General features: G+C 65.0%; 68 protein-coding genes, 4 tRNA genes and 1 pseudogene (2 of these 73 running past the window's edge). 19 read left to right on the forward strand and 54 right to left on the reverse strand.

The genetic code is table 11. The features are described 5' to 3' along the window. From G467_RS0102520 to lolB, 40 genes and pseudogenes are all read right to left on the reverse strand, one after another. Positions 1 to 1,011 carry the 5' portion of a class II 3-deoxy-7-phosphoheptulonate synthase gene (locus G467_RS0102520; protein WP_026802295.1) on the reverse strand. It extends 384 nt beyond the left edge of the window, so the window shows 1,011 of its 1,395 coding nt (coding positions 1-1,011); the start codon lies at positions 1,009 to 1,011; its stop codon lies off the left edge, out of view. Between the two features lie 91 nt (positions 1,012 to 1,102). Continuing rightward, positions 1,103 to 1,624 (reverse strand): disulfide bond formation protein B, encoded by a 522-nt coding sequence (locus tag G467_RS0102525; RefSeq protein ID WP_022968159.1) that lies wholly within the window; start codon positions 1,622 to 1,624, stop codon positions 1,103 to 1,105. A 160-nt stretch (positions 1,625 to 1,784) separates the two neighbouring features. Next, the gene (gene rplQ, locus G467_RS0102530) at positions 1,785 to 2,171 is read right to left on the reverse strand and encodes a 50S ribosomal protein L17 (RefSeq protein WP_022968160.1); all 387 of its coding nucleotides are present in this window, start codon (positions 2,169 to 2,171) and stop codon (positions 1,785 to 1,787) included. A gap of 28 nt (positions 2,172 to 2,199) precedes the next feature. Then, positions 2,200 to 3,195, reverse strand: coding sequence for a DNA-directed RNA polymerase subunit alpha (locus tag G467_RS0102535; protein ID WP_022968161.1), 996 nt, complete (start codon positions 3,193 to 3,195; stop codon positions 2,200 to 2,202). A gap of 22 nt (positions 3,196 to 3,217) precedes the next feature. After that, positions 3,218 to 3,847: a 30S ribosomal protein S4 gene (gene rpsD, locus G467_RS0102540; protein ID WP_022968162.1), complete on the reverse strand. Its 630-nt coding sequence runs from the start codon at positions 3,845 to 3,847 to the stop codon at positions 3,218 to 3,220. Positions 3,848 to 3,867: 20 nt separating this feature from the next. After that, on the reverse strand, positions 3,868 to 4,257 hold the full coding sequence (gene rpsK / locus G467_RS0102545) for a 30S ribosomal protein S11 (RefSeq protein ID WP_022968163.1): 390 nt from the start codon (positions 4,255 to 4,257) through the stop codon (positions 3,868 to 3,870). 9 nt (positions 4,258 to 4,266) lie between these two features. Then, positions 4,267 to 4,623: a 30S ribosomal protein S13 gene (gene rpsM, locus G467_RS0102550; RefSeq protein WP_022968164.1), complete on the reverse strand. Its 357-nt coding sequence runs from the start codon at positions 4,621 to 4,623 to the stop codon at positions 4,267 to 4,269. 296 nt (positions 4,624 to 4,919) lie between these two features. Then, a pseudogene (gene secY, locus G467_RS0102555) lies at positions 4,920 to 6,185 on the reverse strand (preprotein translocase subunit SecY); the annotation flags it as partial. A 106-nt stretch (positions 6,186 to 6,291) separates the two neighbouring features. Continuing rightward, positions 6,292 to 6,729, reverse strand: a complete 438-nt coding sequence (gene rplO / locus G467_RS0102560) for a 50S ribosomal protein L15 (protein WP_022968166.1) — start codon at positions 6,727 to 6,729, stop codon at positions 6,292 to 6,294. 20 nt (positions 6,730 to 6,749) lie between these two features. Then, positions 6,750 to 6,932, reverse strand: a complete 183-nt coding sequence (gene rpmD, locus G467_RS0102565; protein WP_022968167.1) for a 50S ribosomal protein L30 — start codon at positions 6,930 to 6,932, stop codon at positions 6,750 to 6,752. After that, the gene (gene rpsE, locus G467_RS0102570) at positions 6,925 to 7,446 is read right to left on the reverse strand and encodes a 30S ribosomal protein S5 (protein WP_022968168.1); all 522 of its coding nucleotides are present in this window, start codon (positions 7,444 to 7,446) and stop codon (positions 6,925 to 6,927) included. Before rpsE ends, rpmD begins: the two co-directional genes overlap by 8 nt. 141 nt (positions 7,447 to 7,587) lie before the next feature. After that, positions 7,588 to 7,941, reverse strand: coding sequence for a 50S ribosomal protein L18 (rplR, locus tag G467_RS0102575; RefSeq protein ID WP_022968169.1), 354 nt, complete (start codon positions 7,939 to 7,941; stop codon positions 7,588 to 7,590). Between the two features lie 33 nt (positions 7,942 to 7,974). Further along, the gene (gene rplF / locus G467_RS0102580; RefSeq protein WP_022968170.1) at positions 7,975 to 8,502 is read right to left on the reverse strand and encodes a 50S ribosomal protein L6; all 528 of its coding nucleotides are present in this window, start codon (positions 8,500 to 8,502) and stop codon (positions 7,975 to 7,977) included. Positions 8,503 to 8,517: 15 nt separating this feature from the next. Next, positions 8,518 to 8,913 (reverse strand): 30S ribosomal protein S8, encoded by a 396-nt coding sequence (rpsH, locus tag G467_RS0102585; RefSeq protein WP_022968171.1) that lies wholly within the window; start codon positions 8,911 to 8,913, stop codon positions 8,518 to 8,520. A 65-nt stretch (positions 8,914 to 8,978) separates the two neighbouring features. Further along, complete coding sequence (rpsN, locus tag G467_RS0102590) at positions 8,979 to 9,284, reverse strand: 30S ribosomal protein S14 (RefSeq protein WP_022968172.1); 306 nt, start codon at positions 9,282 to 9,284, stop codon at positions 8,979 to 8,981. A gap of 17 nt (positions 9,285 to 9,301) precedes the next feature. Continuing rightward, positions 9,302 to 9,844 carry a 50S ribosomal protein L5 gene (gene rplE, locus G467_RS0102595; RefSeq protein WP_022968173.1) on the reverse strand — a complete coding sequence of 181 codons (543 nt, stop codon included), beginning with the start codon at positions 9,842 to 9,844 and terminating at the stop codon, positions 9,302 to 9,304. Positions 9,845 to 9,855: 11 nt separating this feature from the next. Then, positions 9,856 to 10,170 carry a 50S ribosomal protein L24 gene (gene rplX, locus G467_RS0102600; RefSeq protein WP_022968174.1) on the reverse strand — a complete coding sequence of 105 codons (315 nt, stop codon included), beginning with the start codon at positions 10,168 to 10,170 and terminating at the stop codon, positions 9,856 to 9,858. A 15-nt stretch (positions 10,171 to 10,185) separates the two neighbouring features. Continuing rightward, positions 10,186 to 10,554 (reverse strand): 50S ribosomal protein L14, encoded by a 369-nt coding sequence (rplN, locus tag G467_RS0102605; RefSeq protein ID WP_022968175.1) that lies wholly within the window; start codon positions 10,552 to 10,554, stop codon positions 10,186 to 10,188. Between the two features lie 12 nt (positions 10,555 to 10,566). Continuing rightward, on the reverse strand, positions 10,567 to 10,830 hold the full coding sequence (gene rpsQ / locus G467_RS0102610; RefSeq protein ID WP_022968176.1) for a 30S ribosomal protein S17: 264 nt from the start codon (positions 10,828 to 10,830) through the stop codon (positions 10,567 to 10,569). A gap of 9 nt (positions 10,831 to 10,839) precedes the next feature. Further along, a complete protein-coding gene (rpmC, locus tag G467_RS0102615; RefSeq protein ID WP_022968177.1) occupies positions 10,840 to 11,025 on the reverse strand; it encodes a 50S ribosomal protein L29 in 186 nt (61 codons plus the stop codon). After that, positions 11,025 to 11,438, reverse strand: a complete 414-nt coding sequence (gene rplP, locus G467_RS0102620) for a 50S ribosomal protein L16 (protein ID WP_022968178.1) — start codon at positions 11,436 to 11,438, stop codon at positions 11,025 to 11,027. The genes rpmC and rplP overlap by 1 nt, the downstream gene beginning before the upstream one ends. Positions 11,439 to 11,444: 6 nt before the next feature. Further along, a complete protein-coding gene (rpsC, locus tag G467_RS0102625) occupies positions 11,445 to 12,146 on the reverse strand; it encodes a 30S ribosomal protein S3 (protein ID WP_022968179.1) in 702 nt (233 codons plus the stop codon). A gap of 11 nt (positions 12,147 to 12,157) precedes the next feature. Further along, positions 12,158 to 12,499 (reverse strand): 50S ribosomal protein L22, encoded by a 342-nt coding sequence (gene rplV, locus G467_RS0102630; protein WP_022968180.1) that lies wholly within the window; start codon positions 12,497 to 12,499, stop codon positions 12,158 to 12,160. Between the two features lie 11 nt (positions 12,500 to 12,510). Beyond that, on the reverse strand, positions 12,511 to 12,783 hold the full coding sequence (gene rpsS, locus G467_RS0102635; RefSeq protein ID WP_022968181.1) for a 30S ribosomal protein S19: 273 nt from the start codon (positions 12,781 to 12,783) through the stop codon (positions 12,511 to 12,513). A gap of 6 nt (positions 12,784 to 12,789) precedes the next feature. Then, positions 12,790 to 13,617 (reverse strand): 50S ribosomal protein L2, encoded by an 828-nt coding sequence (rplB, locus tag G467_RS0102640; protein ID WP_022968182.1) that lies wholly within the window; start codon positions 13,615 to 13,617, stop codon positions 12,790 to 12,792. Positions 13,618 to 13,627: 10 nt separating this feature from the next. Continuing rightward, entirely contained in the window at positions 13,628 to 13,921 is a 294-nt protein-coding gene (gene rplW / locus G467_RS0102645; RefSeq protein ID WP_022968183.1) for a 50S ribosomal protein L23, read from the reverse strand. Beyond that, positions 13,918 to 14,523 carry a 50S ribosomal protein L4 gene (gene rplD, locus G467_RS0102650; protein WP_022968184.1) on the reverse strand — a complete coding sequence of 202 codons (606 nt, stop codon included), beginning with the start codon at positions 14,521 to 14,523 and terminating at the stop codon, positions 13,918 to 13,920. The genes rplW and rplD overlap by 4 nt, the downstream gene beginning before the upstream one ends. 11 nt (positions 14,524 to 14,534) lie before the next feature. Next, positions 14,535 to 15,173: a 50S ribosomal protein L3 gene (gene rplC / locus G467_RS0102655; RefSeq protein WP_022968185.1), complete on the reverse strand. Its 639-nt coding sequence runs from the start codon at positions 15,171 to 15,173 to the stop codon at positions 14,535 to 14,537. A gap of 10 nt (positions 15,174 to 15,183) precedes the next feature. Beyond that, positions 15,184 to 15,495, reverse strand: a complete 312-nt coding sequence (gene rpsJ, locus G467_RS0102660) for a 30S ribosomal protein S10 (protein ID WP_022968186.1) — start codon at positions 15,493 to 15,495, stop codon at positions 15,184 to 15,186. A gap of 244 nt (positions 15,496 to 15,739) precedes the next feature. Further along, positions 15,740 to 16,930 carry an elongation factor Tu gene (tuf, locus tag G467_RS0102665; protein WP_022968187.1) on the reverse strand — a complete coding sequence of 397 codons (1,191 nt, stop codon included), beginning with the start codon at positions 16,928 to 16,930 and terminating at the stop codon, positions 15,740 to 15,742. A gap of 64 nt (positions 16,931 to 16,994) precedes the next feature. Continuing rightward, positions 16,995 to 17,070: transfer RNA gene (locus tag G467_RS0102670), tRNA-Thr, on the reverse strand. Between the two features lie 46 nt (positions 17,071 to 17,116). Next, positions 17,117 to 17,190: transfer RNA gene (locus G467_RS0102675), tRNA-Gly, on the reverse strand. Positions 17,191 to 17,217: 27 nt separating this feature from the next. Continuing rightward, a tRNA-Tyr gene (locus G467_RS0102680) sits at positions 17,218 to 17,303 on the reverse strand. A 71-nt stretch (positions 17,304 to 17,374) separates the two neighbouring features. Beyond that, positions 17,375 to 18,466 carry a redox-regulated ATPase YchF gene (gene ychF, locus G467_RS0102685; protein WP_022968188.1) on the reverse strand — a complete coding sequence of 364 codons (1,092 nt, stop codon included), beginning with the start codon at positions 18,464 to 18,466 and terminating at the stop codon, positions 17,375 to 17,377. Positions 18,467 to 18,557: 91 nt separating this feature from the next. Beyond that, positions 18,558 to 19,142: an aminoacyl-tRNA hydrolase gene (gene pth / locus G467_RS0102690; protein ID WP_022968189.1), complete on the reverse strand. Its 585-nt coding sequence runs from the start codon at positions 19,140 to 19,142 to the stop codon at positions 18,558 to 18,560. Positions 19,143 to 19,190: 48 nt separating this feature from the next. Next, entirely contained in the window at positions 19,191 to 19,877 is a 687-nt protein-coding gene (locus tag G467_RS0102695; RefSeq protein ID WP_022968190.1) for a 50S ribosomal protein L25/general stress protein Ctc, read from the reverse strand. Between the two features lie 96 nt (positions 19,878 to 19,973). Next, positions 19,974 to 20,930 carry a ribose-phosphate diphosphokinase gene (locus G467_RS0102700; protein WP_022968191.1) on the reverse strand — a complete coding sequence of 319 codons (957 nt, stop codon included), beginning with the start codon at positions 20,928 to 20,930 and terminating at the stop codon, positions 19,974 to 19,976. 49 nt (positions 20,931 to 20,979) lie between these two features. After that, positions 20,980 to 21,056: transfer RNA gene (locus tag G467_RS0102705), tRNA-Gln, on the reverse strand. After that, on the reverse strand, positions 21,055 to 21,939 hold the full coding sequence (ispE, locus tag G467_RS0102710) for a 4-(cytidine 5'-diphospho)-2-C-methyl-D-erythritol kinase (protein ID WP_026802297.1): 885 nt from the start codon (positions 21,937 to 21,939) through the stop codon (positions 21,055 to 21,057). Before ispE ends, G467_RS0102705 begins: the two co-directional genes overlap by 2 nt. Further along, positions 21,936 to 22,589, reverse strand: a complete 654-nt coding sequence (gene lolB / locus G467_RS0102715; protein ID WP_022968192.1) for a lipoprotein insertase outer membrane protein LolB — start codon at positions 22,587 to 22,589, stop codon at positions 21,936 to 21,938. Before lolB ends, ispE begins: the two co-directional genes overlap by 4 nt. 89 nt (positions 22,590 to 22,678) lie before the next feature. Between lolB and hemA the strand changes: the two genes are divergently transcribed. From hemA to ppk2, 5 genes are all read left to right on the forward strand, one after another. Beyond that, entirely contained in the window at positions 22,679 to 23,950 is a 1,272-nt protein-coding gene (gene hemA, locus G467_RS0102720) for a glutamyl-tRNA reductase (RefSeq protein WP_022968193.1), read from the forward strand. Beyond that, on the forward strand, positions 23,928 to 25,013 hold the full coding sequence (prfA, locus tag G467_RS0102725; RefSeq protein ID WP_022968194.1) for a peptide chain release factor 1: 1,086 nt from the start codon (positions 23,928 to 23,930) through the stop codon (positions 25,011 to 25,013). Before hemA ends, prfA begins: the two co-directional genes overlap by 23 nt. After that, positions 25,010 to 25,462 (forward strand): GNAT family N-acetyltransferase, encoded by a 453-nt coding sequence (locus G467_RS0102730; protein WP_022968195.1) that lies wholly within the window; start codon positions 25,010 to 25,012, stop codon positions 25,460 to 25,462. Before prfA ends, G467_RS0102730 begins: the two co-directional genes overlap by 4 nt. Continuing rightward, the gene (gene moaB / locus G467_RS0102735) at positions 25,459 to 25,980 is read left to right on the forward strand and encodes a molybdenum cofactor biosynthesis protein B (protein WP_022968196.1); all 522 of its coding nucleotides are present in this window, start codon (positions 25,459 to 25,461) and stop codon (positions 25,978 to 25,980) included. The genes G467_RS0102730 and moaB overlap by 4 nt, the downstream gene beginning before the upstream one ends. Before the next feature lie 107 nt (positions 25,981 to 26,087). Next, positions 26,088 to 26,867, forward strand: coding sequence for a polyphosphate kinase 2 (gene ppk2 / locus G467_RS0102740; protein ID WP_022968197.1), 780 nt, complete (start codon positions 26,088 to 26,090; stop codon positions 26,865 to 26,867). A gap of 17 nt (positions 26,868 to 26,884) precedes the next feature. Here the strand turns inward: ppk2 and G467_RS0102745 are convergent, their stop codons facing one another. The 3 genes from G467_RS0102745 to G467_RS0102755 are packed head-to-tail and all read right to left on the reverse strand — an operon-like array spanning position 26,885 to position 29,036. Further along, positions 26,885 to 27,154 carry an acylphosphatase gene (locus tag G467_RS0102745; RefSeq protein ID WP_022968198.1) on the reverse strand — a complete coding sequence of 90 codons (270 nt, stop codon included), beginning with the start codon at positions 27,152 to 27,154 and terminating at the stop codon, positions 26,885 to 26,887. Further along, a complete protein-coding gene (locus tag G467_RS0102750) occupies positions 27,151 to 27,747 on the reverse strand; it encodes a TlpA family protein disulfide reductase (RefSeq protein WP_022968199.1) in 597 nt (198 codons plus the stop codon). Before G467_RS0102750 ends, G467_RS0102745 begins: the two co-directional genes overlap by 4 nt. Then, positions 27,744 to 29,036, reverse strand: coding sequence for a YihY family inner membrane protein (locus tag G467_RS0102755; protein ID WP_425386816.1), 1,293 nt, complete (start codon positions 29,034 to 29,036; stop codon positions 27,744 to 27,746). The genes G467_RS0102750 and G467_RS0102755 overlap by 4 nt, the downstream gene beginning before the upstream one ends. Positions 29,037 to 29,099: 63 nt before the next feature. Between G467_RS0102755 and wrbA the strand changes: the two genes are divergently transcribed. From wrbA to G467_RS0102770, 3 genes are read left to right on the forward strand one after another with little or no spacing between them, the layout of a single operon-like run. Then, positions 29,100 to 29,690 (forward strand): NAD(P)H:quinone oxidoreductase, encoded by a 591-nt coding sequence (gene wrbA, locus G467_RS0102760; RefSeq protein WP_022968201.1) that lies wholly within the window; start codon positions 29,100 to 29,102, stop codon positions 29,688 to 29,690. Beyond that, positions 29,687 to 30,052: a DUF2069 domain-containing protein gene (locus G467_RS0102765; protein WP_022968202.1), complete on the forward strand. Its 366-nt coding sequence runs from the start codon at positions 29,687 to 29,689 to the stop codon at positions 30,050 to 30,052. The genes wrbA and G467_RS0102765 overlap by 4 nt, the downstream gene beginning before the upstream one ends. Before the next feature lie 38 nt (positions 30,053 to 30,090). Then, positions 30,091 to 30,579: an asparaginase domain-containing protein gene (locus G467_RS0102770; protein WP_026802301.1), complete on the forward strand. Its 489-nt coding sequence runs from the start codon at positions 30,091 to 30,093 to the stop codon at positions 30,577 to 30,579. Positions 30,580 to 30,699: 120 nt separating this feature from the next. On the opposite strand, the gene G467_RS15115 is transcribed toward G467_RS0102770, so the two are convergent. From G467_RS15115 to sufT, 4 genes are all read right to left on the reverse strand, one after another. After that, positions 30,700 to 32,688 carry a M20/M25/M40 family metallo-hydrolase gene (locus tag G467_RS15115; RefSeq protein ID WP_022968204.1) on the reverse strand — a complete coding sequence of 663 codons (1,989 nt, stop codon included), beginning with the start codon at positions 32,686 to 32,688 and terminating at the stop codon, positions 30,700 to 30,702. Between the two features lie 396 nt (positions 32,689 to 33,084). Beyond that, a complete protein-coding gene (locus G467_RS0102780) occupies positions 33,085 to 35,343 on the reverse strand; it encodes a M4 family metallopeptidase (RefSeq protein ID WP_155844812.1) in 2,259 nt (752 codons plus the stop codon). A 274-nt stretch (positions 35,344 to 35,617) separates the two neighbouring features. Further along, entirely contained in the window at positions 35,618 to 36,010 is a 393-nt protein-coding gene (locus tag G467_RS0102785) for a hypothetical protein (RefSeq protein WP_022968206.1), read from the reverse strand. A 51-nt stretch (positions 36,011 to 36,061) separates the two neighbouring features. Then, a complete protein-coding gene (sufT, locus tag G467_RS0102790; RefSeq protein WP_022968207.1) occupies positions 36,062 to 36,616 on the reverse strand; it encodes a putative Fe-S cluster assembly protein SufT in 555 nt (184 codons plus the stop codon). A 63-nt stretch (positions 36,617 to 36,679) separates the two neighbouring features. On the opposite strand from sufT, the gene G467_RS0102795 reads away from it, so the two are divergent. Then, positions 36,680 to 37,108 carry a hypothetical protein gene (locus tag G467_RS0102795; protein WP_022968208.1) on the forward strand — a complete coding sequence of 143 codons (429 nt, stop codon included), beginning with the start codon at positions 36,680 to 36,682 and terminating at the stop codon, positions 37,106 to 37,108. Positions 37,109 to 37,118: 10 nt separating this feature from the next. On the opposite strand, the gene G467_RS0102800 is transcribed toward G467_RS0102795, so the two are convergent. Together G467_RS0102800 and G467_RS0102805 are read right to left on the reverse strand one after the other, a co-directional pair. Next, positions 37,119 to 38,507: an NAD(P)(+) transhydrogenase (Re/Si-specific) subunit beta gene (locus G467_RS0102800; protein WP_022968209.1), complete on the reverse strand. Its 1,389-nt coding sequence runs from the start codon at positions 38,505 to 38,507 to the stop codon at positions 37,119 to 37,121. Next, the gene (locus G467_RS0102805) at positions 38,507 to 38,803 is read right to left on the reverse strand and encodes an NAD(P) transhydrogenase subunit alpha part 2 (protein ID WP_022968210.1); all 297 of its coding nucleotides are present in this window, start codon (positions 38,801 to 38,803) and stop codon (positions 38,507 to 38,509) included. The genes G467_RS0102800 and G467_RS0102805 overlap by 1 nt, the downstream gene beginning before the upstream one ends. 127 nt (positions 38,804 to 38,930) lie before the next feature. Between G467_RS0102805 and G467_RS0102810 the strand changes: the two genes are divergently transcribed. The 4 genes from G467_RS0102810 to G467_RS15125 are packed head-to-tail and all read left to right on the forward strand — an operon-like array spanning position 38,931 to position 40,756. Continuing rightward, on the forward strand, positions 38,931 to 39,263 hold the full coding sequence (locus G467_RS0102810) for a hypothetical protein (protein ID WP_026802304.1): 333 nt from the start codon (positions 38,931 to 38,933) through the stop codon (positions 39,261 to 39,263). 1 nt (position 39,264) lies between these two features. Next, complete coding sequence (locus G467_RS0102815) at positions 39,265 to 39,846, forward strand: RNA polymerase sigma factor (RefSeq protein ID WP_022968211.1); 582 nt, start codon at positions 39,265 to 39,267, stop codon at positions 39,844 to 39,846. Further along, positions 39,843 to 40,223, forward strand: a complete 381-nt coding sequence (locus G467_RS17275) for a hypothetical protein (protein ID WP_022968212.1) — start codon at positions 39,843 to 39,845, stop codon at positions 40,221 to 40,223. Before G467_RS0102815 ends, G467_RS17275 begins: the two co-directional genes overlap by 4 nt. Next, positions 40,220 to 40,756, forward strand: a complete 537-nt coding sequence (locus G467_RS15125) for a DUF3106 domain-containing protein (protein WP_051130369.1) — start codon at positions 40,220 to 40,222, stop codon at positions 40,754 to 40,756. Before G467_RS17275 ends, G467_RS15125 begins: the two co-directional genes overlap by 4 nt. 33 nt (positions 40,757 to 40,789) lie before the next feature. Here G467_RS15125 and G467_RS0102830 read toward each other — a convergent pair whose 3' ends face one another. Both G467_RS0102830 and G467_RS0102835 read right to left on the reverse strand, forming a co-directional pair. Continuing rightward, positions 40,790 to 41,890, reverse strand: coding sequence for an NAD(P) transhydrogenase subunit alpha (locus tag G467_RS0102830; protein WP_022968213.1), 1,101 nt, complete (start codon positions 41,888 to 41,890; stop codon positions 40,790 to 40,792). A 71-nt stretch (positions 41,891 to 41,961) separates the two neighbouring features. Then, on the reverse strand, positions 41,962 to 44,208 hold the full coding sequence (locus tag G467_RS0102835; protein WP_022968214.1) for a DUF1631 family protein: 2,247 nt from the start codon (positions 44,206 to 44,208) through the stop codon (positions 41,962 to 41,964). A 128-nt stretch (positions 44,209 to 44,336) separates the two neighbouring features. On the opposite strand from G467_RS0102835, the gene G467_RS0102840 reads away from it, so the two are divergent. Genes G467_RS0102840 through G467_RS0102850 form a run of 3 tightly spaced genes read left to right on the forward strand, consistent with a single transcriptional unit; the run spans position 44,337 to position 46,339 of the window. Then, the gene (locus G467_RS0102840; protein ID WP_022968215.1) at positions 44,337 to 44,903 is read left to right on the forward strand and encodes a nitroreductase family protein; all 567 of its coding nucleotides are present in this window, start codon (positions 44,337 to 44,339) and stop codon (positions 44,901 to 44,903) included. After that, positions 44,900 to 45,790: a 5'-3' exonuclease gene (locus G467_RS15130; RefSeq protein ID WP_022968216.1), complete on the forward strand. Its 891-nt coding sequence runs from the start codon at positions 44,900 to 44,902 to the stop codon at positions 45,788 to 45,790. Before G467_RS0102840 ends, G467_RS15130 begins: the two co-directional genes overlap by 4 nt. Before the next feature lie 9 nt (positions 45,791 to 45,799). Then, the gene (locus tag G467_RS0102850) at positions 45,800 to 46,339 is read left to right on the forward strand and encodes an NUDIX hydrolase (protein ID WP_022968217.1); all 540 of its coding nucleotides are present in this window, start codon (positions 45,800 to 45,802) and stop codon (positions 46,337 to 46,339) included. 28 nt (positions 46,340 to 46,367) lie between these two features. Here G467_RS0102850 and pip read toward each other — a convergent pair whose 3' ends face one another. After that, positions 46,368 to 47,309 (reverse strand): prolyl aminopeptidase, encoded by a 942-nt coding sequence (gene pip / locus G467_RS0102855; protein ID WP_022968218.1) that lies wholly within the window; start codon positions 47,307 to 47,309, stop codon positions 46,368 to 46,370. Positions 47,310 to 47,391: 82 nt separating this feature from the next. Here pip and G467_RS0102860 point away from each other — a divergent pair, with 82 nt between their 5' ends. From G467_RS0102860 to dxs, 3 genes are all read left to right on the forward strand, one after another. Beyond that, entirely contained in the window at positions 47,392 to 48,048 is a 657-nt protein-coding gene (locus G467_RS0102860) for an HNH endonuclease (RefSeq protein ID WP_081644539.1), read from the forward strand. Between the two features lie 146 nt (positions 48,049 to 48,194). Beyond that, on the forward strand, positions 48,195 to 49,223 hold the full coding sequence (locus G467_RS0102865) for a hypothetical protein (protein ID WP_022968220.1): 1,029 nt from the start codon (positions 48,195 to 48,197) through the stop codon (positions 49,221 to 49,223). Positions 49,224 to 49,318: 95 nt separating this feature from the next. Beyond that, positions 49,319 to 51,229, forward strand: a complete 1,911-nt coding sequence (gene dxs / locus G467_RS0102870) for a 1-deoxy-D-xylulose-5-phosphate synthase (RefSeq protein ID WP_022968221.1) — start codon at positions 49,319 to 49,321, stop codon at positions 51,227 to 51,229. Positions 51,230 to 51,250: 21 nt separating this feature from the next. Here dxs and prmC read toward each other — a convergent pair whose 3' ends face one another. Then, positions 51,251 to 52,084, reverse strand: coding sequence for a peptide chain release factor N(5)-glutamine methyltransferase (prmC, locus tag G467_RS0102875; protein ID WP_022968222.1), 834 nt, complete (start codon positions 52,082 to 52,084; stop codon positions 51,251 to 51,253). Further along, positions 52,084 to 52,600 carry the 3' portion of a Pycsar system effector family protein gene (locus G467_RS0102880; RefSeq protein WP_022968223.1) on the reverse strand. Its footprint extends 44 nt past the window's final position, so the window shows 517 of its 561 coding nt (coding positions 45-561); its start codon lies beyond the right edge, outside the window — the gene reads right to left on this strand; it ends in the stop codon at positions 52,084 to 52,086. The genes prmC and G467_RS0102880 overlap by 1 nt, the downstream gene beginning before the upstream one ends.

Consider the following 52,600-nt stretch of genomic DNA (forward strand, 5'->3'; position numbering starts at 1 on the left):
CTTGCCTGCACCCATGCGCTGGATGAAAGTCAGACGACCGGGCTCGTTGTCCGGATTCAGCGTGTCGGCGAGCTTGAGCAACTGCTCAGGCGTCACCGACGGGCCGACCTTGACCGCGACGGGATTGCGCAGGCCTCGGAAATATTCCACATGCGCACCATCGAGCTCGGCGGTACGCATTCCGATCCACGGAAAATGCGTGCTCAGGTTGAACCACCCCCACTGACGCGGCACCTGGCGCGTCAGCGCTTCCTCGTACGGCAGCAAGAGAGCTTCGTGCGAGGTGTAGAAATCGGCGCGATTGAGGTTGTGCAGGAATTCGCCGGAAATGGTTTCCATGAACTTCACGGCATCGCCGACGGCGGCGACCATACGGCGATAGTCTTCGGACAGTGGCGAATGACCGACCCAATCCAGGTCCCAGTATTCGGGGTGATGCAGGTCGGCGAAACCGCCGTCGATGAGGGCGCGGACAAAATTCATCGTCATCGCCGAGCGCGCATGGCCTTTGACCATGCGACGCGGATCGGGCGTGCGCGCTTCGACGGTGAAGTCGGGCTGATTGATGAAATCGCCGCGGTAGCTGGGCAGCGTCACGTCGCCCTTGGTTTCGGTATCGGTCGAACGCGGTTTTGCGTACTGACCCGCGAAACGACCCACGCGCACGACCGGAAGACGCAATCCGTGCACGAGCACCAGGCTCATCTGCAGCAGCACCTTGAGGCGGTTCGAAATCAGGCCGGACTCGCAATCGGTGAAGCTTTCCGCGCAATCGCCACCCTGCAGAACGAAGCGCTTTCCTTCCTGGGCCTCGGCGATCTGCTTCTTCAGCGCAAGGATCTCCCACGACGTCACCAGCGGCGGCAGCTGCGAGAGTTCGTCCTGTACGCCTGCGAGGGCGACGGCATCCGGATAAGTCGGCTGCTGCAGCGCGGTGCGCGCGCGCCAAGTACCCGGCGCCCAGTCGGACGGCACGGAGACGGATTGCAGCGGACGTTCGGTGGCGCTCATGGCGATGGCTTCTGCGACTCGGTTTTTGATCATCTCACGGGAATCTATGGAGTAAATATTCAGTGGCGGCGATGCGCCGGTGCAGCGTGCTTCAGCGCTGCATGAAGCCGCGATGGCGGAAGCCGGCACGCACCGTCGCGATGGCCATGCCGACAAACCACATCAGCGTCCAGCCCGGCATGGAAATGCCGAGGAAGATCCAGTCGACCTTGGCGCATTCGCCGGAAGCGGTGAAGACGCGCTTGACCACTTCCTGCAATGGGAACGCTTCGAGCATGTAGTCCAGCCCCATGCTCCCGCACAGCGGCACCTGGTCGGCCGGCAAGGACTGCAGATGCAGATGCCAGCCGGCCACGCCGGCGCCGGCGGCAGCGAAGATCGTCACGAGGATGGCGAAAATCTTGCGTCCGGTCGGACGCGGATTGAGCAGTGCGCCGATGAGGAAAAACACGCCCATGCCGACAAACGCCATGCGCTGCAGGATGCACAAAGGGCAAGGAAACATCAGCATGCCGTACTGCACGTAGAGCGCATAACCGAGCAGGCCGAAACAAATCACGCCGCCCAGAAGGAACTGGGCGCGGAAAGACCAGGAGAAGGGATTCGGAATCATGTTCGGCTACTGGAAAAGACGCCTCTGAACATACTCCTGCGAAAGCGGTTTCGGAAGTCGAAACACCTCACGGAAACATGCTCCCCGGTATGGCGACCGGGACCGCGCACAAACAAAAACCCCGGCCTAGGCCGGGGTTTTCAGTCGAACAACCGCCAGCTTACTCAGCCGTGGCGACCGCCGAGACCTGCGGGCGATCGACGAGTTCGACGTACGCCATCGGCGCGTTGTCGCCCGGGCGGAAGCCGCACTTGAGGATGCGCAGGTAGCCGCCGGGACGGGCCTTGTAGCGCGGGCCGAGTTCGACGAACAGCTTGCCGACCGCATCCTTGTCGCGCAGACGCGACATGGCCAGACGACGGTTGGCGACGCCATCGATCTTGCCGATGGTGATCAGCGGCTCGGCGACGCGACGGAGTTCCTTCGCCTTCAGCAGCGTCGTGCGGATCAGTTCGTGCTTGATCAGCGACGCCGCCATGTTGCTGAACATGGCTTCGCGGTGGGAAGAGGTGCGGCTGAAGTTACGGCCGGAGTTACGGTGGCGCATGGTCGTGTTTCCTTAATGTCGTCCGGGCTCAGCCCATCATGCCCTGCTGCAGGCCGGCCGGCGGCCAGTTCTCCAGCTTCATGCCAAGGGACAGGCCGCGCTGGGCGAGCACTTCCTTGATTTCGGTGAGCGATTTCTTGCCCAGGTTCGGGGTCTTGAGCAGCTCGACCTCGGTGCGCTGGATCAGGTCGCCGATGTAGTAGATGTTCTCGGCCTTGAGGCAGTTGGCCGAACGCACGGTCAGCTCCAGGTCGTCGATCGGGCGCAGCAGCACCGGGTCGACGCCGGCAACCGCCGACTTGGCCGGACCGCGATCGCGCTGGGTGAAGTCGCCGAACACCGACAGCTGGTCCGTGAGGATGTCAGCGGCCGTGCGGATGGCGTCTTCGGCGTCGATCGTGCCGTTCGTCTCGATGTCCAGAACCAACTTGTCGAGATCGGTGCGCTGCTCGACGCGGGCCGCTTCCACGGCATACGCGACGCGGCGAACCGGCGAGAAGCTGGCGTCGAGCATCAGACGGCCGATGGTGCGGGTTTCTTCATCCGGACGACGACGCGCAGTGGCCGGCTGGTAGCCGAAACCGCGCTCGATCTTCAGGCGCATGTTCAGCGCCGTGTCCTTGGTCAGCGTGCAGATCACATGGTCGAGATTGAGGATCTCGACGTTGTGGTCGGTCTTGATGTCGGCAGCGGTGACGACGCCCGGGCCCTTCTTTTGCAGGGTCAGGGTGGTCTGCTCGACGTTGTGCATGCGGATGGCGACATCCTTGAGATTCAGCAGAACCTCAAGCACGTCTTCCTGCAGGCCTTCAACCGTCGTGTACTCGTGCAGCACGCCGTCGATCTCGACTTCCGTGATGGCAAAGCCGGGGATCGAGGAAAGCAGCACGCGACGCAGGGCGTTGCCCAGCGTGTGGCCATAGCCGCGCTCCAGCGGTTCAATCACGACTTTGGCGCGGTTGGCGCCGAGGCGTTCAATATTCGGGCCGCGGGGACGCAGCACCTGGTGGGCGGAAACCGTCATGGACAGTGACACTCCTGAAGAATTACTTCGAGTACAACTCGACGATCAGCGCTTCGTTGATGTCCGAAGGCAGGTCGGCGCGATCCGGAACCGACTTGAACACGCCGGAGAATTTCTTGGCGTCGACTTCGCACCAGCCGGGGACGAGGTCCATCTGCTGGGCGAGGTTCAAGGCTTCCTGCACGTTCAAATGCTTCTGCGCGCGCTCGGAAAGCTGGATGCTGTCGCCGGCCTTGACCTGGTAAGACGGCAGATTCACCGGCTTGCCATTGACCAGCACGCCCTTGTGGGACACGAGCTGGCGGGCCTGGGGACGGGTCACCGCAAAACCCATGCGGTAGACGACGTTGTCGAGGCGCTGTTCAAGCATCTGCAGCAGCGTTTCGCCGGTGTTGCCCTTCTTGCGGGCAGCCTTGGCGTAATAGCCGCGGAACTGACGCTCAAGCAGACCGTAGATGCGCTTGACCTTCTGCTTCTCGCGAAGCTGGGTGGCGTAGTCGGACAGTTTGCCCTTCTTGGCCACGGGACCGTGCTGACCCGGCTTCTGCTCGAGCTTGCACTTGGAATCAATCGCGCGCGCCGGGCTCTTGAGGCTGAGGTCAGCCCCTTCGCGACGGGCGAGCTTACAGGTAGGACCGATATAACGTGCCATGTGAGTGCTCTCCTAACCCTTTAGACGCGGCGCTTTTTCGGCGGCCGGCACCCGTTGTGCGGGATCGGGGTCACGTCGATGATGTTCATGATCTTGTAACCGACGGCGTTCAGCGAACGCACGGCGGACTCGCGGCCCGGACCCGGACCCTTGATACGCACTTCCAGGGTCTTCACGCCGTAGTCGAGAGCGGCCTTGCCGGCCTTCTCGGCCGCGACCTGCGCGGCGAACGGAGTGGACTTGCGGGAACCGCGGAAACCCGCGCCACCCGAAGTCGCCCAGGAAAGGGCATTACCCTGACGATCAGTGATCGTCACGATGGTGTTGTTGAAAGAAGCATGGACGTGGGCGATACCGTCGGTGACGATGCGCTTGATCTTCTTCTTTGCCTTGACGGCCGGCTTGTTCATAGGACGCCCTTACTTCTTGATGGCTTTGCGCGGACCCTTACGGGTGCGGGCATTGGTGCGGGTGCGCTGGCCACGCAGCGGCAGGCCGCGGCGGTGACGCAGGCCGCGATAGCAACCGAGGTCCATCAGGCGCTTGATCGAGATACCGATCTCGCGACGCAGATCGCCTTCGACCACGAACTTGGCCACTTCCGAACGCAGCTTGTCGACTTGCGCTTCGGTGAGGTCGCGAATCTTGACGGACGGGGTGACCCCGGCCGATTCGCAAAGCAGCTTCGACCGGGTACGGCCGATGCCATAAATACTCTGCAGGCCTACCCAGACATGCTTCTGGACAGGCAGGTTGACACCCGCGATGCGCGCCATGAGGCGATCTCCAACAAATTAGTGAGCGCAGTGAATCGAAAAGTATAGCAAGGCTTCGGGTTTTTTAGAAGCCCCCGGGACCTGGGTCCCGGGAGCCCGGCATGGGGAGTGTGCCCATGCTCCGGCGACAAGCCGGTGTTTGCCCGGGGGCCCCGAGAGGCCTGACCAGACGCCCCGCGCTACTCCAGCGCAGGAACGGAACACCGGCTCACCCGCGCGCGAAGCCGCCGCACGAGTCGCCCTTTGTTGTGGCCCTGGCCGCGACGGAGACCGTCACGGGGACCACGCTTTGCGGCTTAACCCCGGGCGAGACCGCCGCGGGAGCCACCTTTCAAATTCGCCTTCTTCATCAGGCTCTCGTACTGATGAGACATCAGGTGAGCCTGGACCTGGGCGGTGAAATCCATCACCACCACAACAACGATCAGCAGGGAGGTGCCGCCGAAGTAGAACGGAACCTTCAAGCCCGCGCGCAGGAACTCCGGCAGCAGGCAGACCAGCACCAGGTACAGGGCGCCGATCAGGGTCAGACGGGTCATAACCGCGTCGATGTATTCGCCGGTCGCCTTGCCCGGACGGATGCCCGGAATCAGCGCGCCCGACTTCTTCAGGTTCTCGGCCGTTTCCTGCGAGTTGAAGACCAGGGCGGTATAGAAGAACGCGAAGCCGATGATCATCACGGCGTACAGCAGCATGTGCAGCGGCTCGGCCGGGGCCAGCGCCTGCGACACGGTCTGCAGGGTGCGATACATCGTGCCCTGCCAGCCTTCGGCGGCATTGGCATTGGTGCTGAACCAGGTCGACAGCGTCGACGGGAACATGATCAGGCTCGAAGCGAAGATCGGCGGGATGACGCCGGCCATGTTCAGCTTCAGCGGAAGGTGCGAGCTCTGGTTCATGTAGCCCTGGCGACCGCCCTGGCGACGGGCGTAGTTCACCGTGATCTTGCGCAGTCCCCGCTCCATGTAAACCACGAAGTAGGTCACGCCAAGAATCAAAGCCAGGATGATGAACACGACGATCACGTCAATGTCGCCGTTGCTCACCTGAGTCAGCGTCGTATAGGCCGCCGACGGCAGGCTGGCGACGATGCCGGCGAAGATGATCAGCGAGACGCCGTTGCCGATGCCGCGCTCGGTGATCTGCTCACCCAGCCACATCAGGAACATCGTGCCGGTGGTCAGCGCGACGGTCGCGGTCAGGACGAAACCGATGCCCTGGTCGTAAGCCACGCCCTGCTTCTGCAGCGCAGTGGCGATGCCGAACGACTGGACGACGGCGAGAACCACGGCGAAATAGCGCGAGTACTGCGTGAGCTTGCGACGGCCACTCTCGCCCTCGCTGCGCAGCGCCTTCCAGGGACCGTAAATCTGGCCCATCAACTGGATGATGATGGACGCGGAAATGTAGGGCACCACGTTCAGCGCGAACAGGCTGAAGCGGTGGAGGGCGCCACCGGAGAACATGTTGAACATGTCCACGATGGTGCCTTCCTGGGCCTTCATGACTTCAAGCAAGCGTTCCGGATTGATGCCCGGCACCGGGATGTAGCTGCCGATGCGATAGACGATCAGTGCCAGCAGGACAAACGTCAGCCGTTGACGGAGCTCGGTATATTTGCCGAGCCCACCCAGGGCCTTTGCTGCGGAATTGGCTTGCGACAAGGTATTACTCCGTCAGACTGCCGCCAGCGGCTTCGATCGCGGCCTTGGCGCCGGCCGTTGCGAGCACGCCCTTGAACACGAACTTCTTGGTCAGCTCGCCCTTCTTGACGATCTTGGCCTGCTTGGCGTTCGCCGGGACCAGCTTGGCGGCGCGCAGAACGGCGAAATCGATCTCGGACACGTCGAGCTTGTCGAGCTGGTACAGCAGGACTTCGGCGGTGTCGTTCTTCAGCTTGGAGCGGAAGCCGACCTTCGGAAGACGCTTGTACATCGGCATCTGACCGCCTTCGAAGCCGGCCTTGATCTTGCCCTTGCCCGAACGCGCGAACGAACCCTTGTGACCACGGCCAGCCGTCTTGCCGAGGCCGGAACCGATACCGCGACCGACGCGAACGCGGTCCTTGCGGGCGCCGGGAGCCGGCTTGAGAGTATTGAGTTTCATCTGTTATCTCCTCGGTGCGCTCAGGACTCGACGCGGACCAGGTAGTGCAGCTGGTTGATGAGGCCGCGAACCTGCGGGGAATCCTTCAGTTCACGCACATCGTTGATTTTGTTCAGGCCCAGAGCCTTCACCGACAGGCGATGACGGGCTTGGCAGCCGCGCAGACCCTTGACGAGGCGGACTTTGACGGTCTTATCAGCCATGGAAAATCTCCTCGACCTTCTTGCCGCGCTTGGCAGCGATGCGGGCCGGCGACTGCATGGCCTCGAGGCCCTTGACGGTCGCGCGCACCAGGTTGATCGGGTTACGCGAGCCGACGGCCTTTGCCAGCACGTTCTTCACGCCGACGGCTTCGAGGACAGCGCGCATCGCGCCACCGGCGATGACGCCGGTACCTTCGGAAGCCGGCATCATGAAGACGCGGGCGGCGCCGTGGCCGGCCTTGACCGGATGCCACAGGGTGCCTTCGTTGAGGTCGACATTGACCATCGCCTTGCGGGCGTATTCCATCGACTTCTGGATGGCGACCGGGACTTCACGGGCCTTGCCATAACCGAAGCCAATCTTGCCGGCGCCGTCGCCCACCACCGTCAAAGCGGTGAAGGTGAACTGGCGGCCGCCCTTGACGGTCTTGGAGACGCGGTTGACCGCGACCAGCTTCTCGATGAAGCCGTCGTCGCTTTCGCCGCGATTGCGATCGCGTTCGTTGCTGCTCATATGACGTTCCTAAGGTTTGTTTACTTACGGCTTTCGCCGCTTATCGTTGTATGACACGGGTGGGACCGGAACGGCCCCTTTTCAATCCCGTGGCGTGCTGCGTGTAGCGTGAAGCGAGCCCCGGCAATCGCCAGGAAACTCTTAGAACTGCAGACCACCCTCGCGGGCGGCTTCGGCCAGGGCCTTGATGCGGCCGTGGTAGCGGTAACCCGAGCGATCGAAAGCGACCTTCTCGATACCGGCAGCGCGGGCGCGTTCGGCGATCAGCTGACCGACCTTTGCCGCGGCGTCCTTGTTCTTGTTGCCCTTGAGGCCGTCCGACACTTCCGACTGCAGGGTGGAGGCCGAAGCCAGCACCTTGGAGCCGTCGGCGGTGAACACCTGGGCGTAGATGTGCTGGCCGGAGCGCAGCACGGACAGACGCGCCACGCCCAGATCGCGGATATGCGAACGGGTGGTCTTGGCGCGACGGAGACGGGCGATGTTCTTTTCCATGGTTTTCTGCCTCGAGGAAGCTGAAGAGCCCAATTAGGCCTTCTTGGCTTCCTTCATGATGATCTTTTCGCCGGAGTAACGAATGCCCTTGCCCTTGTACGGCTCAGGCTTGCGATACGCGCGGATCTTGGCGGCGACTTCGCCGACGAGCTGCTTGTCCGTACCCGAGACCAGAATTTCGGTCTGGGTCGGCGTCGCCAGCGTGATGCCTTCCGGCGCCACGTACACGGTCGGGTGGGAGAAGCCCAGGCTCAGACTCAGATCCTTGCCCTGCATCGCAGCACGGTAACCGACGCCGACCAGCTCGAGCTTGCGGCTGAAGCCTTCGGACACACCGGTGATCATGTTGGCGAGGATCGCGCGGACGGTGCCGGCCATCTTCATGTCGTCGAGATTCGCGGCGCCCAGCTGGACGACGCCGTTGTCGACGCTGAGGTCGACGCCGGCCGGCTTGGCCAGGGTCAGCGTGCCCTTCGGGCCCTTGACGGTCAGGATGCCGTTGGCGTCCTTGATCTCAACGCCCTTGGCGAGGTTGATTGGTTTCTTTGCAACGCGGGACATGGATGCGTGCTCCTATCAGGCCACGAGGCAGATGACTTCGCCGCCCACGCCCGCAGCGCGGGCCTGGCGATCGGTCATCAGACCCTGGGAGGTGGAGATGATGGCCACGCCGAGTCCGGCGAGGATCTTGGGCAGGTCGTCCTTGCCGCGATAGTTGCGCAGGCCCGAACGCGAGACGCGCTCGAGGCGCTCGATCACCGGACGGCCTTCGTAATACTTCAGCGCAATTTCGAGCTTGGCCTGTGCGCCCTCGCCCGTCTTGCGGATGTCGCCCACGTAGCCTTCGCTACGCAGCAGCTCGGCGATCGCCAGCTTCAGTTTGGAAGCAGGCATGGAAACCTGCGGTTTGCCGACGGCGAGCGCATTCTTAATGCGCACCAGCATGTCGGCGATAGGATCAGTCATGCTCATGATTGCTTACCTGTAATTTAGGTTGGCAGCACCGATATCCGCGAATCCCTGAAGGGGATCGGCGGTTACCAGCTGGCCTTGCGGAGGCCGGGCACGTCGCCATTCATCGTGGCTTCGCGCAGCTTGTTACGGCCGAGGCCGAACTTGGCGTACACACCGCGCGAGCGGCCGGTGAGTGCGCAACGGTTGCGAACGCGGCTGGGCGACGAATCGCGCGGCAGCTTCTGCAGTTTTTCAGCGGCAGCGATCTTGTCCTCGTAGGACGCGGTCGTGCTGGAAATGGTCTTCTTCAGCTCGGCACGCTTGGTAGCGTGCTTGGCGACGAGCTTCTTCCGCTTGATATCGCGGTTCACCATCGAGGTCTTGGCCATGATCGTTATCCTGGATATCAGTTGCGGAACGGGAAGTTGAACGCTTCGAGCAGAGCCTTCGCTTCGGCATCGGTCTTCGCCGTCGTCGTGATGGCGATATCCATACCGCGCATCGCGTCAACCTGGTCGAAATCGATTTCCGGGAAGATGATCTGTTCCTTGACGCCCATGTTGTAGTTGCCGCGACCGTCGAACGAGCGGCCCGACACACCACGGAAGTCGCGGACGCGCGGCAGCGAGATGCTGATCAGGCGGTCCAGGAATTCGTACATCTTGGCGCGGCGCAGGGTGACCTTGCAGCCGATCGGCCAGCCGTCACGGATCTTGAAGCTCGCCACCGAAACGCGCGCCTTGGTGGTCACCGGCTTCTGGCCGGCGATCTTGGCCATATCGGCCACGGCGTTTTCGAGGATCTTCTTGTTGCCCACCGCCTCGCCCACGCCCATGTTGAGCGAGATCTTGGTGATGCGCGGAACCTGCATGATGTTGTCGTAGCCGAACTTTTCCATCAGCTTCGGGACAACGGTTTCTTTGTAGATTTTTTCGAGACGGGTGCTCATCACATCATTCCTCAGGCGTCGATCGCCTCACCGCTCGAGCGGAACACACGCACTTTGCGTCCATCCTCGAGCACCTTGAAACCAACGCGTTCACCCTTGCCGGAGCCGGTGTTGAACAGCATGACGTTGGAGATATGGATCGGCGCCTCACGCTCGACGATGCCGCCAGCCTGACCGGCCTGCGGATTCGCCTTGGTGTGACGCTTGATGATGTTGATGTTCTGCACGACGACCTTGTCGCCGGCAACACGAACAACTTCACCCTTCTTGCCTTTGTCGGCACCGGTGATCACGATCACCTGGTCGCCCTTGCGGATACGGTTCATAGTTTTTTCCTTCGCTCAGAGCACTTCGGGTGCGAGCGAGACGATCTTCATGAACTTCTCGGAGCGCAGCTCACGGGTAACGGGCCCGAAGATGCGGGTGCCGATCGGCTCCTGCTTGTTGTTGAGCAACACGGCAGCGTTGCCATCGAAACGGATCAGCGAACCATCGGCACGGCGCACGCCCGAACGGGTGCGGACAACGACGGCGTCGTAGACCTCGCCCTTCTTGACCTTGCCGCGCGGGATCGCATCCTTGACGGTCACCTTGATGATGTCGCCAATGTGCGCGTAACGACGCTTGGAGCCGCCGAGCACCTTGATGCACATCATTTCCTTGGCGCCGGAATTGTCAGCGGCGTCGAGGTAGCTCTGTACCTGGATCATGGTCGGGACTCCTTACTTACCAGCGCGGGTGATGACTTCCACCACGCGCCAGTTCTTGGTCTTGGACAACGGGCGGCATTCGGTCACGCGGACGACATCGCCTTCGTTGCAGGCATTGTCTTCGTCGTGGGCGTGCAGCTTGGTCGAGCGGCGCAGGTACTTGCCGTACAGCGCGTGCTTGACCTGGCGCTCCACGAGCACGGTCACCGTCTTGTTCATCTTGTTGCTGACAACGCGGCCTTCGACCGTGCGCAGCTGGGTTTCGTTCTGGGTCATGGCTCGCCCTTACTTCTTCGCGGTCAACAGGGTGTTGACGCGAGCGATCTCGCGGCGAACCCGGTTGATGTCATGGGTCTTGGCCAGCTGGCCCGTCGCCTTCTGCATGCGGAGCGAAAACTGCTCCTTGTGCAGATCCAACAGGTGGGCCTGGAGATCGGCCGCCGACTTCTGACGCAGTTCTTTAAGTTCCATTAGCGCACCGTCCGGACCACGAAGGTGGTCTTCACAGAGAGCTTGGCGGCGGCAAGGCGGAACGCTTCGCGCGCCGTCTCTTCCGGAATGCCCTCGATTTCATAAAGCATGCGACCCGGCTGGATCGGAGCCACCCAATATTCCACGTTGCCCTTACCGGCGCCCATTCGGACTTCGATCGGCTTCTTCGTGATCGGCTTGTCGGGGAACACGCGGATCCACAGCTTGCCGCCACGCTTCACATAGCGGCTGACGGTGCGGCGAGCCGCCTCGATCTGACGCGCGGTGAGCTGACCGTGCTGGGTAGCTTTCAGGCCGTACTGGCCGAAGCTCACTGCAGCGGCGCTCCAGCTCAGGCCATCATTGCGGCCCTTGAATACCTTGCGGTACTTGGTTCGTTTCGGTTGCAACATGTTGGCTTACCTCGGGTCGCGGGCCGGACGGGCCGGACGCTCGTTGCGCTCTTCGGGCTTTTCCTGGCCTACCTGGGAGAAGTCGAAGACTTCGCCTTTGTAGATCCAGGTCTTGACGCCGATGATGCCGTAGGTGGTCAGGGCCTCAGCGAAGCCGTAGTCGATGTCGGCGCGGAGGGTATGCAGAGGCACGCGGCCTTCGCGGTACCACTCCGAGCGGGCGATCTCGGCGCCATTGAGGCGGCCGGCGACGTTGACCTTGATGCCGAGGGCACCGAGGCGCATCGAGTTGCCGACGGCGCGCTTCATCGCGCGGCGGAACATGATGCGACGCTCGAGCTGCTGGGCGATCGACTCGGCCACCAGCTGCGCGTCGAGCTCGGGCTTGCGGACCTCCGCGACGTTGATGTGCGCCGGAACGCCCATCAGATCGGAGACTTCCTTCTTCAGCTTCTCGATGTCCTCGCCACGCTTGCCGATCACGACGCCCGGCCGGGCGGAGTGAATCGTCACGCGCGCCGTGTTGGACGGACGCTCGATCAGGATCTTGGAGATGCCCGCCTGGGCCAGCTTCTTGCGCAGCATCTCGCGGACCTTGAGGTCGGCAGCGAGGTACTGGGCGTACTGGCGCTTATTGGCGAACCACTTGGAGTTCCAGTCCTTGGCGATGCCAAGGCGGATACCGGTCGGGTGTACTTTGTGACCCATAGTCCTAGTCCTTAGCCTTTCTTGCCAGAGCCCACCACCACAGTGATGTGGCTGGTGCGCTTGAAGATTTGCGTGCCGCGGCCCTTGGCGCGGGCCATGAAGCGCTTCAGGATCGGGCCTTCGTCGACGGTGATACCGACGACCTTGAGCTCGTCCACGTCGGCGCCGTTGTTGTTCTCGGCGTTGGAGGTGGCGGAGTACACGATCTTGTAGATGATGTGCGCCGCTTTCTTGTCGCTGAACTTCAGCAGGTTGAGCGCGCGGGCGACCGGCAGGCCACGCACCTGGTCGGCGACCAGGCGGGCTTTCTGCGGCGAAGTACGCACCGAGCGGAGGATGGCTTTAGCTTCCATGGTCCGATTCCTTACTTGCCGCCGGCTTTCTTGTCGCCACCGTGACTTTTGAAAGTCCGGGTGACGGCAAATTCGCCGAGCTTGTGGCCGACCATATTCTCGTTCACGAGAACGGGGATATGGACCTTGCCGTTGTGGATGGCGATGGTGATACCCACCATTTCCGGAAGGATCATGGAGCGGCGCGACCAGGTCTTGATCGGCTTCTTGCTGCCCTGGGCGGCCTCCACCTTCTTGATGAGGTGGTGGTCGACGAACGGACCTTTCTTAAGTGAACGTGCCATGACCTATCAACCCCTGCGATCGCGCACGATGAACTTCTGCGTGCGTTTGTTGTGGCGAGTCTTGTAACCCTTGGCCGGCGTGCCCCACGGCGAAACCGGGTGCGGATTGCCCTGGCCAGCCTTGGCTTCACCACCGCCGTGCGGGTGATCCACCGGGTTCATCGCGGCGCCGCGGACGGTCGGCTTGATACCGCGCCAGCGCTTGGCGCCGGCCTTGCCGAGCTTCTCGAGGTTGTGCTCGACGTTGCCGACTTCGCCAATGCTTGCGTTGCAGTCGACCGGAACCTTGCGCATTTCGCCGGAGCGGAGACGTAGGGTCGCGTAGCCGGCATCGCGAGCGATCAGCTGGGCGCCAGCACCGGCCGCACGGGCCAGCTGCGCACCCTTGCCGGGCTTCATTTCGATGCAATGCACGGTCGAACCGATCGGCATGTTGCGCAGCGGCAGGGTGTTACCGACCTTGATCGGCGCGTCCTTGCCAGCGATCACCTGATCGCCCTGGGCCAGGCCCTTGGGAGCGATGATGTAGCGGCGCTCGCCGTCGGCATAGCACAGCAACGCGATGTGCGCGGTGCGGTTCGGGTCATATTCGATGCGCTCGACGCGCGCCGGAATGCCTTCCTTGTCACGCTTGAAGTCGATCAGGCGATAAGCCTGCTTGTGACCACCACCGATATGACGGGTGGTGATGCGACCGTGGTTGTTACGACCGCCGGTCTTGGGTTTTTTCTCGACGAGCGATTCCAGCGGGCCGCCCTTGTGCAGGCCGGCGGTGGAAACGCGCACCATGGCGCGGCGGCCAGGCGAAGTCGGTTTGAAAGTCATCAGTGCCATGGGTCGTACCTTAGGCCTTGGCCGTCACGTCGATCGTCTGGCCTTCGGCCAGCCGAACGTATGCTTTACGCCAGTCGCCACGACGGCCAGCGCGGAAACGGAAGGTCTTGCTCTTACCCTTCACGTTCAACACGTTGACCGACTCGACCTTGACGTTGAACAACGACTCAACGGCGGACTTGATGTCGCCCTTGGTCGCTTCCTTCGCCACTTCGAAGACGTACTGGTTGATTTCCTGAATCCGGGCGGTCTTTTCAGACACGCGCGGGGCGCGGATCACGTTGAGAAGTTTCACGTTGCTCATGCCAGCCACTCCTCGACTTTCTTGACCGCATCGGCGGTCATGACCACGTGTTCTGCACCGACCAGGGCTGCCGGGTCGATACCCTGCACGTCGCGAACCTGCACATACGGAATGTTGCGGGCAGCGAGATACAGAGCGTCGGAACCATTTTCGGTAACGATGAGCGGACGCATCGACAGGCCCATCTCGGTCAGCTTGCTGACGAGAACCTTGGTCTTGCCTTCGGCGACGTCGAATTCCTCGACGACCGAGAGGCGGCCCTGGCGGTTGAGCTCGGAGAGGATCGCGCAGAGGGCGCCGCGGTACATCTTGCGGTTGACCTTCTGGGCGAAGCTGCGCGGACCGGCGGCAAACGTAACGCCACCACCGATGAAGATCGGGGCGCGATAGTCACCGTGACGTGCGCCGCCACCCTTCTGCTTCTTGAATTTTTTGGTCGTGCCCGAGACTTCCGAGCGCGTCAGCTGAGCCTTGGTGCCCGAACGGCCGGCGTTGCGGAAAGCAACGACCACCTGGTGCACGAGATCCCGGCTGAATTCGCGGTCGAAGACGCTATCGGAGACCGACAGCTTCTTCCCGCTTCCAATGACGGCGAGTTCCATGTGTTAACTCCTCAACCCTTGGTGCCAGGACGAACGACGACGTTGCCGCCCGGCGCACCCGGCACAGCGCCCTTGATGGCGATCAGGCCGCGCTCGGCGTCCACTTTGACCACTTCAAGGTTCTGCGTACTCTGATTCACGGCGCCCATGTGGCCCGACATCTTCTTGCCCGGGAACACGCGGCCCGGCGTCTGGCGCTGGCCGATGGAGCCCGGCGAACGATGCGACAGCGAGTTACCGTGCGTGGCATCGCCCATCTTGAAGTTCCAGCGCTTGATCGTGCCCTGGAAGCCCTTGCCCTTCGTGACGCCCTGCACGTCGACGATCTGGCCGACAGTGAAGATGTCCGCCTTGATCTCGGCGCCGACGACGAAGTTGCCAAGATCCTTGGCATCGACGCGGAACTCCCACAGACCACGACCGGCTTCGACCTTGGCCTTGGCGTAGTGGCCGGCCAGCGGCTTGCTGACCAGCACGGCGCGCTTGGCACCGGCAGTCACCTGCACGGCGCTATAGCCGTCGGTTTCAGCAGTCTTGATTTGGGTAATGCGATTGGGGCTTGCTTCGATCAGCGTCACCGGGACGGAACGACCGTCATCGGTGAAGACTCGACTCATGCCGGCCTTGCGGCCAATGATTCCGATAGTCATGTCCGTCACCTCAGGTCAGCTTGATCTGGACATCGACGCCGGCCGCCAACTCAAGCTTCATGAGGGCGTCAACGGTCTTGTCGTTGGGATCGACGATGTCGAGTACACGCTTGTGGGTGCGGGTCTCGTACTGGTCGCGAGCGTCTTTGTCGACGTGCGGCGACACCAGGACGGTGTAGCGTTCGATCTTGGTGGGAAGCGGAATCGGGCCGCGCACCTGCGCGCCGGTCCGCTTGGCCGTTTCGACGATTTCGCTAGCCGAACGATCGATCAGACGATGATCGTAGGCCTTCAGCCGAATTCGGATTTTTTGATCCGCCATGGCGAATATCCTTTCGTTTAAAGAGCGCCGGGAACAGGAACGTAGGCCCTGTTCCCCGTTAAAAAAGCACGATGGGCCGTGTGTGGCCCACCGAGTCGGAAAGTATAGAACGTGTTAAATGGCCCTGTCAATTGACCGGGCCGTTTTTTTCGCTCCATTCCCTTCCTGGGAAACGAACACGAGGCGCATCCTGCCCCTCATTTCGTATTTGAGGCCGCCCAAGGGGGCGGCCGGTGCCGCTATCTTACTTGATGACCTTGGCCACCACGCCGGCGCCGACGGTACGGCCGCCTTCGCGGATCGCGAAGCGCAGACCTTCGTCCATCGCGATCGGCGCGATCAGGTTCACCACCATCTTCACGTTGTCGCCCGGCATCACCATCTCGACGCCTTCCGGCAGCTCGCACGCGCCGGTCACGTCCGTCGTGCGGAAGTAAAACTGCGGGCGGTAACCCTTGAAGAACGGCGTATGACGGCCACCCTCGTCCTTCGACAGGACGTAGATCTCAGCCTCAAACTCGGTGTGCGGCGTGATCGAACCCGGCTTGCAAAGAACCTGGCCGCGCTCCACGTCGTCACGCTTGGTGCCGCGCAGCAGCAGACCGGCGTTGTCGCCCGCCTGACCCTGGTCCAGCAGCTTGCGGAACATTTCCACGCCCGTGACCGTCGTCTTCACCGTCGGCTTGATGCCCACGATCTCGATTTCGTCACCGACCTTGATGATGCCGCGCTCGATACGGCCCGTGACCACCGTGCCGCGACCCGAGATCGAGAACACGTCTTCCACCGGCATCAGGAACGCCTTGTCCACGTCGCGCTGCGGCTCCGGGATCCAGGTGTCCAGCGCTTCCACCAGCTTCAGGATCGACGGCACGCCGATCGGGCTCTGGTCGCCTTCCAGCGCCGAACGCGCCGAACCGGTCACGATCGGGGTGTCGTCGCCCGGGAAATCGTACTTGCTCAGCAGCTCGCGGACTTCCATCTCCACCAGCTCCAGCAGCTCCGCGTCGTCCACCAGGTCCGCCTTGTTCAGGTAGACCACGATGAACGGCACACCGACCTGGCGCGCCAGCAGGATGTGTTCGCGCGTCTGCGGCATCGGGCCGTCCGCGGCCGAGCACACCAGGATCGCGCCGTCCATCTGCGCCGCACCCGTGATCATGTTCTTCACGTAGTCCGCGTGACCCGGGCAGTCAACGTGCGCGTAGTGGCGCGTCGGCGACTCGTATTCCACGTGGGCGGTCGAAATCGTGATACCGCGCGCCTTCTCTTCCGGCGCCGCGTCGATCTGGTCGTACGCCTTGAACTCGCCGCCAAACCGCTCCGCGCCGATCTTCGTCAGCGCCGCCGTCAGCGTCGTCTTGCCGTGGTCAACGTGGCCAATCGTGCCGACGTTCACGTGCGGCTTGGTGCGTTCGAATTTGCCCTTGGACATTGCGATTACCCGGTGAATTCAAGTTTTTTTGGGATCCGCTCCGCGACAGCGGAACGGGGAAAGGTGGTGCTCATGACTGGAATCGAACCAGCGACCTCTTCCTTACCAAGGAAGTGCTCTACCGACTGAGCTACATGAGCAACGATGTGTGGTGCGGTGCCGCGTATTGCAAGTTCAACGATTCAATGGAGCGGGAGACGGGAATCGAACCCGCATGATCAGCTTGGAAGGCTGAAGTTCTACCATTGAACTACTCCCGCGCTTACATCAATCCACTGACGCAAAACTGGTGGAGGGAGGTGGATTCGAACCACCGAAGGCGTAAGCCAGCAGATTTACAGTCTGCCCCCGTTGGCCGCTTGGGTATCCCTCCACAAGGGAGCCCGTAATTTTCGCGGCCAAGACGACAAATGTCAACGACCGGTTCACAACGATCGCCGAGACTCAGACGTTGAAGCGGAAATGCAGGACGTCGCCCTCCTGGACCACGTATTCCTTGCCTTCCAGGCGCAGACGGCCGGCCTCGCGGGCCCCCGCCTCACCCTTGAACTTGATGAAATCGTCGTAGGCGATGGTCTCGGCGCGGATGAAGCCCTTCTCGAAATCGGTATGGATCACCGCCGCCGCCTGGGGCGCGGTCGCGCCCTTGAGCACCTGCCAGGCACGGACTTCCTTCACGCCGGCGGTGAAATACGTCTGCATCCCCAGCAAGGCGTAACCGGCCCGGATGACGCGGTTCAGGCCGGGCTCGGCCAGCCCCATCTCGGCCAGGAACTCGGCCCGGTCGGCGTCCTCGAGCTGGGACAGCTCCTCTTCGATCGCCGCACTGACCGGCACCACCTGGGCGCCTTCGGCCTGGGCGCGGGCCCGGACCTTGTCCAGATGCGGGTTGTTCTCGAAGCCGTCATCGAGGACGTTGGCGACGTACATGACCGGCTTGAGCGTCAGCAGGAACAGGTCGCGGACGACCGCCTTGTCTTCGGCAGACAGGCCCAGGGCGCGCGCGCAGGTACCTTCGTTCAGTCCGGCGCGCAGGCGGGCCAGGACTTCTTTTCGCACGATGGCGTCCTTATTGCCGGCTTTTGCCTCTTTTTCGGCGCGGTTAAGCGCTTTTTCGACGGAGTCGAGATCGGCCAAAGCCAATTCGGTGTCGATGGTCTCGATGTCGGAAATAGGATCGATCTTGTTGGCAACATGAACGATATCGTCGTTCTCGAAGCAACGGACCACATGCGCGATCGCGTCGACTTCACGGATGTGGGCCAGGAACTTGTTGCCCAGACCCTCGCCCTTGGACGCGCCCGCCACCAGGCCGGCGATGTCGACGAACTCGAACGAGGTCGGGATCAGCTTCTGCGGCTTCACGATTTCGGCCAACTGGTTCAGACGCGGATCCGGCACCGGAACGACGCCGGTATTGGGCTCGATCGTGCAGAACGGGAAGTTGGCCGCGGCAATGCCCGCCTTGGTCAGCGCGTTGAAGAGAGTGGATTTGCCGACGTTCGGCAAACCGACGATGCCGCATTTGATGCCCATGTGATTCCTAGTGTGGATGGACCGCCAGCGGCGGCCAATCTGGAGCGGATAGCGCACAGGGGTCTGGACAGACCACTCTGCGTTGCCCGCTCTAGCGTTCCTTCGGGGTGTGCAGCTGCTTCATCGCGTCGTTGAAATCCCCCGCGACCGCCAGAGGCATCACCGCCATGGCCTCGTCGATGGCCCTCAGGATCGAAGCCTCGTCGTCGCGCCCCGGCCGGCCGAGCACCCACGGCGTCACCTTGTCCTTGTGACCCGGATGCCCGATACCCACGCGCAGGCGATGGAAGCGCCCGTGACCCAGATGCTGGACGGTGTCGCGCAGACCGTTCTGCCCGCCATGTCCGCCGTCGAATTTCAGTCGCGCCGTTCCTGGCGCAAGGTCGAGCTCGTCATGTGCGAGCAGGCATTCTTCCGGCTCGATCTTCCAGTACCGCAGCGCCGCCACGACCGAGCGTCCGCTGAGATTCATGAACGTCGCCGGCTTCAGCAGCCACACCGACTGCCCATCGACATGGATCTTCGCGGTCTCGCCATGCAGCTTGGATTCGAGACCGAAACGCGCGCCGTATTTTTCTGCGAGCGCGTCAATAAACCAGAACCCGGCGTTGTGCCGGGTCCGGGAGTGTTCGGCACCGGGATTGCCCAGTCCGACGATGAGGCGAAGTCCAGCCATGGAAGAACCGATCCGGCGGCGCAGCCAAGCCGCGCCGCCAGATGCGGATTACTTCTTCTTCGGCGCCGGAGCCGCCGCCGGAGCAGCCGCTGCCTTGGCCGACTTGGTCGAGGGCACCTCGGCAACCGCGGCCGGAGCGACTTCCTCGGCCTCTTCCTTGGCGTGCTTGGCGATGACGATCGCCAGGTCGTGTTCTTTGCCAAGCTTGAGGGTCGGAAGCGAGACGCCGGCCGGCAGCTTGATTTCGGACAAGTGCATGATCGCGCCGATCTCGAGAGCCGACAGGTCGACTTCGATGAACTCCGGCAGATCCTTGGGCAAGCAGACGACGGTGATTTCGTTGAGCTCGTGGGTGACCACGATGCCCGCGGTCTTGCCGGCCGGCGACTTTTCCTGGTTCAGGAAGTGCAGCGGAACGTTGAAGCGGATCGCTTCGTTCTCGTCCACGCGCTGGAAGTCCAGGTGCATGATCTGCTGCTTGAACGGATGGCGCTGCATGTCACGCAGCAGGACCTTCTGCACCTTGCCGTCGACCGTCAGGTCGAGGATCGAGGAGTAGAACCACTCGTTCTGCGTGGCCAGCCAGAGCGGGTTGTGGTCGAGCTGGATGCTTTCCGGCACGCCCTTGGCGCCGTAAACGATGGCCGGCACGTGACCGCTGGTACGCAGGCGGCGGCTCGCACCTTTGCCTTCGTCCTTGCGGCTGGTAGCCGTGATGATGTGGGTAGTAGCCATTTTCGTATTGCCTTCTTCAGTGATGAGCCGCCTCGCGGCGACGTTGCCACTCACCCGCGACCAGGTGAGCGTTTTGGAGCGGGAATCGCTCCGGGTTCAGTCCACGTAGAGCGTGCTGACCGACTCGCCCACCGCGATGCGGCGGATCGTTTCGGCCAGCAGCTCCGCCACGCTCAACTGGCGGATGCGGCCGCTGGCGCGGGCCGCGTCCGACAACGGAATCGTGTCGGTGACCACCAGCTCGTCGAGCTGGGAGCCGGTGATGTTGTTGATCGCCGCGCCCGACAGCACCGGGTGGGTGCAGTAGGCGACGACTTTCTTCGCGCCGTGCTGCTTGAGGGCAGCCGCGGCAGCGCACAGCGTTCCGGCAGTGTCGACGATGTCGTCGACGAGGACGCAGGACTTTCCTTCCACGTCACCGATGATGTTCATCACCGTGGCGACGTTCGCACGCGGACGACGCTTGTCGATGATCGCCAGCTCGGCGTCGTCGAGGCGCTTGGCGATTGCTCGCGCGCGCACCACGCCGCCGACATCGGGCGAAACCACGATCAGGTTGTCCGTGCCCTGGCTGCGCCAGATATCGGCGAGCAGCAAGGGCGACGCATACACGTTGTCCACCGGCATGTCGAAGAAACCCTGGATCTGCTCAGCATGCAGGTCCACCGTCAGCACGCGGTCGGCACCGACGACCGAAAACATCTTTGCTGCGACCTTCGCCGTGATCGGCACGCGCGCCGAGCGCGGGCGACGATCCTGACGGGCGTAGCCGAAGTACGGCACGACCGCGGTGACCGAAGCGACCGAGGCGCGCTTGAGCGCGTCGATGAGCACGAGCAGCTCCATGAAATGCTCGGCGGTCGGCGCGCTCGTGGACTGGATCACGAAGGCATCCTGGCCACGCACGTTTTCTTCGATCTCGACCTGCACTTCGCCGTCGGAGAACTTGCCGACCAGCGCCTTGCCCATCGGCACCCCGAGCTGGCGGCACACGGCCTGCGCCAACGGACGGTTGGCGTTGCCGGAGAAAACGAGCAGATTCTGCTTGCTCATGTGCAGCGTTCCCAAGTTGGCGTGACGACGGATGCATCGGTATCGCGGATGGCAGGGGCGGTAGGATTCGAACCTACGGATGCCAGGATCAAAACCTGGTGCCTTGGGCCACTTGGCGACGCCCCTACACGGTTTGCTGCTGGTTTCCGAAGGCGGCCAGACACCGGTGCAATGGTGAGACCTGCGCACCCGCCACGACCCACGACCGGAGGCCGTCGGGCAATTGCGATTGCACGGCGTCGGCCGCCGCCTGCGTGTCCAGACGCAGGAAACAACCGCCGCCGGTTCCGGTCAGGCAGGCTTGGCCGTGCTGCGAGAGCACCGTGAGCACCCGGTCAATCCGAGGCTCCAGGCGACGCAACACCGGCTCGAAGGCATTGCCGAGCGCGGCTCCAGAAACGAAGTCGACTATTGTCGCCGGGGCGGCATCCCGGGTCAATTCAGGGGCTTGGAACAAATCGCCGGTCGGCACCGACACGCCGGCATCGACCAGCAGGTACCAGGCGGCCGGAAGCACGATCGGCGTCAATACCTCGCCCACCCCTTCGGCCCAGGCGTTGTTCCCGCGCACGAACACCGGGACATCGGCTCCCAGCTGCAGCCCGAGGGCCGCCAGCGCCTCCCCGTCCAGACCGGTCCGCCACAAGTGGTTGAGCGCGACGAGCACCGTCGCGGCATCGGACGACCCACCACCGAAACCACCCCCGGTCGGAATGACCTTTTCGACGGAAATGTCTGCGCCTTGGCTACATTTTGATACAGAACGAAGCAACTTGGCGGCCCGAACGACCAGGTCATCGGCCTCAGCCACCCCGTAGTCCGAGCCCGGCGCCCGTGAGATCAGCCCATCAGGGCGAACCCGCAAACGCACGGCATCGCCCCAGTCCAGCAGCTGGAAAACGGTCTGCAGCCGGTGATACCCGTCGGGCCGTCGGCCCAGGATGCGCAGGAACAGATTGAGCTTGGCCGGTGCGGGCCAGCGGCTCCAGCCTTCGGGGTCGACCGTCATGGCACGGACCAGGCCTCGATCACCAGCCGGACGCTGGCATCGCCCTGTTTGGCAAAGACTTTCAGCGGCCGCGGCGGTGCCGCACGGTCCCAGGCGCGATATTCGACGGCCCAGTCCTGCTGCACCAGGGTCGCCGGCAGGCCCTGTGCGTCATACGTCATCGCGGCGTCTCCGGACGCCCGCGCGCCGCGCACCCAGTCCTGCATCGCGACCACGGGAATGCGCCAGCCGGTCGCCTCGAGCAACAAGGCTTCGGCATCCGTGCCTTCTCGAACCCCACCCTCCAGCCCCTCGAGGCGGACACGCCCCGCCTCGCCCAACAGGCGCCAGCTTTGTCCGGTGATCGGGGCGGAAAGACGGATTTCGAAATTCTCGCCGCGCTGCTGCCACGCGATGCGACCGCTGCCGCCGTCCTTGCCGCGGCTCAGCGCCACGCGGCCGCTGAAGCTCCAGTCGGGCTGCGTGGACAAGCCGGCTTCGCGTACCGATTGCGCCGCCTCGTCGTTCGCCCCGGGCGCGCGGACCGCGACCGGCGCACAAGCGACCAGCACCAGCAAGAGCGAGGCGGAGACCAGCCCGCGACACGCCGTCGAAAACGTCGAGCGCGCGCGACAGCGCCGGGCGAAGAAGGGGAATTTGCGTTCGATCATGGGCTAGGCGGCGAGAACGGCTAAAATGGTGGCCGGATCCACAGCAGAGCCCAGCGCCGCGAGAGCTTACCGCATCGCCGCAAGCCCCCATGCCCCTGATCGCCCTCGGCCTCAATCATCAGACCGCCCCGCTCGCCTTCCGCGAACGGGTCGCGATCGATGGCGGGCAAATGCCGGACGCGCTGGCCGCGTTGCGCGGGGTGGACGGCGTCGAGGAAGCGGCCTTGCTGTCGACCTGCAATCGCACCGAAATCTACGCGCAAGTCGCCGAAGGCAAGGAAGCCGGCGTTGCCGTGTGGCTGGCCGAACACCACCAGCTGACCCCGGAAGCGCTGTCGGGCTATCTGTATCAGCACAGCGACGACGCGGCGGTGCGCCACCTGTTCCGCGTCGCGACCGGCCTCGATTCGCTGATCCTCGGCGAGCCGCAGATCCTGGGCCAGGTGAAGGACGCGTGGCAGGCCGCGCGCGATGCGAAGGCCTTGCGCAGCCCGCTCGACCGCCTGTTCCAGCAGACCTTCGCCGTCGCCAAGCGCGTGCGCACGGACACGCGCATCGGCGCGCATCCGGTGTCGGTCGCGTTCGCGGCGGTACGGCTGGCGCGCCAAACCTTCACCGATCTCGAACGCGCCACGGTCATGCTGATCGGTGCCGGCGACACCATCGAACTCGCGGCACGCCATCTCGTCGACGCGAAGGTACAGCGCCTGCTCGTCGCCAACCGCACCCCCGAACACGCGCAGGCGCTCGCGACACGACACGGCGGGTACGCCCTGCCTCTGTCCGAACTGTCGCGACATCTTCCCGAAGCCGACATCGTGATCTCGGCCACTGCCAGCCGCGAACCGATCCTGCGCCGCGACGCCGTGCAAGCGGCACTGCGCACCCGCAAGCACAAGCCGATGTTGCTGCTCGATCTCGCCGTCCCGCGCGACATCGCACCGGATGTCGCCACTTTGGCGGACGTCTACCTGTACACCGTCGACGACCTCGAGCAGGTCATCGAGGAAAATCGCGCCTCCCGTCGCGAAGCCGCGCAGCAGGCTGAAGCCATCATCGAGCTGCAGGTCGAGCACTACATGGCCTGGTGGCGCGCGCAGGGCCGGCAGGACACGCTGCGCCAGCTGCGCACGCGCGGCGAAAACGAACGCGACCGCGCGCTCGCCGATGCCCGCGAGCAACTCCAGCGCGGGCAGGATCCGTCGGACGTGCTCGAGCGTCTCGCCCACCAACTCACCAACCGCCTGCTGCATGCGCCGTCCACCGCGCTGCGCCAGGCCGCGCTCACCGGCGACGCCGAGCTGCTGCGCGCCGCCGAACGCCTCTACGACAGCGACGATGACTCCAAGCCTGCGGCGTAAGCTCGAAGCCCTGGCCGAGCGCCACGAAGAAGTCGGCCGCCTGCTCGCCGAACCTTCGGTGTTGGCCGACAACAAGCGTTTCCGTGATCTCTCGCGCGAATTCGCCCAGCTCGATCCGGTCGTCAAGGCGCTCGCCGACTACGACCAGTCGCAGTCCGACCTCGCCGCTGCACGCACGATGCGCGAAGACCCGGAGATGCGCGAGCTGGCCGATGAGGAAATTCCGGCGATCGAGGCGCGCATCGCGGCACTCGATGTCGACCTGGGCCTGCTGCTGATCCCGAAAGACCCGCGCGACGACGGCAACCTGTTCCTGGAAGTGCGCGCCGGCACCGGTGGCGACGAAGCGGCGATTTTCGCCGGCGACCTGTTCCGCATGTATGCCCGTTACGCCGAACGCCAGCGCTGGAAGCTCGAGATTGAATCGTCCAGCCCCGGCGAGCACGGCGGCTACAAGGAAATCGTCGCGCGCATCGAAGGCCGCGGCGCGTATTCGAAATTGAAATTCGAATCCGGCACGCACCGCGTGCAACGCGTGCCCGACACCGAAACGCAGGGCCGCATCCACACCTCGGCCGCGACTGTGGCGATCCTGCCCGACTATGAAGAAGTCAGCGAGGTCGTGATCAACCCCGCCGATCTGCGCGTCGACACGTATCGCAGCTCCGGCGCCGGCGGCCAGCACGTCAACAAGACCGAATCGGCCATCCGCATCACCCACTTGCCCAGCGGCATCGTCGTCGAGAACCAGACCGAGCGCTCGCAGCACGCCAACCGCGACAAGGCGATGCAGCGACTCAAAGCCGCCCTGCTCGAAGGCGAACGCGCGAAAGCGGAAGCCGCCACCGCCGCCTCGCGCCGTTTGCAGGTCGGCAGCGGCGATCGCAGCCAGCGCATCCGCACCTACAATTTTCCGCAGGGCCGCATCACCGACCACCGCGTCGAAGGCCTGACCTTGTACGACCTGCCCAATGTGATCGCCGGCGACCTGGATGAACTGGTCGAACGACTGACGCGCGAACACCAGGCCGACGAACTCAAGCTGTTGACGGAGGCGGCATGAGCCTGATCGTTCGTCGCATGACCGCCGACGACGTGGCGCAGGTCGCGCCGCTGTTCGACGGTTATCGGCGCTTCTACGGACAGGCTTCGGATCTTGCGCTTGCCGAACGTTTTCTGCGCGAGCGGCTCGAGCGCGCGGAAAGCATCGTGCTGTTCGCCGAGCGCGAGGGCGCGGCCCTGGGCTTCACGCAGCTGTATCCGATTTTCTCCTCGGTCGGCGCCGATCGCGTGTGGCTGCTCAACGATCTGTATGTGGCCGCCGAGGCGCGACGCCTGGGCGTCGGCGAAGCCCTGCTGACGGCTGCGCGCGATGTCGGCCGCGAGACCGGCGCGTTGCGCCTGGTGCTGGAAACCACGCGCGACAATCTGATCGCACAAGCGCTGTATCGGAAACTGGGCTGGATCGCCGATGCGACCCAGTGGTTCCACCTGCCCCTGAGGGATCGATGACCGCCGCGACCGACTTCCAGGCCCTGCGCCTTTGTGTGCTCACCGTGTCGGACTCGCGCACGGCCGACAACGACACCTCCGGCGACTTTCTCGTCGATGCGCTGACGGACGCGGGGCATCGCCTGCTCGACCGCGCGATCCTGCGCGACGACAAGTACCGACTGCGCGCCCAGGTCTCGGCCTGGATCGCCGACGAGGAATGCGACGGCATCCTGGTCACCGGCGGCACCGGCTTCACCGGCCGCGATTCCACTCCCGAAGCCCTGCTGCCCCTGCTCGACAAGGAAATGCCGGGTTTCGGCGAGATGTTCCGCGCCTTGAGCTACGAAGACATCGGCACGTCCACGCTGCAATCCCGCGCCTTCGCCGGCCTGGCCAACGGCACTTTTCTCTTCTGCCTGCCCGGCTCGACCTCGGCCTGCAAGACCGGCTGGGAAAAACTCATCCAGCCGCAACTCGACGCCCGCACCAAACCCTGCAACCTCGCCAACTTGCGTCCGCGGTTGCGCGAAAGCTGAGGCTGGCGCTCTGATTCTGAGCCTGGGTTCCGCGTGACCGGGTCAGTGACTTTGCCCCATGCCTGTACGACACTGCCCCCTGCCCTGTCGATGACGGATACGCGCCCATGAGCAAGCTCAAGAAGAAAGAGTACGCCGACGAACTCGAGGGATTGCAGGTCGAGCTCAACCGCATGGCGCGCTGGTTGCAGCACTCCGGCAAGCGCGTGCTGGTCATCGTCGAGGGGCGCGATACCGCCGGCAAGGGCGGCGCGATCAATGCGATCGCCGATTGCCTGAGCCCGCGCCAGTGTCGCGTCGTCGCTCTGAGCAAACCCAGCGAACGCGAGCAGGGCCAGTGGTATTTCCAGCGCTATCTGGCGCATCTTCCCGCCGCCGGCGAGATCGTCCTGTTCGACCGCAGTTGGTACAACCGTGCGGGCGTCGAGAAGGTCATGGGCTTTTGCACGCCGGCGCAGACCGCCGCGTTCCTCAAGCAGGTGCCGGTGCTGGAAAAGCAGCTCGTCGACGACGGCATCCTGCTGTTCAAGTACTGGCTGGCGGTTGACCAGGCCGAGCAGGAGGAGCGCTTCGCCGAGCGGCAGGCCGATCCACTCAAGCGCTGGAAACTGTCGCCGATCGACATCAAGGCCCGTGAGAAGTACGCCGACTACGGCAAGGCCCGCGACGAGATGTTCGCCGCCACGCACAACAAGATCGCCCCGTGGACGGTTGTGGATTTCAACAGCCAGAAACGCGGGCGCCTGAACCTGATTCGCGACCTGCTCGACCGCCTGCCCGACACCAAGACGCCGGAAACGAAGATCGTGTTCCCGCCGCTCAAAGGCAAGCCGGGCGTCGAGAAATACACGGGCCCGGTCAAACCGATCAAGGGCAAGTACGACTGAAAGACGCCGCACGCGAATCAGGCGGTGTGGAATCCCGGCGACACGGGAATTTCGTCCAGATCCTCGCGCGCGACGTGCTCCACATCGGCATGCGGCGGCCCCTGCCACAGCCAGCGCTCCAGCAGCGCGATCGATTCCGGCGCGCCGATCGCAAGCACTTCCACGCTGCCGTCGGCGAGGTTCTTGGCGATGCCGTCCAGACCCAGTTCCAGCGCGCGCTCGCGCGTCGCGCCGCGAAACCACACGCCCTGGACCGTGCCCCTGACGATGAAGCGTGCGGCGTTCATGTCGACGCGGGCAGCACCTTGCCGTATTCGTCCATCGCCCGGGTGATCTCCTGCGACGTGATCGGCCCGAGGAATTTCTTCGCGACCTTGCCGTCGGGCGCGATGAGATAGGTCATCGGCAATCCGCGCGGCGTATCGAAATCTGCCGGCGGGTTGTAGACGTCGAGCACGGCGATCGGATAGTGGATGACGTGCTCCTCGAGAAACGCCTCCATGTCCGCGCGCTCGATTTCCTCGTAGGCCAGGCCGATCACGCTGACGTCATCGCGCTCGAGGTCGAAGGCATCGAGGTCGGGAATTTCCTTCAGGCAGGGCGTGCACCAGGTCGCCCAGAAATTCACCACCACCCAGTGTCCCCGCTGCGTGGCGAGGTCGAATTTGCCGTGCGTAAACGTGTCGACTACCAGCGTCGGCATCTCCGGCTTGGCGGCGGGCGGCGGCGTTGGCGCGACGGCAGGCGTCGCCGGCGTCTGCGCGACGGGCGCCGCCGGTGCGGCGGGCGCGGCGGGCTGATCGCCGGCCGGCGCGCACGCGGCCAACGTCAACAAACCCAACGCGGCAAGGCGGCGGAGCGCCCCGGAAGCAATGATCATGGCGTGTCGTCCTTGGAAGTGGCGCTGAAAAAACTGCCGACGCTGCGCTGCAAGGGATCCTTGAGCGGCTCGCGCAGATGATTGAGGGCTTTTTCGGCCGCGCGGCCGATCGCATCGTGGCGCGCGGGCAGCGGCAGGTCGGCTGCCGGAATGCGCAGCGACATGCCTTCGTACAACTCGCCGAGCGTCACCGTGTCCAGATCGCGCGCGAGCAGCCAGCCGCCCAACTCGCTGCGCTGGACGATGTTCATCTCCGACAAGGCCGACAACATGCGTTGCAGGTGATCGTCGGTCAGGCTGGCTTCGCGGCTCTGGATCTCCTGCAGATGCAGCACCGCGCCGCTCGGACGGCATTCCGCCAGGCGGCCGAGCAGGCGCAGCAGTCCGTACAGCTCGGCTCCGGGGCTCAAGCGCAAGGCGCGCGGCTGATAGCGGAACGCCGACAAGGACGCCGCCACCGACGCCCCCAGCAGCATCACCAACCAGCTGCTGTAGAGCCAAATCAGGAAGATCGGCAGCACCGCCAACGCGCCGTAGAGTTGTTCGTACGAGGCATTGCGCAGATAGACCGCGAAACCCCATTTGAGCCACTCGAACAACGTCGTCGCGAGCACGCCGCCCGCGAGCGCGAAACGCAGGGGCACGCTGCGATGCGGAATCAGCCAGTACGCCAGCGTGAACGCCGCGAATTCCAGCAGGGTCGGCAGATAGAAGAGCAGGTGCTGGGTCAGGTTCTGTGCTTCGACGCCGGACAGGGCCGGAATCGCGAACAGCGCCGAGGTCGAGGCCAGGGCCGACACCATCAGCAAGGTGCCCAGGGTCAGCAGCGTCCAGTACATAAGGAAGCGCGTCAGCCGCGGCCGCGGCGAGGGCACGCGCCAGATCCGGTTGAAGGTGCGCTCGATGCTCCACATCGTCAGCAGCACCGATACCAGCAATGCACCTACGCCGGTCGCGGTGAGTTCCTTGGCGCTGGCGGCGAAACCATGCAGGTACTGCTCGATGACCCGCGCCGAGGACGGCAGGAAGTTGGAGAACACGAAGTCGGTCAACTTCACCGTCCAGCTGTCGAACACCGGGAAGGCCGACAGCACGACGAACACGACGGCCGAAAACGGCACCAGGGCAAACATGCTCGTATACGCGAGCGCGCCGGCCGACTCGAAGCAGCGATCGTCGAGGAATCGTTTGAGCAGGAAGCGGGAAAAGGCGGCGACCCGCTCGCGATCGATGCGGACAAACCAGCGCCGGAGGGTATCGATGAAGGTCATGGCCGAAGGGTAACGCATGCCACGCGGGGATGCCCTATCGCGCGGCATCGGCTAGGCTGGCGGCCTCGAGGAGAGTTGGGCATGAGCGAAATCCTGATCCTGTACTACAGCCGCGGCGGCTCCGTGGCGCAGCTCGCCCGGCAAATCGCACGGGGCGTCGAAGAGGCCGGCGGGGTCGCGCGACTGCGCACCGTGCCTGCGGTCGCGCCGCTCACGCAGGTCGCGGCACCGGCGGTGCCGGACGATGGGGCGCCCTATGTCGAAAAGCAGGACCTGGCCGACTGCGCCGGCGTGATCCTCGGCAGTCCGACCCGCTTCGGCAACATGGCCGCGCCCTTGAAGCATTTCATCGACACGCTAGGGGCCGAATGGGCGAGCGGAACCCTGGTCGGCAAGGTCGGCGCGGTCTTCACCTCGACCGCGACGATGCACGGCGGTCAGGAATCGACCCTGCTCTCGATGATGACGCCGCTGCTGCATCACGGGCTCATCATCGTCGGCATTCCGTTCACCGAATCGCGGCTTTCGTCGACGACCTCGGGCGGCTCGCCCTACGGCGCAAGCCACGTCGCGGGCAGCGACGACCGGGCACCGCTCAGCGACGACGAGAAACATCTGGCGCGTGCGCTCGGGCGCCGGGTTGCCGAAACCGCGCGGAAGCTGCAGCCGTGAGCCTGTCCAAGCGATATGCCGCCCTGGGCATTCTCGCTCTGCTCGCCCTGCAGTGGTTGTGGCATGCGCAGCTGATGCCGCCGGAACGCGCCGATCGTTTCGTGGTCGCTGCCCTGTTTTCGCTGCCGATCCTGCCGGCGGCGACGCTGGTACTGCTGCGTCATCGCCAGGCGGCGTATTGGGGCGGCATCGCCGCCCTGCTGTATTTCAGCCACGGCATCATGGAAACCTGGTCGGCCCCGGGCGCCTGGCCGCTGGGGCTGACCGAAGCGGCCCTGTCGGTCTGGGTCGTCGTCGCCGGCAGCTGGGAAGGCATGCAGGCCCGCTTCAACAAGCCGAAGCCGCCGCCGACAAACGTATAATGCGGCGCGCACGGCGCCTCACTCCGGGATGGATTGCGATGGACCAGCTACTGATCGTCACCACCGGCGGCACCATCGACAAGATCTATTTCGATGACAAATCGGATTACCAGGTCGGCGATCCGCAGATCGGCGGCATCCTGCGCGAGCTCGGTGTCGCCTTCACGTTCAGCGTGATTCCGATCATCCGCAAGGATTCCCTGCACATCACCGCCGACGACCGCGAACTGCTGCGCGCCACGATCGCCGCGCAGCCGGCGAAACACGTGCTGGTCACGCACGGCACCGACACGATGGTGGAAACCGCGCGCGTGCTGGCCACCCTCGCCGACAAGACGATCGTGCTGACCGGCGCGCTCAATCCGGCGCGCTTCCGCGGTTCGGACGCGGAATTCAACATCGGCACCGCCGTCGGCGCCGTGCAGTCGCTGCCGCCGGGCGTGTACATCGCGATGAACGGACGCATCTGGGATCCGCTCAAGGTGCGCAAGAACGTCGCTGCAAACCGCTTCGAAGCGGCGGACTGAACCTCGCCATCGGCGGCAACCCGATCACGCCCGGCCTCGTCCGGGCTTTTTTCGCGACGGACAAAAAGAACCCCGGCCGAAGCCGGGGTCGGGTTGCCACAGGGCAAAGTGGACCAAGGACTAGAAGGTGATGCTCCAGCTGTCGATCTTGCCGGTGTCGCCCGAGGCGTTGTCGTTGACCTGAAGTTTCCAGGTTCCGTTCAAGGCTTCGCTCGACAGGTTCAAGGTGACCGTCTTGTTGATGTTGTCGGTGCCGCCGCCGGTGCGGTTGTGAATGTTGTAGAGCGTGCCATCCGGCGCCACCAGGTCCACCTTCAGGTCGCCCTGGTAGGTGTGCACGATCGCGACCGTCACCGACGCATTGCTCGGCGCATTGCCGCTACGGCCGGACACGGTGATCGGGCTGTTGACCGTCGTGTTATCGCCGATGGCCACGTCGGTGCCGTTGCTGTAGGTCTGCGTCTGACCGCCACCGCCGGGAGTGAAACTGCCGGTGAGGCTGGCGCCCGAGAACGTCGCATACGCCTTCAACCGGATGTAGTACGTGCCGGTCTGGGCCGTCGCGATGGTGCAGGTTTCCGCATTGCCCGAAGCGTAGGGACGGCAGTCGTACACGGTGTCGGTCGGCGCGCTGCCGAACTTCACGTACATGTCGAGATCGCCGGTACCGCCCGCCGTGACGAACTTCAGGCCGGTCGCGCCGGCGGGCACGTTCATGATGTAGGTCACCGACGAACCCGTGGCCGCACCGAGTCCGGTGGCAGGAACACCATTGCTCAGGATCAGCGCGGTCGGCGGCGGGGTCGTGCCGGTGGTCTTGCCCAGTTCACCGAGGAAGGCCAGGCCGAGTTTGGCGAATTTCACGCTGTACTGCGCCGACTGCCCCATGTTCGCGAGCGTGTCGTTCGCCGAATGGATGTACGGAAAATAGCCGCTGGCGTCGCCGGCCTCGAACATCATCGCCGAGGGATAGCCGGCGCTCGTCCACGACGCGTGGTCGGAACAGCCGTAGCCGCAGGTGTAGGTGCCGCGCGTGAGACCGAGCGGCGCCAGGTAGGCGTCGAAGAGATTGGTCAGGAACGTCTTCATCTCGGCATTGGAATAGTCGGTGATCAACTGCATGTCCACGCCGGAGCCGGACTTGTAGTTGGTCATGTCCAGCTGCAGCACGCCGACCACGTTCTTGTTGGCGGCCTTGAACGACTGCGCGATCGACTTGGAACCACGCAAGCCGACCTCCTCCGCCGCATAACCCATGAACTTGATCGTGCGCTGGGGTTTCCAGCCGCTGGCGAGCGCGATGCGGATGACTTCGGTCAGGGTCGCGATACCGGACGCGTCGTCGTCGGCGCCGGGAGCGACCTGGGTCGCGCTGCCGTTGGCGCTGACATTGATCGAGTCCAGATGCGCGCCGAGCACCACGATTTCATTCGGCAACTCCGTGCCCTGGATGGTCAGGATGACCGACGGCTGCGTCGAGCAGTCGGTGCACGCGGTGTACAGCTCCGTGGTCACGTCGCTGCGGCCGGCGGCCAGCGCCTGCCAGGTATCGCGGATCCATTCCGCCGACGTCTTGCCGGTGCCGCTGGAGTAGTAGCGGTTCTGATAGCCCGACAGCGTGCCGATGGTGCTGCGGATATTGGTTTCCTGGACCTGCGGCAGCCAGGGGTTGACCGTCGCCTGGTTGTCGATCGTGTATGCAACCAGGGCGGCGGCATTGATCGCCTGAAGCGAGCGGTCGGAACGGATGAAAGCTTCGGCTTCGGCGCGCGTGGTGAAAGCGAAATAGCCGCCGCAACGCAGTTCGCGCTGGTGCACAATCTCGTTGATGTCGGCGAGCTGGTGGTTGCGCAGCTCGGCGATCACCAGGTCGTTGCCGACGCTGTCGCGGCGACCGACGCCATTGCGGGCGAGCAGCTGCACGCCCTTCTGGTAGGTGTCGCGCGACGTGACGACGAACACCGGGGCGAGCGGATCGACCTGCGGTTGCGCGATCGTCGCGAGGTCGATGCGATTGGACTGTCCGGGCTTGGCGGTGCCCGCGTTCGCGCTGCCGGCGGTCAAGGCCGCGGCGGCGCAGATCAAGAATGTGGCGAAATGCGATTTCATCGGAACGCTCCTCCGTTATCCGGGCGAAAGCGTCGCCCGAATGCTTGCGTGGTCAGTGTTGCGAAGTTCAAGAACGACCGGGACGATGGCCCGCCGTCTTGGGTTGGCTTGCATGAGCACTTGCACTTGCGGATTGCCGATTGCACGCAGGAATTGCCCGGGCGTCCGGCGCCCGCCTGCGTCTGATGCGTTGACTGTCCCCGCTGGCCCGATGTCGTGGCGAGCGATGGCGATTCCTGGCGCTGTCTGCACCTGCGTTGGACCCAGGGCGACGCGTGTCGATGCGAGAAATCGATCTTCCGGAACCTGACGCTTGTAACTCCTTGGAAGCCGGTGCGGCCTGCCAAGAAGAACCCCGGCCGAAGCCGGGGTTCTGTTGCCGTTAGGCGGTGTGGCTTAGAACGTGATGCTCCAGCTGTCGATCCTGCCGACGTCGCCAGCGGCGTTGTCGTTGACCTGCAGCTTCCAGGTGCCGTTCAGGGCTTCGCTCGACAGATTCAACGTGACCGTCTTGTTGATGTTGTCGGTGCCGCCGCCGGTGCGGTTGTGGATGTTGTACAGCGTGCCGTCCGGAGCCACGAGGTCCACCTTCAGGTCGCCCTGGTAGGTGTGCACGATCGCCACGGTGACCGAGGCATTGCTCGGGGCGTTGCCGGTACGACCAGACACGGTGATCGGGCTGTTGACCGTCGTGTTGTCGCCGATCGCCACGTCCGTACCATTGCTGTACGTCTGCGTCGAACCGCCACCACCGGTGGTGTAGCTACCGGTCAGGCTGACGCCCGAGAACGTCGAGTAGGCTTTCAGACGCACGTAGTACGTGCCGGCCTGGGCCGTCGCGATGGTGCAGGTTTCCGCATTGCCCGAGGCATACGGACGGCAGTCATACACAGTGTCTGTCGGCGCGCTGCCGAACTTCACGTACATGTCCGCGTCACCCGTGCCACCCGACATCACGAACTTCAGGCCGGTCGCGCCCGCGGGCACCACCATCGTGTAGTTCGCCGAAGCGCCGGTAGCCGCACCGATGCCCGTGGCCGGAACGCCATTGGTCAGCACGCCGGACGGCGGCGGCGGGGTCGTGGCGCAGCTCACGCCGACCGCGGCGAACGCCGAGGTGACGTCAGCCTTGGTGTAGCCCAGATCCGTGGCCGCCGTTTCGACGCCGCAGGCGCCCTGGTTGAAGGTGCTGCTCGCGGTCCAGTACAGCGCATTCGCGCGGGCCATGACCTTGAACGCCTTCGGCGTATCCCAACCGGCCTTGGTGGCCAGCAGGTAGAACGCCTTGTTGTACACGCCCGAGGAGTAGTGCACGTCGAGGCCGCTAGTGTAGTTCGCGGCATTGTCGATCGAACGGCCGTCCTGCGGCGGGTTGTTCATGTAACGCAGCGCGCCGGAGGCCTTGAAGATTTCCGGGCCCACGAGGAAGTCGTTCGTGCCCTTCCAGTAGAACTCGGTCGCTTCACCGCCCATGTCCGAGAACGCCTCGTTCATGCCGCCGGACTGGCCGGAGTAGGTCAGGTTCGAGTGCTGCTCGGTGTAACCGTGCGAGACCTCGTGACCGGCCACGTCGGCGCTGACGAGCGGATAGAACGTGGACGCGCCATCACCGAAGCTCATGGTCGAGCCGTCCCAGAACGCATTCTCGTAGCTCGAGCCGTAGTGCACGCGCATGACCAGCTGGAAGGACAACGCCTTGCCGCCGGTGTAGGCCTGGTACATGTTCTGGATCACGCCGCCGAAGAAGTGCGCGTCATTGATCGGCGCATAGGCGCCGTTGATGGCCTTCGTGGTGTTGCGCGGGCAGGTGTACGAGAACGCGGTGGTGCTGGTACCGGTACTGCCGTTGAGGTTGACCGACTTCACGTCGGTGTTGTTCATCGTGCAGGTGGTGCCGCTCTGGGTGACGTCGAGGTTGCCGTACTTGCCACCCGAACCCCACTCGTACTGACCGGTCTTGGCGTTGCCGCCGGGGCCGGTACCGACCAGGGCGTTGGTGAGGGCTTCCCACTTCTTGAGCACGGCGCCGGTGTTGGCGTCGACGATCACGAAGGGACGGGTCGGCGAGCCGCCGAAGCTGGAATCGGCGAAGAACGACACGACGTACGCGAGGTGCGCGCGGTTGTTGTCGTCGACGTAGATCATCTGCTCGACGCTTTCATTCTGGCGCTTGAGCAGCAGCGCGCGCGGACCGAGCGCAGCGCGGGTAGCGATCAGCAGGGCTTCGCCCTTCTGCTTGCGCGGCGTCACGGACGGCACGTCGGCGCCGATGCCGTTGACCATCTGGCCGAACATGCTGCGCACGCCCTCACCACGACGCTCGGCAACGACCACGTGCTCACCGAAGATCGGGATGCCGCGGTAGGTCTGCTGATAGCGATAGTGGTAGGTACCGTCGGCGTCCTGTTCGGTGGCGAGCACCTTCAGCGACGAGTTGGCGTCCATGGTCAGGATTTCCGCGTGACGCTCTTGCGGCATCTTCGCGGCACCCGCGCTGCCACCCACGGCGAGCGTGTAGGCATTGTTGAGCTGGGCAACGTTCTTCTGGTGCAGGTCAACGCGTTCGGCAGCGCTTGCGGACGTGGCGGCCAGAGCCAAGAGAGTGGCGGCGGCAAGCGTGTGCAGTCGAAGCGAGTTCTGAGTCGATTGGATCACGTTAGGTTTCCCCGGAAAGTGGAAAAGGCGGCCGCGAACGGCCAGTCATGCATCCATGCTTCCGGGCCCCCTGATTGAACGCACTCTCCTGCGGGGCGGCTAAGCCTCGAATTGCGGGAGAGGGAGGACGATCACCACCCGGATTGCGTGACGGCAGTCACAGCGCCGTCATGCGAGGCCGACCGTACCGTGACAAAAGTCACAGGTCACGCTGCGACGCAACAGGGGGTGAGAGGGCAGTATTTGGCGGCCCCCGGTCGGGGGCCGGGGCCTGTCATTGGCCGTGATGGACAGGCTTTTCGCGCAAAAAATGTAGCAGGGCGGCGAGGCCGATCAGGATCGGGGCCCCGTAATAACAGAGCTTCGCGACCCAGCTCTGGCCGGAAATGAGGCTGGCCAGGCCGACGCCAGCCTTGGGATCGGCCAGGAGCAGGACGCCGCCGAAATCGCTCATGGCCATGCCGCGACTGACCAGATCCAGGCCCAGCGGGCCCACGGTCAGCCGTCCCAGGATCAGGTAGCACGAGGCCAGGGGACTGCCGTTGCTGGCTTGCTGTTCCAGGGCCGGGCCGAAGGCCGAGACGGCTACGCCACCCCAGAGAAAGAGGCAATAGAGAAAGAACACCACGCCGAGAACCGCACTGATCTTCACCAGCCCCTTGCGCATGACACGCCTCCCGTCTCGTGCTTAAAACCAGCGTTATCGGAGTCTGCCCGCCTAGAGCATGCCCGTTTCCAGTCTCGCCACGTCCGACATCATCGTCTGATTCCACGGCGGATCAAAGACCAGCTCGACATCGGCCTCGGTCACGGTCGGCACCCGTTCCACCTTCGTGCGCACGTCTTCCACGAGGATGTCGCCCATGCCGCAGGCCGGCGCGGTCAACGTCATCTCGATGCTGACCTTGCGGCTGCCGTCTTCCTGCCGCGACAGCGTGCAGCCGTAGACCAGCCCGAGCTCAACGATGTTGACCGGGATTTCCGGATCGAAACAGGTGCGCAGCTGTTTCCATACCAGTTCCTCGACGGCGCCGTCATCAGCCTCGTCAGCCAGCTGCAACGGCGCCGGCGGTTCCTTGCCCAGGGCGTCGGCGTCGTCGCCGGCGATGCGGAACAGGTTGCCTTCGACGAACACGGTGAACGAGCCGCCCAGCGCCTGGGTGATGTAGCCCACGCTGCCGGCGGGCAGGGTCACCTTGTCGCCTTGCGGCACCAACACGGCGGCGCAATCGCGCTCGAACTTCACGGGCTCGCTGGTGCGGGAATAAGACACGGGGTTCCTATCGGAATGCGACGAAGGCGGCTATTTTAGCGCTTGCCCGAGTGGAGACGCTTCTTGCCGAACAATTCCCCGATGCGCTGGCTGGTCCCCGGCCTGGCGCTGATCGTCGTCTTCCTCGCCATGACCGCCGCCTGGCTGGCCGTGGCCCTCTACACCGGGCAGGCCAGCGGCTGGATGGCGCTGGTCACCGCCGCCGATCTCGCGCTCATGCTGCGCATCACCCGGGCCCCGTCGGGTGTCGTGGCCTGCCTGCTCGCCGTCGCGGCGACCGTGGTCACCACGCTGGCTGCGTACTGGATGATCACAGCTACCTATCTGGGCGGCATGTTCGGCCTGGGTCCGCTGGATTCCGCGATGCGCCTGGGCCCGGTGCTGGCCTCGGAACTGACCTGGCTGACGCTGGAGCGCGCGGATTGGTGGGCGATCGGCTGCGCTCCGGTGCTCGCGGCGATCGCGAGCTTCTGGCTGATCCGCCGCGACTGACCGGCGGGCGTCAGTGCCCGCCGTCTAGCGCCTTGAGTTCCGCGACGAGCTGACCAACCGCCGCGCCGCCGTCGCCGTAAAGCATGCGGGTGTTGTCGGCGTAGAACAGCGCGTTCTCGATGCCGGCGAAACCCGTGCCCTTGCCGCGCTTGATGACGACCGTGTTCTTGGACATCGACACGTCGAGGATCGGCATGCCGTAGATCGGCGAGGCCGGATCGGTTTTCGCGACCGGATTGACGACGTCGTTCGCGCCGATCACCAGGGACACGTCGGTATTCGGGAACTCGGGATTGATGTCGTCCATGTCGGCGATGAGATCGTAGGGCACGCCGGCTTCGGCGAGCAGCACGTTCATGTGTCCAGGCATGCGCCCGGCGACCGGATGGATCGCGAACTTCACCTTCACGCCGCGCTTCATCAGCTGCTGCGTGAGCTCCCAGACCTTGTGCTGCGCCTGCGCGACCGCGAGGCCGTAACCGGGCACGATCACCACGCGCTCGGCATACGCCATCATCGCCGCGACATCGCCGGCCTCGATGGGTTTCTGCGCGCCGGTGATCTCTTTCGCTTCACCGGTCTGGCCGAAATTGCCGAACAGCACGCTGGTGATCGAGCGGTTCATCGCTTTCGCCATCAGCTGCGTGAGCATCGTGCCGGCCGCGCCGACGACCATGCCGGCGATGATCAGCGCCTCGATGCCGAGCACGTAACCTTCGAAGGCGACCGCCAGGCCAGTCAGCGCGTTGTACAGCGAAATCACCACCGGCATGTCGGCGCCGCCGATCGGCAGCGTCATCAGCACGCCGACCGCGAGCGCGCACACGAAGAAGCCGATGATCAGCGGTTGCTGCAGGGTGAGCACCGAAGCGATGCCGAGCGCGATCGCCGCGACGAATACCAGGCCGTTGAACCATTGCTGGCCGGGGAAAGTGAAACGCTTGTCCATGCGGCCGTCGAGCTTGGCCCAGGCGATGATCGAACCGGTCAGCGAGATCGAGCCAATCAGGGCGCCGACGACGCCCAGCACCAAGGCGGTCTGCGACGGCGCCGCGCCGTCGCGGGCGAAGCGCAACAGCTCCACCGCACCGATCGCCGCCGCCGAACCGCCGCCCATGCCGTTGTACAGCGCGACCATCTGCGGCATGTCGGTCATCGCGACCTTCTTGCCGGAAATCCACGCCGCGGCAACGGCGAGCAACAGCGCGAGCGCGATCAGCCCGAGGTTGTGCATGCCCGGATAGAAAAACGTCGCGAGCGTCGCCAACACCATGCCGGCACCGGCCCACTGGATGCCGCTGCGCGCGGTCAGCGGCGAGGCCATGCGCTTGATGCCGAGAATGAACAGCAACGCGGCAGCGAAATAGCTGGCTTTCACCAGCACCGGGAGCCAGGCCATCACTTGGCCTCCCCTTTCTTCTCGCTGGGCTTGAACATTTCCAGCATGCGCTCGGTCACCACGTAGCCGCCGGCAGCGTTGCCCGCACCCAGCAGCACCGCGATGAAGCCGATGATTTTCTCGGTCGTGCCTTCGGCATGGCCGAGCACGACCATCGCGCCGACCAGGACGATGCCGTGCACGAAGTTCGAGCCCGACATCAGCGGCGTATGCAGGATGACCGGCACGCGGCCGATGATCTCGTAGCCGGTGAAAGCGGCCAGCACGAACACATAAAGGTAGAGAAACCCATCCATCGGCCCGGAACTCCCCATCGAAGGCTACGGGTCATCATAACCGCAGGCTTAACCGTTCTGGCCAGCGGTCAACGGTCGGGCCGCCCTGGCGTTCTTGTCATTGCCCCCAACCGAAGGAGACGGCACGATGAAACCCATGTTCCTGCTTGCCCTGCCCCTGCTGCTTTGCGCCTCGCTGGCCCAGGCCGGCGATCGCGGCGACCGCATCGATCATCGCTGGGATGCCCGCGGCGATCGCGTGGACCAGCGCCTGGACCGCCGCGGCGATCGCATCGAGCAACGTTACGACCGTCGCAGCGATCGCCTCGATGCACACGGCCACGAGCGGGCGGCAGACCGCATGGAACAGCGTGGCGACCGCATCGACCAGCGCCTGGATCGTCGCGGCGATCGCATCGACCAGCGCTTCGACCGCATCGGCGACCGCCGTGAGGCCCGCTACGATCGACGCCATCGCTGACATGCACGACGGGTCTGCGGACCTCGCCGAACCGGCCGCGGCCTCCGCGGCCGGTTCGGTCGTGCCCGCGACACTCGATGACTTCCTCGCCGGCATCGAACGGCGCGCGTTTCGCCTGGCTGAGCTTGCGCTGGGCCATCGCGAAGACGCACTCGACTGCGTGCAGGAAGCGATGATCAAGCTGGTGCAATACCGACACCGCCCGGCCGGCGAGTGGTCGCCGCTGTTCTGGAGCATCCTGCGCCGGCAACTCACCGACCGGCATCGCCGCAATGCCGTGCGGCGCCGGGTCATGAGTTTTCTCGGCCGCGACGACCAAGATCGCGAGGATCCGCTGGAAATGCTGCCCGATCCGTTCGAGGATCCGGCGCGGCGCCACGCCGATTCCGCCGCCTGGCTGGCCCTGGGCCGCGCCTTGCGCGCCCTGCCGCGCCGCCAGCGCGAATGTTTCCTGCTGCGCGAGCTGCAGGGTTTGAATGTCGCCGAGACCGCCGCCGCCATGGGCTGCTCGGACGGCTCGGTCAAGACTCACCTGTCGCGGGCGATGTCCGCCCTGCGCGATCACCTGGAGGATTGGCGATGAACGGCCATGACCCGAACCACCTTCCCGACGAGACCGCCTCGGTCGACGCGGCACGCCAGCTGTTCGATCGCGCCGGCGACCGGCTCGACACCGCGACGGCCAACCGCCTGCGCCTGATGCGGCGCGAAGCGCTGCGTGGTGCCGCGGGGCCTGCTTCGCGCCTCGGCACCTGGCTGCCGGTCGGTGCCGCTGCCGTCGCCGTGCTCGCGCTCGCGATCGCTTGGCGCGCACCGGTCCCGGAGGAAAATATCGCCGACACGCCCGACACCGAACTGGGTACGGACCCGGCGGTCACCGGCGAGGACGATGCCGAACTTTACGCCTGGCTCGGCGATGCGCCGGTCGCGACCACGCCGGGCAAGGCAGGCACGCTGTGACCCGTCTTCTTCTCGCACTCGCGTTGCTGATCGCCTGTACCCACGCGCAGGCACAGTCCGCCGCGCCGGCGACGACCACGCAACAGGCGCCTTCGCAGCAGACGCCGTCGCAACACATGCCGCAGCAACGTCAGGCCCTGCGCCAGCAGCAACGCGACATGCGTCTGCCCGAAGGCGTGCGCGTGCCGGCGTGGCGCGAGCTCACCGCCCAGCAGCAGACCGATCTCGCCGAGTTCGCCGATCGCTGGGACCGCATGCCGGCGGCGCGGCGCGTGCAGATCCTCGAGCGTCAGCAGCGCTGGCAGCAGCTGCCGCCGGAACGCCAGCAGACGCTGCGCCAGGGCGCGCAGAATTTCCAGGAAATGGCACCCGACCAACGGCGCAAGCTGCGCGAGAGCCTGCGCGCGATGCGCGACCTGCTGCCCGAACAGCGCCAGGCCCTGCGTCGGCAATGGGAAGCGATGAGCCCCGAACAGCGCCGCGTCTGGCTCGACGCCGGCGGTCCGGGCATCGCACCGCCGCCCAAACCCTGAGTCGCGTCCGGCGCGCAGGCGCGCCGCGCGGATTCAGGCTTTCTTTTCGCCCGCGTGCGCCAGGCAGGTCTTGGCGATGAGTTCGTCGTCCCAGTCCAGCACCAGCGCGCCTTCCTTGTCGATCATCAACGACAGGAAGTTGTAGACGTTGCGCGCATACATCTCGCTCGCGTGCAGGGCACCCATGCTGGCGAGGTTGAGCGGACCGGCAACGGTGACGCCGGCGGAATCGATGGTTTCGCCCGGTTGCGTGAGTTCGCAGTTACCGCCGGTTTCCGCCGCGAGATCGACGATCACGCTGCCGGGCTTCATGCCCGACACCATCGCTGCGGTGATGATCTTCGGCGCCGGCCGGCCGGGTACGGCCGCCGTGGTGACGATGACGTCGACGTTCTTGAGATGTTCGGCGAGACGGCGCTGCTGCTCGGCGCGTTCTTCGTCGGTCAGCTGACGCGCGTAACCGCCCTCGCCCGCCGCGCTGACGCCCAGATCGAGGAATTTGCCGCCGAGCGATTCGATCTGCTCGCGCGTTTCCGGCCGCACGTCGAAACCTTCCACCTGCGCTCCCAGGCGACGCGCGGTCGCGATCGCCTGCAGACCGGCGACGCCGGCGCCGACGATCAGCACCTTCGAGGGCCGGATCGTGCCGGCGGCCGTGGTCAGCATCGGGAAGAAACGCGGCGCCAGCTGCGCGGCGATCAGTACGGCCTTGTATCCGGCCATGCCCGCCTGCGAACTCAGGACATCCATGGCTTGCGCACGCGTGGTGCGCGGCAGGCGTTCGAGCGGAAACGCGCTGACTTTGCCGGCGACCAGCGCGTCGACGCGCGCGGCATCGGCATGCGGCGCCAGGAGGCCCATGAGCACGGCGCCGGCCTTCATCGTGGCGAGTTCGGCATTCGCGGGGGCCTGGACGCAGACGAGCACATCGGCGTCGGCAATGAGACGGGCGCGGTCGTCGGAAATCTCCGCGCCGACATAGCTGTCGTCGGGAAAGCTGGCCGGCACGCCGGCGCCGCGTTCGATCAGGACCCGCACCTTCAGCGCGAGCAGCTTCTTGCAGGTTTCCGGACTCAGTGCCGCGCGGCGTTCGCCACGCGCGGTCTCACGAACGAAGGCAACGGTGACCGGCATGCGTACATCCTCCCCAAGGGCATGGGGAGGATGCTACCGGATGCGGAAGGATTCTCCGAGCCCCGTGCGGCTCAGCCGGCGTCGCTCTGCAGGCGGCCCATCACGCGATGCAGCGCCTGGTCGAAGACCTGCTCCTGCTCGCGTACCGCCAGCTTGCCCTGCTTCTTCATCGCCGCGAGTTCTTCGACGGACGCGACGAGCACGCGCACGCCGCGACGATTGACGAACATCAGGCGCGAGGAGATCGGGCTGACCCAGGACAGTTTCGCCGGGTGCAGCTTGTCGTCTTCGCCGGCCAGATCGATCCAGGCGCCGATCTTCAGGCCGCGCAGGACCGCGAGGTCCTCGGCATTGAAGTCCAGCAGGTCCTTGTCGGACGCGACCGTGAGGAAGGGCGTCGTATTGGCCTGCGCCGGACCGTCGTGCGAAGGGTCGGCGGCGACCGGCTCGACCTTGACGATGGACGGACGGGCCACGACCGGCGCGATCTTCTGCGCCATCTCCAGGCTCGCCGCGAGCAGGCGGATGTTTTCGTGCGCGGACTCGCCGGTGATGCCCGAGCTCGAGAGCACGGTTTCCAACGGTTCGCGGATGCCGGCCATCGTCGGGGCGACCGCCGGCGGCTTGGGCTGACCTTCGTGCGGCAGCAGACCGATCAGGCTGTCGGCGACGCCGAGCGCGGCATTCCAGGACACGCTTTCCGGGCCTTCGCGCAGGGCGATCATCGACAGATGGTGCGACCAGATCCGGCTCATGAAATCGTTGAGCGCATCGGGCACGACCACGTTCTCGACGCGGCGCGCGAGTTCGGAGGCCGCCAACGTGCGCGCCTGCTCCAGACGTTCCTGGCCGCGCTGCGCTTCGGTCGCACGCCGTTCGGCGAGTTCGATGCGGCGACGATGCTGTTCGAGGAACGAACGCAATTCCTGTTCGAGCGTCTCGAAGATCGCGATGTCTTCATTGAACTCGGCGAGCAGGCGATCGACCGTGTGCTCGGCCTTCTGCAGCAGTTCGCGTTCCTGCGGACCTTCGCCCTTGTTGCCTTCGACCGCTTCGGACAGCGAGTTCAGCAGGCGGCGCGCCGGGTGGGTCTTGTACTGGAACAGGCGGCGGTCCATGACCGCGGCCTTGACGTAGGGCACGACCAGGCGGGAGATCAGCGTGCGCGCCTGCGCCTCAAAATCGCGTTCGTCGAACAGCACGTCGAACAGCATGCCGACCAGGTCGACCGCGTCTTCGTCGTCGCGACTGATCTTGACCGCTTCCTTCGGCAGGCCGATCCGGCTGGCGCCGTTGAGCATTTCGTTCTTGAGCAGGACCGCGAGCGAGGTCTCCGGATGGTCCATCGCGCGCGTGACCGCATCGGGCACCTGCGGCTGCAGCAGCGACAGGATCGATACCATTTCGCCCATGGCCATCGGACGACGGCCGTCATCGACACCGGGCTCGCCCGATCCCGCGCCGCTGCCGGAATAACCGCCGCTGCCGCCGCCGTGACTCGGGCGCCAGCCTTGCAGCAGATTGCACAGCGCGTCGAACAGCGCCTTGTCCTCGCCCGGACCGTGCGCCATCTCCGGGAACGCCGGTCGGACATCGGCCTCGGCGTCGGCCTGGTTCGCGTCCTGCGGGACCGGACGCGGTTTCGGCGCGGGCTTGGGCTTGGGCGCGCCCAACTCGGGCAGGATGCCGGCGGCAACGAGCAGGGTGTTGATCTCGTCGAGCATCAGGCCCAGGTCGTCGACAAGCTCGCGCTCATAGTTCTTGAACAGCAGCACGCGCACGTTCGCGCCGAGCAGGGCCTGGCCATGCAGGCTGACGCGCATCGCGTTGGCGATCACGGCCGAGGAGATCGGGTTCTGCGACGGCGGCAGCGCCTGCACGCCCGCCAGACGCGCAAAGCGGCGCTCGATCATGTCCAGGCCCGGGCCATAGGCACGCACGAGGGCTTCGGCGATCAGCTCCGAGGCGACGAGATCTTCCATCTCCTCGATCTCGACCAGGCTCAGGTCGCTGGGCAGGCTGGTATCGGACTGCAGACGACGCTGCAGGCCATTGAACGCGGACTGGAAATGGCCCAGGAAGGCCTGCTCGATCGGGTTGGTCAGCGCGCGCAGCGTGCGCAGACCTTCGAGGTTCTTCGAACCGAAGGAGGTCTCGTCTTTCTGCGACAGCTCGTACAGGGTGTCGTCGGTGCGCTGGATGACGCGACGAAGCAGATCGTTCATGCGCGTGGCGCACGTCTTGCGCAGTTTCGGGAACAGTTCGGATTCGATCCGACTGTCCGACATCACCTGCGGCAGGAACTCGTTATGGGTCATGAAACTCTCGGGGGGGAGTAGAGTTTTGGCTATGGCTAGACTAGGCCATAAGTCATGCGGAAACCGTGAATCAGCCTGCAGAATTTGGACGGCCGGGGCAATAAGCCGACGAATGCTAAAGTTTGGCGATGAATTTGCTCACCGCCCTCGACCTTCGCCGGTCCACCCCCTCGCGCCTGCTGGGCGAGCCCGCCCCCGCTCCGGATCAGCTACAGCGTCTGCTGGTCGCCGCCTCGCGTGTCCCCGACCACGGCAAGCTCGTGCCCTGGCGCTTCCTGCTTATCCAGGGCGACACCCGCCAGGTGCTTGGCGATTTGTTGGCCAGCCGGACGCTGGAGCGCGACCCGCAGGCCAGTCCGGCGGTGGTCGAGAAGGACCGGATGCGCTTCCAGTTCGCGCCATTGATCGTGACGGTGATAGGCAGACTCACCCCCGGACACAAGGTGCCCGAGCAGGAACAACTGCTCAGCGGCGGCGCCGTGTGTTTCGCGTTGCTCCAGGCCGCCCAGGGCATGGGCTTCGGTGCGCAGTGGCTGACCGGCTGGGCCGCGTACGACCCGGCGATCACGCAACGCCTCGGCTTGGCGGCGAACGAGACCGTGCTCGGCTTCATCCACATCGGCACGCCGAAAGAAGCCGCCCCCGAACGCGACCGCCCCGACGTCGTCGCCCTCACGAGCGACCTGCACCTGTGAGCGGCGGCCCGGTCTATCTGGTCGACTCCAGCCTGTACGTGTTCCGTGCGTGGCATTCGATGCCACCGGAGTTTTCCGATCGCGACGGGCATCCGGTCAATGCCGTGCACGGTTTCACCCGTTTCGTGCTCGAAGTGCTGGAGCGCCACAAGCCCGCGCGCATCGCGTTCGCGTTCGACGAATCGCTGGAATCGAATTTCCGCAACGAGCTCTACCCGGCCTACAAGGCCAATCGCGATGCCGCGCCGGAGGAACTCAAGCGCCAGTTCGGTTATTGCCAGCAGGTCTGTCGTGTTCTCGGTTTGCGCGTGCTCGCCGACGGGCGCTACGAAGCGGACGATCTCATCGGCACCGCGCTCGGCCACGTGCGGCGCCAGGGCCACACCGGCATGATCCTGTCCGCGGACAAGGACCTCGCGCAGTTGCTCGACAGCGACGACTGGCAATGGGACTACGCGCGCAACGAAAAATGGAATGGCGACGGCGTCAAGGCACGCTACGGCATCCATGCGCACCAGGTCGCCGACTATCTGGGCCTGACCGGCGACGCGATCGACAATATTCCCGGCGTGCCCGGCATCGGCGCGAAAACCGCGGCGACGCTGCTGGGCCATTTCGGTTCGCTCGACGCCCTGCTCGAACGCATCGCGGAAGTGCCCTTCCTGCGTCTGCGTGGCAGTGCGCAGCATGCCGAACGCCTGAAAGAGCATCGCGACATCGCCCTGCTCTCGCGCCAGCTCGCCACGATCGTGCGCGATGCGCCGCTGCCCGAGGATTTCGGCGTCGCCGCGCGCGGCCCAATCGATATCGCTGCACTCGACGAGTTGTGCGAACAACTGCGCTTCGGCCCGATGACCCGCCGTCGTCTGCGCGAATTGCCGGTCTAGGAGCGACGCATGAGCGACGACATCAAGACGCTGCACGAAGGCAAATGGCTGCGCCTGCAGGCGCGTGGTCATTGGGAATACGCTGAGCGCACGAACGAGGGCGGCCTCGCGGTCATCATCATCGCGGCCACGCCCGACGACAAACTGATCCTGGTCGAACAGTTCCGCATTCCGGTCGACAGCAAGACCATCGAGATGCCGGCCGGCATCGTCGGCGACGTGCATGCGGGCGAATTGCTGGAGCTCGCCGCCGAACGCGAGCTGCTCGAAGAAACCGGCTGGCAAGCCGCGAAGATCGAAGTGCTGATGATCGGCCCAACCAGCTCAGGCATGAGCAACGAACGCATCGCCTTCGTGCGCGCCACCGGCCTGACCCGCGTGCACGCCGGCGGCGGCGACGAGAGCGAAGACATCATCGTCCACGAAATTCCCGTCGCCGACGCACCGCAATGGTTTGCGCAGAAGATGGCCGAGGGTTACGCGATGGATCCGAAGTTGTGGGCAGGACTGTGGCTGCTTAAGCGCAATCCGGATGGGAGCGCGGCGTAACACATCTCACTTGGTGCATTGACAGACGTTACCGAAACGAATCCGTCGCCTCAACCAGCGCCGACGCATTTTCGGTTTCGAACGCGGAATGGCCGGACCCCGGGGAAATCACCAGCTTCGCTTCCGGCCAGGCCTTGTGCAGGTCCCAGGCGTTCTGCACCGGGCAGACGACGTCGTAGCGGCCGTGCACGATCACGCCGGGAATGCCGCGCAGCTTGGTCGCGTCGCGCAGCAGCTGGTCGTCGACGGCGAAGAAGCCCTTGTTGACGAAATAGTGGTTCTCGATGCGCGCGAAGCTCAGCGCGAAATGCGCGTCCTCGTGACTCTTGATGAAAGCCTCGTCCTGCATCAGCAGACTCGTCGACGCTTCCCACACCGACCACGCGCGCGCCGCGTTGAGCCGCGTGGCTTCGTCGGGCGAGGTCAGGCGGCGGGAATAGGCGGCGATGAGATCGCCGCGTTCGGATTCGGGGATCGGCTCGAGGTACTGCTCCCAGGCTTCCGGAAACAGGCGATGGCAGCCGCCCTGGTAGAACCATTCCAATTCCCAGCGGCGCAGCATGAAGATGCCGCGCAGCACCAGTTCGGTCACCTTGGTCGGATGCGTTTCGGCATAAGCCAGCGCGAGCGTCGAGCCCCAACTGCCGCCGAACACCTGCCAGCGATCGATCGACAGGTGCTTGCGCAGCTTCTCGATGTCGGCGACCAGGTCCCAGGTCGTGTTGTCGGTGAGATCGGCATGCGGCGTGGAGCGGCCGGATCCGCGCTGGTCGAACAGGATGATGCGGTAGCGCTCGGGATCGTGGAACCGGCGCATCTTCGCCCCGCACCCGGCCCCCGGTCCGCCATGCAGCATCACCACGGGCTTGCCGTTGGGGTTGCCGCATTGTTCGTAGTACAGCTGGTGGCGGGCGTCGACGGCCAGCAGACCACTGTCGAAGGCTTCGATCTCGGGATAAAGGGAACGCATCGGTGACTCCAGGGGCGACGAGGGATTCTAGCCCGCGTCGGCGCGCTTGCACTGCCATGTGACTGCGCTATGCTCGGGGCAGATGAGTACGCCCACGCCACGTCTGGCTCTGGTGGGCGCCGGGACGCGAAGCCCCCCGGCCGGGCAACTGCCCCCGTTCGAAACCTCCCATCACGCGATTCCGCGCGTGCTCTCGCTTGATGCGCACGGCCGCATCCTCGACTGGATGCACTGGCAGGACGCGGTTTGCCTGTACGTGCGCGGCGCAGTCGCGTGGACCCTGGGCGAGCCCTGCATGACCGTGCACGGCGGCACCAACCGCCTCAGCGGCGAACAAAGCATCGTGCTGCTGCACCCGATCGTCGCTGCGCGCAGCCATGCGCACCCGAAGGCGCTCGACCCCTCGCCGGCCCTGACCAATACCGCCCTGTTCGCGCGCGACGGGTCGCTGTGCATGTATTGCGGCCACGAATACAGCCGCCACTCGCTGACCCGCGACCATGTCGTGCCGATCTCGCGCGGCGGCAAGGACGTCTGGGAAAACGTCGTCTGCGCCTGCTTCCACTGCAATTCCCGCAAGGGCGGCCGCACCCCGCAGCAGGCCAGCATGCCCCTGCTCGCGATCCCGTACCGGCCCAGCTGGGTCGAACATCTGATCCTGTCGAATCGCCACATCCTCGCCGACCAGATGAGCTTCCTGAAGCAGCACCTGCCCAAGCGTCCGCGCCCGCTGTCCTGAGCGGCCTTCGCCGCCCGGTCCGTCCCGGCGCGCGCCAGTTCACAGAACGCAAGCCCCGGCGGCCCGCCGCGTTGACGCCGCCGGCCCCGGCCAGCACACTTCAGGGCTTCACGGGTGCAAGCGTCCGTGCCAGGGGATTTTCCAGAATGAGTCGTCATACCTTGTGCTTCACCGGTTTCTCGCGCGACGAGGCCGCCGCCGTACAGTCGCAGTTCGAACAGATCCGCTCCCGCCTGGGCAGCGACTGGGCGATCGAGCAGGAAGCCGATGCCCAGGTCCTGGTCATCGACATGGACTCGATGTACGGGCACATGACCTGGCTCAAGGCTCATAACAGCGGCAAGACCACGGTCGGCCTGACCGCCGGCAGCCGCTCGGAAACCGACCATGTCCTGACGCGCCCGCTCAGCAATGACGCGCTGATCGCCGTGCTCGAGCAGATCGCCGGCCAGATCCCGACCGCCACCGTCCAGACCGACGCGCTGGCCGCGCGCATCACCGGCCAGCAGGCCGCGATGCCGCCGGTCAGCCCGCGCAGCACCGGCCAGCAGCCGGCCATGCCGCCGCGTCCGGCCGAACCGGCGCCGGCCCCCGTCAGTCCGCGTACGACCGGCCAGATGCCCGCGATGGGTGTCGATCCGGTACGCACCACCGGCCAGATGCCGGCGATGCCGGCGCGCGAGCCCGCCCTCGCCGACTTCCTGCGCAATGGCGCGCTCGCCGGCCCGGTCAAGCTGCAGCTGCCGGGTGCGCCCCTGCTGGTGCTCGATCCGGGCAGCCAGACCTACCTCGGCGGTACGCCGCTGAAGGTGTTCCAGCCCTATGCCGAAGCCGTGGTCCGCGCCGACGATTTCACCGCGATCGATGCCGGCGAACTCAAGCTGCTCAGCGGCCAGCTCGGCGGCGCCCAGCCGTTCTCGCGCCTGGCCTGGCTGTGCGCCCTGGTCGGCGGCAAGGGCGTGATCGCGCCTGGCTACGACCCCAATGCCCAGTACAAGCTGGTCAAGTGGCCGCAGACCGAACGCGAATTCGCCAAACACTTCCGCATCGCCACGGTGATGATGAAGGGACCGGCGCGCCTGACCGAGATCGCCGAACAATCCGGCGTGCCGCTGGCCGAAGTCACCGACTTCGTGAATGCCAATCTCGCCAGCGGTTACGCCGCGACGAGCTGATCCTCGACGTCGATCGCAAGCCGCGCGCGGGCCGCGCGGCTTGCCCTGCCGGACCCGGTGCCGGACAATTCACGCCTGTACCTGCCCAGCGTGACTTGATGGACGCCCAGCGCTACCCGCGCCTTTCCCGAATTGCCGTACCGGCCGACCTGCGCCAGTTCCCCGAAGCCGAACTGCCCGCCATCGCCGACGAACTGCGCGCCTATCTCGTCGAAACCGTCAGCCAGGTCGGCGGCCATTTCGGCGCCGGACTGGGCGTGATCGAACTCACCGTCGCCCTCCACTATCTGTACGACACCCCGGTCGACCGCCTCGTCTGGGACGTCGGTCACCAGTGCTATCCGCACAAGATCCTCACCGGCCGCCGCGACACGATCCACACGGTCAAGAAGAAGGACGGCGTCGCGCCGTTTCCCAAGCGCGAGGAAAGCGAGTTCGACACCTTCGGCGTCGGGCATTCCTCGACCTCGATCTCGGCCGCGCTCGGCATGGCCGTCGCGTTGCAGCGCCAAGGCGACGATCGCCGCGTGATCGCCGTGATCGGAGACGGCGCGATGACCGCCGGCATGGCCTACGAGGCGCTCAACCACGCCGGCGGCATGGATCCGGAACCGAACCTGCTGGTGATCCTCAACGACAACCGCATGTCGATCTCGGAAAACGTCGGCGGCCTGACCAAGATGCTCGGTCGCCTGATGTCGAGCCGCACGATGAACGCGGTGCGCGAAGGCGGCAAGAAACTGCTCGGCGACAAGAAGAACAATCCGACCGCGCGCTTCGTGCGCCGCTGGGAAGAGCACTGGAAAGGCATGCTGGTGCCGTCCACGCTGTTCGAGGAAATGGGCTTCCACTACAGCGGCCCGATCGACGGTCACGACGTGCCCGCGCTGGTCAGCGCGCTCAAGACGCTCAAGGGCCTCAAGGGTCCGCAGCTGCTGCATGTCATCACCACCAAGGGCAAGGGATTCGAGCTCGCCGAAGGCGACCAGATCGAATACCACGCGGTCTCGCCCTTCGATCCGAGCATCGGCATCGTCAAGAAAGCCGGGCCGGCCAAGCCCACGTACACGCAGGTGTTCGGCGACTGGCTGTGCGACATGGCCGCGACCGACAGCAAGCTCATGGGCATCACCCCGGCGATGCGCGAAGGCTCGGGCCTCGTGCGTTTCTCGAAAGAATTCCCGTTGCAGTATTTCGATACCGCGATCGCGGAGCAGCATGCGGTCACGCTCGCCGCCGGCATGGCCTGCGAAGGCGCGAAACCCGTGGTCGCGATCTATTCGAGCTTCCTGCAACGCGCTTACGACCAGATGATTCACGACGTCGCGCTGCAGAATCTCGACGTGCTGTTCGCGGTCGACCGCGGCGGCGTGGTCGGTCCCGACGGCGCCACGCATGCCGGCAGTTTCGACCTGAGTTTCGTGCGCTGCATTCCGAACATGGTGGTCATGGCGCCGGCCGACGAAAACGAATGCCGGCAGATGCTGAGCACCGGCTATCGCTATGCGGGCCCGGCGACCGTGCGCTATCCGCGCGGCAGCGGCCCCGGTGTCGCGGTGCAAGCCAATCTCGACACGCTGCCCATCGGCAAGGCCGAGTTGCGCCTGCGCGGCGGCAAGCTCGCCCTGCTCGCCTTCGGCGCGCTGGTGCCGGCAGCGGAAACCGTCGCGGCCGAAGCGGGCTACACCTGCGTCAACATGCGTTTCATCAAGCCGCTCGATCGCGCCCTGATCCTGGACCTGGCGAAAACCCACGCCGGCTTCGTCACGCTCGAGGACAACGTCATCCTGGGCGGCGCCGGCAGCGGTGTGGCCGAGCTGCTCGCGGCCGAAGGCATCGTGTTGCCGGTCCTGCATCTGGGCCTGCCCGATGCCTACCAGGAACACGCGAGTCGCGAAGCCCTGCTCGCCGAAGCCGGTCTCGATGCCGATGGCATCCGCGCCGCCATTGCGCAGCGCTGGCCCAATCTCGACAGCGCGACGCCGGCGAAAACCGCCGCGGGCTGATCGCGGCATACGCCAAGGGTGTCAGGCGCGGCGACCGAGTGTCACGCGCTCGCGATCCTCGAGATCGAAATCGGACTTCACCGATTCGAACCCCGCCTGCTTGAACAGCGCACGCACGGCCTCGCCCTGCGTCCAGCCGTGTTCGACGATCAACCAGCCGCCCGGCTCGAGATGCGCAGGCGCCTGCGCGACGATCTTGCGGATCGCATCCAGGCCGTCGCTGCCCGAGGCGAGCGCCGAGCGCGGCTCGAAACGCAGATCGCCGATGGCCAGATGCGGATCGTCGTCGGCGATGTAGGGTGGATTGCTCACGATCATTTCGAAGCGTTCGCCGGCCAGGCCCGCGAACCAGTCGCTGAGCAAAAAGCGCACCCGCGGCAAACCCAAGCGACTGGCGTTCATCACTGCGACCGCCAGCGCACCGGTGCTTGCATCCACGGCAGTCACGCGGACACCGGGGCGATCGCTGGCGATCGCCAGCGCGATCGCGCCGGTGCCGGTGCCCAGATCGAGCACGCGCGCATCATCATGTTCGGGCAGGCGCGCGAGTGCGAGTTCGACCAGGGTTTCGGTTTCCGGGCGCGGAATCAGCGTGTCGGCCGTGACCGCCAGTTCCAGCGACCAAAACCAGCGACTGCCGACGATCTGCGCGACCGGCTCGCCGCGCTGGCGACGCTCGACCAGGGCGCGGAAACGCTGCGCGGCGACTGTCGGCAGCGGATCGTCGGCATACGCGAACAACCAGCCGCGCGTGCAGCCCAGCGCCTGGCACAGCAGCAACTCCGCTTCGCGCCGCGCGTCGTCGCCGGCCAGCGCTGCGCCTGCCTCCCGCAGCGCCTGGGCGACCGTGCCCATCAGGTGGTCAACAGGTGGAAGGCTTCGACCAGGCAGGCACAGACGAAGCCGCCGAGGAAGAACAGATACGACAGGCGCAGGAAACGATACTTGTAGTGCGCCAGGTAGTAGCCGATCGCGTACACGTCGCGCGCCATCGTTTCGTAGACCGAGCCGTCGGCCTTGAGCGCGTCGGCGATTTCGCCGAGAAAACGCTCGCGCGAAAGTTCGGCGAAATGCCCGAAGAACATCAGGTTGAACTGCGAAGGCAAGGGGTCGTCCGGATTCATGCGCAGCGGCCGATACTTGGGCAGGACCGCGATGACCGCCAGCAGCAGCGCGGTGAGGATGAACCCGGCCAGGGTCAGCATCGCTGCACGCAGGTCCGGGTCGCCGAGCTTGCCCAGGACCATGGTCAGCACGATCGAGGACACCGTGATCAGGATATTGGCCTTGGTATCGGCCATCACCGACAATTGCACATGGTGCTGCTGCATCGTGCGCAACATGTTGTCGCCGGTGTTGCGCTCGGGGATG

Source organism: Arenimonas oryziterrae DSM 21050 = YC6267, assembly GCF_000420545.1.
GTDB lineage: Bacteria > Pseudomonadota > Gammaproteobacteria > Xanthomonadales > Xanthomonadaceae > Arenimonas > Arenimonas oryziterrae.

Coding starts and splice junctions, on each gene's coding strand:
- rplN (WP_022968175.1), bottom strand. CDS start 10,554: ATGATCCAGGTACAGAGCTACCTCGACGCCGCTGACAATTCCGGCGCC.
- rplE (WP_022968173.1), bottom strand. CDS start 9,844: ATGAGCACCCGTCTCGAAAAAATCTACAAAGAAACCGTTGTCCCGAAG.
- wrbA (WP_022968201.1), top strand. CDS start 29,100: ATGAGCGAAATCCTGATCCTGTACTACAGCCGCGGCGGCTCCGTGGCG.
- G467_RS0102850 (WP_022968217.1), top strand. CDS start 45,800: ATGAGCGACGACATCAAGACGCTGCACGAAGGCAAATGGCTGCGCCTG.
- rpmD (WP_022968167.1), bottom strand. CDS start 6,932: ATGGCTGATAAGACCGTCAAAGTCCGCCTCGTCAAGGGTCTGCGCGGC.
- pip (WP_022968218.1), bottom strand. CDS start 47,309: ATGCGTTCCCTTTATCCCGAGATCGAAGCCTTCGACAGTGGTCTGCTG.
- G467_RS0102815 (WP_022968211.1), top strand. CDS start 39,265: ATGCACGACGGGTCTGCGGACCTCGCCGAACCGGCCGCGGCCTCCGCG.
- rplC (WP_022968185.1), bottom strand. CDS start 15,173: ATGACTATCGGAATCATTGGCCGCAAGGCCGGCATGAGTCGAGTCTTC.
- rplR (WP_022968169.1), bottom strand. CDS start 7,941: ATGGAAAAGAACATCGCCCGTCTCCGTCGCGCCAAGACCACCCGTTCG.
- G467_RS0102860 (WP_081644539.1), top strand. CDS start 47,392: ATGAGTACGCCCACGCCACGTCTGGCTCTGGTGGGCGCCGGGACGCGA.
- G467_RS0102755 (WP_425386816.1), bottom strand. CDS start 29,036: ATGCGTTACCCTTCGGCCATGACCTTCATCGATACCCTCCGGCGCTGG.
- rplX (WP_022968174.1), bottom strand. CDS start 10,170: ATGAACCGTATCCGCAAGGGCGACCAGGTGATCGTGATCACCGGTGCC.
- rpsC (WP_022968179.1), bottom strand. CDS start 12,146: ATGGGTCACAAAGTACACCCGACCGGTATCCGCCTTGGCATCGCCAAG.
- G467_RS0102830 (WP_022968213.1), bottom strand. CDS start 41,890: ATGCCGGTCACCGTTGCCTTCGTTCGTGAGACCGCGCGTGGCGAACGC.
- rplP (WP_022968178.1), bottom strand. CDS start 11,438: ATGTTGCAACCGAAACGAACCAAGTACCGCAAGGTATTCAAGGGCCGC.
- G467_RS0102865 (WP_022968220.1), top strand. CDS start 48,195: ATGAGTCGTCATACCTTGTGCTTCACCGGTTTCTCGCGCGACGAGGCC.
- rplD (WP_022968184.1), bottom strand. CDS start 14,523: ATGGAACTCGCCGTCATTGGAAGCGGGAAGAAGCTGTCGGTCTCCGAT.
- G467_RS0102525 (WP_022968159.1), bottom strand. CDS start 1,624: ATGATTCCGAATCCCTTCTCCTGGTCTTTCCGCGCCCAGTTCCTTCTG.
- rpsM (WP_022968164.1), bottom strand. CDS start 4,623: ATGGCGCGCATCGCGGGTGTCAACCTGCCTGTCCAGAAGCATGTCTGG.
- G467_RS0102745 (WP_022968198.1), bottom strand. CDS start 27,154: ATGAACGCCGCACGCTTCATCGTCAGGGGCACGGTCCAGGGCGTGTGG.
- ispE (WP_026802297.1), bottom strand. CDS start 21,939: ATGACGGTCGACCCCGAAGGCTGGAGCCGCTGGCCCGCACCGGCCAAG.
- moaB (WP_022968196.1), top strand. CDS start 25,459: ATGACCGCCGCGACCGACTTCCAGGCCCTGCGCCTTTGTGTGCTCACC.
- rpsJ (WP_022968186.1), bottom strand. CDS start 15,495: ATGGCGGATCAAAAAATCCGAATTCGGCTGAAGGCCTACGATCATCGT.
- rplV (WP_022968180.1), bottom strand. CDS start 12,499: ATGGAAGCTAAAGCCATCCTCCGCTCGGTGCGTACTTCGCCGCAGAAA.
- pth (WP_022968189.1), bottom strand. CDS start 19,142: ATGGCTGGACTTCGCCTCATCGTCGGACTGGGCAATCCCGGTGCCGAA.
- rplW (WP_022968183.1), bottom strand. CDS start 13,921: ATGAGCAACGTGAAACTTCTCAACGTGATCCGCGCCCCGCGCGTGTCT.
- G467_RS0102770 (WP_026802301.1), top strand. CDS start 30,091: ATGGACCAGCTACTGATCGTCACCACCGGCGGCACCATCGACAAGATC.
- rplO (WP_022968166.1), bottom strand. CDS start 6,729: ATGAAACTCAATACTCTCAAGCCGGCTCCCGGCGCCCGCAAGGACCGC.
- G467_RS0102800 (WP_022968209.1), bottom strand. CDS start 38,507: ATGGCCTGGCTCCCGGTGCTGGTGAAAGCCAGCTATTTCGCTGCCGCG.
- rpsE (WP_022968168.1), bottom strand. CDS start 7,446: ATGAGCAGCAACGAACGCGATCGCAATCGCGGCGAAAGCGACGACGGC.
- rpsH (WP_022968171.1), bottom strand. CDS start 8,913: ATGAGCATGACTGATCCTATCGCCGACATGCTGGTGCGCATTAAGAAT.
- ychF (WP_022968188.1), bottom strand. CDS start 18,466: ATGGGCATCAAATGCGGCATCGTCGGTTTGCCGAACGTCGGCAAATCC.
- G467_RS0102785 (WP_022968206.1), bottom strand. CDS start 36,010: ATGCGCAAGGGGCTGGTGAAGATCAGTGCGGTTCTCGGCGTGGTGTTC.
- rpsD (WP_022968162.1), bottom strand. CDS start 3,847: ATGGCACGTTATATCGGTCCTACCTGTAAGCTCGCCCGTCGCGAAGGG.
- rplB (WP_022968182.1), bottom strand. CDS start 13,617: ATGGCACTGATGACTTTCAAACCGACTTCGCCTGGCCGCCGCGCCATG.
- G467_RS0102810 (WP_026802304.1), top strand. CDS start 38,931: ATGAAACCCATGTTCCTGCTTGCCCTGCCCCTGCTGCTTTGCGCCTCG.
- G467_RS0102535 (WP_022968161.1), bottom strand. CDS start 3,195: ATGACGGTTTCCGCCCACCAGGTGCTGCGTCCCCGCGGCCCGAATATT.
- G467_RS0102730 (WP_022968195.1), top strand. CDS start 25,010: ATGAGCCTGATCGTTCGTCGCATGACCGCCGACGACGTGGCGCAGGTC.
- hemA (WP_022968193.1), top strand. CDS start 22,679: ATGCCCCTGATCGCCCTCGGCCTCAATCATCAGACCGCCCCGCTCGCC.
- G467_RS0102695 (WP_022968190.1), bottom strand. CDS start 19,877: ATGGCTACTACCCACATCATCACGGCTACCAGCCGCAAGGACGAAGGC.
- prfA (WP_022968194.1), top strand. CDS start 23,928: ATGACTCCAAGCCTGCGGCGTAAGCTCGAAGCCCTGGCCGAGCGCCAC.
- G467_RS0102840 (WP_022968215.1), top strand. CDS start 44,337: ATGAATTTGCTCACCGCCCTCGACCTTCGCCGGTCCACCCCCTCGCGC.
- tuf (WP_022968187.1), bottom strand. CDS start 16,930: ATGTCCAAGGGCAAATTCGAACGCACCAAGCCGCACGTGAACGTCGGC.
- rplQ (WP_022968160.1), bottom strand. CDS start 2,171: ATGCGCCACCGTAACTCCGGCCGTAACTTCAGCCGCACCTCTTCCCAC.
- G467_RS17275 (WP_022968212.1), top strand. CDS start 39,843: ATGAACGGCCATGACCCGAACCACCTTCCCGACGAGACCGCCTCGGTC.
- G467_RS0102750 (WP_022968199.1), bottom strand. CDS start 27,747: ATGATCATTGCTTCCGGGGCGCTCCGCCGCCTTGCCGCGTTGGGTTTG.
- rpsQ (WP_022968176.1), bottom strand. CDS start 10,830: ATGACCCAGAACGAAACCCAGCTGCGCACGGTCGAAGGCCGCGTTGTC.
- prmC (WP_022968222.1), bottom strand. CDS start 52,084: ATGGGCACGGTCGCCCAGGCGCTGCGGGAGGCAGGCGCAGCGCTGGCC.
- ppk2 (WP_022968197.1), top strand. CDS start 26,088: ATGAGCAAGCTCAAGAAGAAAGAGTACGCCGACGAACTCGAGGGATTG.
- rpmC (WP_022968177.1), bottom strand. CDS start 11,025: ATGGAACTTAAAGAACTGCGTCAGAAGTCGGCGGCCGATCTCCAGGCC.
- rpsN (WP_022968172.1), bottom strand. CDS start 9,284: ATGGCCAAGACCTCGATGGTGAACCGCGATATCAAGCGGAAGAAGCTC.
- lolB (WP_022968192.1), bottom strand. CDS start 22,589: ATGATCGAACGCAAATTCCCCTTCTTCGCCCGGCGCTGTCGCGCGCGC.
- rpsS (WP_022968181.1), bottom strand. CDS start 12,783: ATGGCACGTTCACTTAAGAAAGGTCCGTTCGTCGACCACCACCTCATC.
- G467_RS0102700 (WP_022968191.1), bottom strand. CDS start 20,930: ATGAGCAAGCAGAATCTGCTCGTTTTCTCCGGCAACGCCAACCGTCCG.
- G467_RS0102835 (WP_022968214.1), bottom strand. CDS start 44,208: ATGACCCATAACGAGTTCCTGCCGCAGGTGATGTCGGACAGTCGGATC.
- G467_RS15115 (WP_022968204.1), bottom strand. CDS start 32,688: ATGAAATCGCATTTCGCCACATTCTTGATCTGCGCCGCCGCGGCCTTG.
- G467_RS0102805 (WP_022968210.1), bottom strand. CDS start 38,803: ATGGATGGGTTTCTCTACCTTTATGTGTTCGTGCTGGCCGCTTTCACC.
- rpsK (WP_022968163.1), bottom strand. CDS start 4,257: ATGAACAAGCCGGCCGTCAAGGCAAAGAAGAAGATCAAGCGCATCGTC.
- rplF (WP_022968170.1), bottom strand. CDS start 8,502: ATGTCCCGCGTTGCAAAGAAACCAATCAACCTCGCCAAGGGCGTTGAG.